The 55,667-nt window shown below is 49.1% G+C and carries 41 protein-coding genes and 1 pseudogene (1 of these 42 only partly in view); 9 read left to right on the top strand and 33 right to left on the bottom strand.

The window, feature by feature from the left end; all coding sequences use genetic code 11:
* From FKW31_RS06610 to FKW31_RS06625, 4 genes are all read left to right on the top strand, one after another.
* On the top strand, positions 1 to 2,975 hold the 3' portion of the coding sequence (locus tag FKW31_RS06610; protein ID WP_150178118.1) for a 5-oxoprolinase/urea amidolyase family protein. Its footprint begins 565 nt before the window's first position; only the last 2,975 of its 3,540 coding nucleotides appear in the window; the start codon falls outside the window, past its left edge; it ends in the stop codon at positions 2,973 to 2,975.
* Positions 2,976 to 3,015: 40 nt separating this feature from the next.
* Positions 3,016 to 4,818, top strand: a complete 1,803-nt coding sequence (atzF, locus tag FKW31_RS06615) for an allophanate hydrolase (RefSeq protein ID WP_150178119.1) — start codon at positions 3,016 to 3,018, stop codon at positions 4,816 to 4,818.
* 178 nt (positions 4,819 to 4,996) lie between these two features.
* A complete protein-coding gene (locus FKW31_RS06620) occupies positions 4,997 to 5,941 on the top strand; it encodes an alpha/beta hydrolase (protein WP_150178120.1) in 945 nt (314 codons plus the stop codon).
* Between the two features lie 167 nt (positions 5,942 to 6,108).
* A complete protein-coding gene (locus tag FKW31_RS06625) occupies positions 6,109 to 12,135 on the top strand; it encodes a DUF4011 domain-containing protein (RefSeq protein ID WP_150178121.1) in 6,027 nt (2,008 codons plus the stop codon).
* Positions 12,136 to 12,166: 31 nt separating this feature from the next.
* Here the strand turns inward: FKW31_RS06625 and ssuD are convergent, their stop codons facing one another.
* Positions 12,167 to 13,330 carry an FMNH2-dependent alkanesulfonate monooxygenase gene (gene ssuD / locus FKW31_RS06630; RefSeq protein WP_150178122.1) on the bottom strand — a complete coding sequence of 388 codons (1,164 nt, stop codon included), beginning with the start codon at positions 13,328 to 13,330 and terminating at the stop codon, positions 12,167 to 12,169.
* Positions 13,331 to 13,332: 2 nt separating this feature from the next.
* A pseudogene (locus tag FKW31_RS06635) lies at positions 13,333 to 13,500 on the bottom strand (LLM class flavin-dependent oxidoreductase); the annotation flags it as partial.
* 471 nt (positions 13,501 to 13,971) lie between these two features.
* On the opposite strand from FKW31_RS06635, the gene FKW31_RS06640 reads away from it, so the two are divergent.
* Positions 13,972 to 15,123, top strand: coding sequence for an acyl-CoA dehydrogenase family protein (locus tag FKW31_RS06640; protein ID WP_150178123.1), 1,152 nt, complete (start codon positions 13,972 to 13,974; stop codon positions 15,121 to 15,123).
* A 32-nt stretch (positions 15,124 to 15,155) separates the two neighbouring features.
* On the top strand, positions 15,156 to 15,776 hold the full coding sequence (locus FKW31_RS06645; RefSeq protein ID WP_035353252.1) for a nitroreductase family protein: 621 nt from the start codon (positions 15,156 to 15,158) through the stop codon (positions 15,774 to 15,776).
* Between the two features lie 132 nt (positions 15,777 to 15,908).
* On the opposite strand, the gene FKW31_RS06650 is transcribed toward FKW31_RS06645, so the two are convergent.
* Positions 15,909 to 18,230, bottom strand: a complete 2,322-nt coding sequence (locus tag FKW31_RS06650) for a TonB-dependent hemoglobin/transferrin/lactoferrin family receptor (protein ID WP_089179035.1) — start codon at positions 18,228 to 18,230, stop codon at positions 15,909 to 15,911.
* Between the two features lie 158 nt (positions 18,231 to 18,388).
* On the opposite strand from FKW31_RS06650, the gene FKW31_RS06655 reads away from it, so the two are divergent.
* Positions 18,389 to 18,976, top strand: coding sequence for a biliverdin-producing heme oxygenase (locus FKW31_RS06655; RefSeq protein ID WP_063354095.1), 588 nt, complete (start codon positions 18,389 to 18,391; stop codon positions 18,974 to 18,976).
* An 81-nt stretch (positions 18,977 to 19,057) separates the two neighbouring features.
* Here the strand turns inward: FKW31_RS06655 and FKW31_RS06660 are convergent, their stop codons facing one another.
* The 5 genes from FKW31_RS06660 to mntR form a co-directional block, all read right to left on the bottom strand.
* Positions 19,058 to 19,378, bottom strand: a complete 321-nt coding sequence (locus tag FKW31_RS06660; RefSeq protein ID WP_006115515.1) for an antibiotic biosynthesis monooxygenase — start codon at positions 19,376 to 19,378, stop codon at positions 19,058 to 19,060.
* 23 nt (positions 19,379 to 19,401) lie between these two features.
* Positions 19,402 to 20,211, bottom strand: coding sequence for a heme ABC transporter ATP-binding protein (locus tag FKW31_RS06665; protein WP_150178125.1), 810 nt, complete (start codon positions 20,209 to 20,211; stop codon positions 19,402 to 19,404).
* The gene (locus FKW31_RS06670; RefSeq protein ID WP_150178126.1) at positions 20,208 to 21,257 is read right to left on the bottom strand and encodes an iron ABC transporter permease; all 1,050 of its coding nucleotides are present in this window, start codon (positions 21,255 to 21,257) and stop codon (positions 20,208 to 20,210) included. The genes FKW31_RS06665 and FKW31_RS06670 overlap by 4 nt, the downstream gene beginning before the upstream one ends.
* Positions 21,254 to 22,159 carry a hemin ABC transporter substrate-binding protein gene (locus tag FKW31_RS06675; RefSeq protein ID WP_150178148.1) on the bottom strand — a complete coding sequence of 302 codons (906 nt, stop codon included), beginning with the start codon at positions 22,157 to 22,159 and terminating at the stop codon, positions 21,254 to 21,256. The genes FKW31_RS06670 and FKW31_RS06675 overlap by 4 nt, the downstream gene beginning before the upstream one ends.
* Positions 22,160 to 22,827: 668 nt before the next feature.
* Positions 22,828 to 23,304 carry a manganese-binding transcriptional regulator MntR gene (gene mntR / locus FKW31_RS06685; RefSeq protein WP_150178127.1) on the bottom strand — a complete coding sequence of 159 codons (477 nt, stop codon included), beginning with the start codon at positions 23,302 to 23,304 and terminating at the stop codon, positions 22,828 to 22,830.
* A gap of 190 nt (positions 23,305 to 23,494) precedes the next feature.
* On the opposite strand from mntR, the gene FKW31_RS06690 reads away from it, so the two are divergent.
* Positions 23,495 to 24,868 carry an Nramp family divalent metal transporter gene (locus FKW31_RS06690; protein WP_150178128.1) on the top strand — a complete coding sequence of 458 codons (1,374 nt, stop codon included), beginning with the start codon at positions 23,495 to 23,497 and terminating at the stop codon, positions 24,866 to 24,868.
* 148 nt (positions 24,869 to 25,016) lie between these two features.
* On the opposite strand, the gene FKW31_RS06695 is transcribed toward FKW31_RS06690, so the two are convergent.
* The 24 genes from FKW31_RS06695 to FKW31_RS06810 form a co-directional block, all read right to left on the bottom strand.
* Positions 25,017 to 25,532 (bottom strand): Fur family transcriptional regulator, encoded by a 516-nt coding sequence (locus FKW31_RS06695; protein WP_150178129.1) that lies wholly within the window; start codon positions 25,530 to 25,532, stop codon positions 25,017 to 25,019.
* Positions 25,533 to 25,576: 44 nt separating this feature from the next.
* The gene (locus FKW31_RS06700; protein WP_150178130.1) at positions 25,577 to 26,434 is read right to left on the bottom strand and encodes an energy transducer TonB; all 858 of its coding nucleotides are present in this window, start codon (positions 26,432 to 26,434) and stop codon (positions 25,577 to 25,579) included.
* A complete protein-coding gene (gene exbD, locus FKW31_RS06705; RefSeq protein ID WP_150178131.1) occupies positions 26,431 to 26,913 on the bottom strand; it encodes a TonB system transport protein ExbD in 483 nt (160 codons plus the stop codon). The genes FKW31_RS06700 and exbD overlap by 4 nt, the downstream gene beginning before the upstream one ends.
* A gap of 5 nt (positions 26,914 to 26,918) precedes the next feature.
* The gene (gene exbB / locus FKW31_RS06710) at positions 26,919 to 27,668 is read right to left on the bottom strand and encodes a tonB-system energizer ExbB (RefSeq protein ID WP_150178132.1); all 750 of its coding nucleotides are present in this window, start codon (positions 27,666 to 27,668) and stop codon (positions 26,919 to 26,921) included.
* Positions 27,665 to 27,916 (bottom strand): hypothetical protein, encoded by a 252-nt coding sequence (locus FKW31_RS06715; RefSeq protein WP_089179042.1) that lies wholly within the window; start codon positions 27,914 to 27,916, stop codon positions 27,665 to 27,667. The genes exbB and FKW31_RS06715 overlap by 4 nt, the downstream gene beginning before the upstream one ends.
* Positions 27,916 to 29,151 (bottom strand): PepSY domain-containing protein, encoded by a 1,236-nt coding sequence (locus tag FKW31_RS06720; RefSeq protein ID WP_089179043.1) that lies wholly within the window; start codon positions 29,149 to 29,151, stop codon positions 27,916 to 27,918. The genes FKW31_RS06715 and FKW31_RS06720 overlap by 1 nt, the downstream gene beginning before the upstream one ends.
* Positions 29,152 to 29,552: 401 nt before the next feature.
* Positions 29,553 to 32,132, bottom strand: coding sequence for a TonB-dependent siderophore receptor (locus tag FKW31_RS06725; RefSeq protein WP_150178133.1), 2,580 nt, complete (start codon positions 32,130 to 32,132; stop codon positions 29,553 to 29,555).
* Between the two features lie 213 nt (positions 32,133 to 32,345).
* On the bottom strand, positions 32,346 to 33,320 hold the full coding sequence (locus tag FKW31_RS06730) for a FecR domain-containing protein (protein WP_150178134.1): 975 nt from the start codon (positions 33,318 to 33,320) through the stop codon (positions 32,346 to 32,348).
* A gap of 120 nt (positions 33,321 to 33,440) precedes the next feature.
* Entirely contained in the window at positions 33,441 to 33,986 is a 546-nt protein-coding gene (locus FKW31_RS06735; RefSeq protein WP_150178135.1) for an RNA polymerase sigma factor, read from the bottom strand.
* Positions 33,987 to 34,205: 219 nt separating this feature from the next.
* Entirely contained in the window at positions 34,206 to 36,665 is a 2,460-nt protein-coding gene (locus FKW31_RS06740) for a TonB-dependent siderophore receptor (protein WP_150178136.1), read from the bottom strand.
* A gap of 125 nt (positions 36,666 to 36,790) precedes the next feature.
* Complete coding sequence (locus FKW31_RS06745; protein ID WP_150178137.1) at positions 36,791 to 37,771, bottom strand: FecR domain-containing protein; 981 nt, start codon at positions 37,769 to 37,771, stop codon at positions 36,791 to 36,793.
* Positions 37,772 to 37,905: 134 nt separating this feature from the next.
* Positions 37,906 to 38,412, bottom strand: a complete 507-nt coding sequence (locus tag FKW31_RS06750) for an RNA polymerase sigma factor (protein ID WP_238331277.1) — start codon at positions 38,410 to 38,412, stop codon at positions 37,906 to 37,908.
* A gap of 174 nt (positions 38,413 to 38,586) precedes the next feature.
* Complete coding sequence (locus FKW31_RS06755; RefSeq protein ID WP_150178138.1) at positions 38,587 to 39,537, bottom strand: aliphatic sulfonate ABC transporter substrate-binding protein; 951 nt, start codon at positions 39,535 to 39,537, stop codon at positions 38,587 to 38,589.
* 51 nt (positions 39,538 to 39,588) lie between these two features.
* The gene (locus FKW31_RS06760; protein WP_150178139.1) at positions 39,589 to 40,335 is read right to left on the bottom strand and encodes an ABC transporter ATP-binding protein; all 747 of its coding nucleotides are present in this window, start codon (positions 40,333 to 40,335) and stop codon (positions 39,589 to 39,591) included.
* Positions 40,332 to 41,108, bottom strand: a complete 777-nt coding sequence (locus FKW31_RS06765; protein WP_150178140.1) for an ABC transporter permease — start codon at positions 41,106 to 41,108, stop codon at positions 40,332 to 40,334. Before FKW31_RS06765 ends, FKW31_RS06760 begins: the two co-directional genes overlap by 4 nt.
* Positions 41,109 to 41,138: 30 nt before the next feature.
* Positions 41,139 to 42,422: a lipase family protein gene (locus FKW31_RS06770; protein ID WP_238332759.1), complete on the bottom strand. Its 1,284-nt coding sequence runs from the start codon at positions 42,420 to 42,422 to the stop codon at positions 41,139 to 41,141.
* Positions 42,423 to 42,453: 31 nt separating this feature from the next.
* A complete protein-coding gene (tauD, locus tag FKW31_RS06775) occupies positions 42,454 to 43,398 on the bottom strand; it encodes a taurine dioxygenase (protein ID WP_089179051.1) in 945 nt (314 codons plus the stop codon).
* A gap of 232 nt (positions 43,399 to 43,630) precedes the next feature.
* On the bottom strand, positions 43,631 to 46,177 hold the full coding sequence (locus FKW31_RS06780) for a TonB-dependent receptor (RefSeq protein ID WP_150178142.1): 2,547 nt from the start codon (positions 46,175 to 46,177) through the stop codon (positions 43,631 to 43,633).
* Positions 46,178 to 46,594: 417 nt separating this feature from the next.
* Positions 46,595 to 46,954 carry a DUF3325 domain-containing protein gene (locus FKW31_RS06785; protein ID WP_166443386.1) on the bottom strand — a complete coding sequence of 120 codons (360 nt, stop codon included), beginning with the start codon at positions 46,952 to 46,954 and terminating at the stop codon, positions 46,595 to 46,597.
* Positions 46,954 to 48,507, bottom strand: a complete 1,554-nt coding sequence (locus tag FKW31_RS06790; RefSeq protein WP_238332761.1) for a PepSY domain-containing protein — start codon at positions 48,505 to 48,507, stop codon at positions 46,954 to 46,956. The genes FKW31_RS06785 and FKW31_RS06790 overlap by 1 nt, the downstream gene beginning before the upstream one ends.
* A gap of 3 nt (positions 48,508 to 48,510) precedes the next feature.
* A complete protein-coding gene (locus tag FKW31_RS16370; protein ID WP_238332762.1) occupies positions 48,511 to 48,672 on the bottom strand; it encodes a hypothetical protein in 162 nt (53 codons plus the stop codon).
* 122 nt (positions 48,673 to 48,794) lie between these two features.
* A complete protein-coding gene (locus FKW31_RS06800; protein ID WP_238332763.1) occupies positions 48,795 to 51,176 on the bottom strand; it encodes a TonB-dependent receptor in 2,382 nt (793 codons plus the stop codon).
* A 423-nt stretch (positions 51,177 to 51,599) separates the two neighbouring features.
* The gene (locus FKW31_RS06805) at positions 51,600 to 52,556 is read right to left on the bottom strand and encodes a FecR domain-containing protein (protein ID WP_150178145.1); all 957 of its coding nucleotides are present in this window, start codon (positions 52,554 to 52,556) and stop codon (positions 51,600 to 51,602) included.
* A 137-nt stretch (positions 52,557 to 52,693) separates the two neighbouring features.
* Complete coding sequence (locus FKW31_RS06810; protein ID WP_238332764.1) at positions 52,694 to 53,203, bottom strand: RNA polymerase sigma factor; 510 nt, start codon at positions 53,201 to 53,203, stop codon at positions 52,694 to 52,696.
* 339 nt (positions 53,204 to 53,542) lie between these two features.
* Between FKW31_RS06810 and FKW31_RS06815 the strand changes: the two genes are divergently transcribed.
* A complete protein-coding gene (locus FKW31_RS06815) occupies positions 53,543 to 54,499 on the top strand; it encodes an alpha/beta hydrolase (RefSeq protein ID WP_063354116.1) in 957 nt (318 codons plus the stop codon).
* Positions 54,500 to 54,866: 367 nt separating this feature from the next.
* Here FKW31_RS06815 and FKW31_RS06820 read toward each other — a convergent pair whose 3' ends face one another.
* The gene (locus FKW31_RS06820) at positions 54,867 to 55,289 is read right to left on the bottom strand and encodes a hypothetical protein (protein WP_150178146.1); all 423 of its coding nucleotides are present in this window, start codon (positions 55,287 to 55,289) and stop codon (positions 54,867 to 54,869) included.
* Between the last annotated feature and the right edge of the window lie 378 nt (positions 55,290 to 55,667).

A 55,667-nucleotide genomic window follows, 5' to 3' on the forward strand; every position in this document is an offset into this window, starting at 1 on the left:
ATAATTTTGGCGATGCACGCGTTTTTCTTGAAAAATTTATTGCCTGCGCCCGCCACGTTGAAGTGCAAATTTTTGGGGATGGAAAAGGCAATATTCTCACGCTAGGTGAGCGCGATTGTTCCCTGCAGCGCCGCAACCAGAAGGTTATTGAAGAAACCCCGGCCCCCGGCCTTTCAGCTACAACCCGCCAAGGCCTGCGTGAAGCAGCCCGTGCATTAGGTTCTGCCGTTGCATATGAATCCGCTGGCACAGTGGAGTTTATCTACGACACCGAAAGTAGCGAGTTCTATTTTCTTGAAGTAAACACCCGGCTACAGGTTGAGCACTGCGTTACCGAAGAGGTATTTGGCATAGACCTTGTGGAATGGATGGTACGCCAAGCAGATGGCAGTCTGATCTTACCACCGCAGGACAGCCTTATTCCGCAAGGCGTGGCAGTGGAAGCGCGTGTTTATGCTGAAAATCCTGCCGAAAATTTCCGTCCCTCAACTGGTCGCCTTACCGAGGTAAGTTTTGCACCAAACGTGCGGGTAGATGGATGGATAGAAACCGGCACCGAAGTAACCCCTTACTACGATCCAATGCTGGCAAAAGTTATTGCGCACGGGGCTACGCGAGAGGATGCCTTCCATAAACTTCATGAGGCTCTTTCTCGCTCCCGCATAGGGGGGCTGGAAAGCAACCTAGATTACCTACGTGCCATTACATCGGCTCCTGCCGTACTTGAGGGACGTGTATTTACAGGTCTTCTCAATAACTTTGCCTATATGCCAACGACTATTGAAGTCATCTCTCCGGGTTTGCAATCTACCGTGCAGGACTGGCCCGGGCGCATTGGATACTGGGATGTAGGTGTGCCCCCCAGCGGCCCTATGGATGATCGCAACTTTCGGCTGGCTAATCGCATTGTTGGCAATGCGGATGGTGTAGCGGCTTTGGAGTTCACCGTTTCTGGCCCGGTTCTTCGCTTTAACGCTCCTGCCACCATTGGTCTTTCTGGGGCATTTATGCCTGCCACACTGGATGGCAAAGAGGTGCCTTACTGGGAACCTGTTGCGATCAAGGCCGGTCAGATTTTAGCTTTGGGGCAGATTAAGGGGGCTGGCCATCGCACTTACCTTGCCATTCGGGGGGGTATTGATGCACCGCTTTATCTGGGATCTTGCGCCACATTCATGCTTGGGCAGTTTGGTGGCCATGCTACAGGCCAATTGCGTACGGGTGATGTTTTACGCCTTGCAGCCCCACAGGCAGATGCGCGCCCCACAACCACCATTGCGCAGGAAGATCGCCCCGAGCTAACCCGCATGTGGGAACTGGGCGTGCTATACGGCCCACATGGCGCGCCAGATTTCTTCCGAGATGAAGATATTGCAGAGCTATTTTCCAGCGAATATGAAGTGCACTTCAACAGCGCACGCACTGGTGTTCGGCTGATTGGGCCTAAACCACGCTGGGCACGCACAGATGGCGGTGAAGCTGGGCTGCACCCCTCCAACATTCATGACAATGCCTATGCCATTGGCGCAATCGATTTTACAGGGGATATGCCCATCCTGCTGGGGCCGGACGGCCCCAGTTTGGGTGGCTTTGTGTGCCCAGCCGTGCTTGTGCGTGATGAATTGTGGAAAATGGGGCAGTTGCATCCCGGAGACAAAGTGCGTTTCCGCCGCGTGCAGCCTCAACCGCTGAACGTGGATTTTCTGCCAGCTCCTATTATGGGTGACAGCCCTATTCTCTTTCGTTCGGAAGGCGAAATCCCAGTTGTGTACCGCCGTGCGGGTGAAAACTATCTGCTGCTCGAATTCGGCCCGCCAGAACTGGACGTTACATTGCGGCTGCGTGCGCAACTCATGCTGGAACGTCTAAAAGCCGAAGCCATAAAGGGTATTATAGACCTTACGCCCGGTATTCGCTCCCTACAGGTGCATTACAATCCTGATGTCATCTCTCTTTCCACTCTGCTGGAAACCCTGCATGGCATTGAGCAAGCTCTGCCTTCAGGCGATGATGACATTGTGGTGCCAAGCCGTATCGTGCATCTGCCCGTATCATGGGATGATGAGCAGGCACGCTTGGCCATGCAGCGTTATCAGGAGCTTGTACGGCCAAATGCGCCATGGTGCCCTTCTAACATTGAGTTCATACGGCGTATTAACGGCCTTCCTTCCATTGAGTCTGTAAAGAACATCATCTTCAGCGCCTCTTACCTTGTTATGGGGTTAGGCGATGTTTATCTGGGCGCCCCTGTCGCCACCCCTATTGATCCGCGCCATCGGCTTGTAACCACCAAATACAACCCCGCCCGTACATGGACACCAGATAACGTGGTGGGTATTGGCGGAAGCTATATGTGCATCTATGGCATGGAAGGCCCTGGCGGTTATCAGCTATTTGGCCGTACCACGCAGGTTTGGAATACATGGCGCACAACAGATGTGTTTCATGAAGGTACGCCGTGGCTTTTAAGATTTTTTGATCAGATCCGTTTCTATCCTGTTTCGCATGATGAGCTGATGGAAGCGCGTGCTGCTTTTCCGTATGGCCGTTTTTCCGTCAAGATTGAGGAAACACAGTTCAGCCTGAAGGAATATCGCGCTTTTCTTGAAAGCAATAAGAAAGAAATTGCCGCTGCTCAAGCCCGGCAACAAGCCGCCTTTGAAGCTGAACGGCAAGACTGGATTGCGAAGGGCCTTGATACATTCGAGGAAGAAACGAATGATAATCAGGCTGATGAATCTATCCTACCCGAAGGCCATATGGGGGTGGATAGCCCCGTACCCGGCAACGTATGGCAACTGCCTGTAAACGTGGGGGACCACGTTAAGGTAGGCGATACAGTCGCCATTATTGAATCCATGAAAACGGAAATGAAGATTTCCTCCCCAGCCACCGGTATCGTGACTGAAATTCTCTGTCGCAAAGGGCGCGAAGTGCGAGGTGGTGAACGCATTATGGTTGTCCGTACAAGCTGATTTTTTATGCTCCTCCAACGCTGATAGAACAGGAAAAAACATGACCCTGCCCAATATGTTGCAGATCACCCCGCTGCTTTCCGCCTATCGCGCCGGAACGCTTACACCTACCAACATGGTGCATGAAGTTATTGCACGTATTGATGCCTATACCACCCAAGATCCGGCTGTGTGGATCAGCCGGGTTCCAACAGAAAAACTCTTGGCCCGCGCTGCTGAATTGGAAAGACAAACTGCCGTTGATCTTCCGCTTTACGGTATTCCGTTTGCTGTAAAAGATAATATTGACGTTGCAGGTTTGCCCACAACCGCTGCATGCCCGGCCTTTGCCTACACGCCCCAAGAAAGCGCTGAGGTTGTACAACGTTTGGAAGCTGCGGGCGCTCTTGTTATCGGCAAAACCAACCTTGACCAGTTTGCAACTGGCCTTGTTGGAATGCGCTCACCTTATGGCCAACCACATTGTGTGTTTAACCCTGACTATGTTTCTGGCGGTTCAAGTTCTGGGTCTGCTGTTGCTGTTTCCGCTGGGTTGGTATCGTTCGCGCTTGGCACAGATACGGCGGGTTCGGGCCGCGTGCCAGCTGCATTTAACAATATTGTTGGGCTTAAACCATCACGAGGTGTGCTCAGCACATATGGCCTTGTTTCTGCCTGTGAATCTCTAGATTGTATCTCAGTTTTTGCAGGTTCAACTGCTGATGCGTGGGATGTTGAGCAGATTTCCGCTGCACCAGATGCACGCGCACCCTACTCGCGTGCACAAGATACCCGGGCATTGCCCCTTACAACCTTTCGGTTCGGGGTGCTGAAACAAGAAGATCGGTTTTTTGATGGTAACGCTGCAAATGCTGCGCTCTATGCCCATGCCATTCATCTGCTCGAACAGATGGGCGGCACGCCCGTTGAATTGGATTTTGCGCCCCTAAAGGAAACCGCAGCCCTGCTCTATAACGGCCCCTTTGTGGTGGAAAGATTAGCCGCGATAAAGGATTTTTACAGCACGCATCGTCAGGGTATGGACCCAACAGTTGGCGCTATCATTGATGGTGCCCAAAAATATACAGCCACAGATGTGTTTGAGGGCATTTATCGCCAACATAGCCTCCAGCAAACAGCACAACGCATGTGGGCTGACTTTGACATCATGCTGCTGCCAACGGTGCCGCGTATTGTTACAAAGCAGGAGGTTATTGAGCAACCCATTGCAGCCAATAGTTTACTAGGTGCCTATACCAATTTTGTAAATCTGCTTGATATGGCAGCCTGTGCTGTACCTGCCGGGTTTGCGCCAGATGGCCTTCCTTTTGGGGTAACATTTATTGCCCCGGCCTTCACCGATCAAGATTTGGCCAAATTGGCCGGGCGTTTTCATGATGCTTTAAATGAAGCTATTGGGGCAACACGCACGGATAAACCCGTATCAAAAGAAGCCAATGATACTCTAGCCCATGATCGTGTGCTTCTGGCTGTGGTTGGAGCGCATCTCGAAGGCTTTCCCCTGCACTGGCAGCTTGAGCAGGAACATGCTGTTTTACGGAGTACCACACGCACGGCCCCAGATTATCGCCTGTTTGCCCTACCCGATGCCACGCCCCCCAAGCCCGGCCTTGTGCGCGAACGGGGCTTTAAGGGTAATGGGCTGGAAGTGGAGGTTTATGAGCTTGATGCCGCAGGCTTTGGGCGCTTTGTAGCTTCTGTTCCACAACCCATGTCCATCGGTCGGATTACGTTAGAGAATGGGAAAGAGGTTTGCGGCTTTCTCTGTAGCGAAGCCGTAGCCCGTAGTGGTGTCGATATTACGGAAACTGGTGGCTGGCGGTATTACATGCAGACGCGGTAAACGACACTTAAAGTCTCATCTTCAAGGCAATTACATTATGAGGTGCTGCCTGCTTTATTGGAGGGGCTTTCGTTATCCAAACACCTCGATAATTCACATTATTGTAGGGCCATTGTGATCTTGAGTAACTGCCCTTTATGATGATTGTTGTTCTTGAGAGAAATGGAGAGTTCACCCAATGACTACCCTCGGTTTAGTCGATGCCGAACAGCGCAACATGGTGGCTTCATTTCCGGCCTTCGATCCTGAACAGGATGATTTGATGGCATTCCGCCGCGACTTGGTGGAAGGAACAACAGCTCTTTTAAATTCCAGATCGATTCAATATGAGGAGCAGTTGGTTCCCGGCACTGATGACGCTCCTGATGTTCGTATCATCTTGTTTCACCCACCTAAATCCAAAAGAACAACGTCTGCTATTCTCTATGTTCATGGTGGCGGGATGATTGCAGGTACGCCCGACATGCAGGCTGGCACGCTGGGCCGACTGGCATCTGAAACAGGCACCATGATTGTCTCGGTTGATTATCGGCTTGCACCCGAAGCGCCTTTCCCTGGTGGCCTGGAAGACGTTTATGCTGCCCTTATATGGCTGCATGACTGTGCGGAAGAAATGGGGATTGATCCCGATCGTATCATGGTTATGGGCGATAGTGGTGGAGGTTGCCTAGCTTCCGCCACAGCCCTTCTGGCGCGTGATCGTGGCAAGGTGAAATTACACGCCCAAGTTTTAATTTACCCAATGCTTGATTTGCGCACAGGTGGTGCAAATGCACCTTCTGATGATCCTACAACTGGAGAATTTGTCTGGACACGCGCCCAAAACCAACACGCATGGTCTGCCGTGCGTGGAAAGCTGGCGGCTGATGATCCGCGGTTTGGCTATTTATCACCCGCCTTCATGCCCGATCTCTCTGGATTGCCAGCAACATTCATTATCACGGGTGCACTGGATCTGTTTCGTGATGAAGATATAACTTTTGCGCATCGCCTATGGAAAGCGGCCGTGCCAACAGAACTTATCGTTTATGCAAACGCAGTGCATGCCTTTGATCTGCTGCCTTCTGCCCTTGGCGAACGTGTGCGCCATGATGTGTTAGAAGCTGTGCGTCGCCTGCTCTAATGCGCACATATCTGTTATTTTGGTTTTAGAATTAGGGATAATTAGTAGAAGGAACATTCTTCCATCACTTGCAAATCTGTTACCAATTACGGACACTCCTCTTTCTCATGAAACACGCATAACTTTGTCATAATACGATAGAGAGTTGTGTTATTGAGCGCATGAACATGGCAGATAAAGGGGAATTTTCGGTGGATACAGAGCATAAACAGATTTCTGAAGACACCGATCAACCCCAGCCTACCGAAACTCCTGTACTGCAAATCGCGCTACAAGAAGCCGTAAATGCAAGCCTTTGGGAAAACAGTGTTCCCATTCTTGAAGAGCTTGCCTTCGACAACAAAACCGAGATCGAATATCCTACTGTTGAAGTGAGCATCAGCAGTGAACCCCCCTTTCTTACGCCGCGTTCGTGGATGTTGCAGCAGGTTCGGCCCCAAGAACTGCGTGTGCTGAATGACCGTGATATCACGCTTGATGGGGCATTGCTCTCTGCCCAAACTGAAGCATCCAAAGCCGTAGTAACTGTTACCGCACATGCCGGAGAGCAGGAATTAACCAGAATCACCCGTGATGTTCGTGTATTGGCACGGAATGAGTGGGGCGGCCTATGTGGTATTCCCGATATTCTTGCCGCATTTGTTTTACCGAATGACCCTGCGATAGCCCGTATTTTGCGCACTGCTTCCGATATTTTACGGCAGGCAGGGCAATCTCCTTCTCTGGAAGGGTATCAGGGCGATAAAGCCAGAGTATGGGCGCAGGCACAGGCGCTTTGGTGTGCCATTTGTGGGTTAAACATCACCTATATCAACCCTCCTGCATCGTTTGTAGAACATGGGCAACGCATTCGCCTCCCCTCTCAGGTGTATGAAGAACGGCTTGCCACCTGTCTGGATACCACTGTTCTATTTGCCGCCTGCCTTGAGGCCATAGGCCTGCGCCCCTTGATTGTCCTTACCAAAGGGCATGCCTTTGCGGGGTTCTGGCTTTCTCAGCAGGATGCGGGGGCATCTATTGTTCAAGACCTTCCGGGCATACGTAACCGGCTGAAACTTGATGACCTGCGGGTTTTCGAAACAACGCTGGTAACGGCGGCCCGCAAACCTGGTTTTGCAACGGCTTGTGAGCGCGGAGAAGCCAACCTGCGTGATATCGGCGATGATGATGAGGACGCATTCCGCGAAATTATTGATGTGCACCGCGCACGTCTTCGCCGCATTCGCCCACTTTCTACGCCGGGTTCTCATACAGATACAAATCTTGATGAAGCCTCGGAAGATGCTTCCGAACAGCCGCTCTTTGAAGCTGCTCCTACCCTGCGGGAAGAACGGGAGGAAGAACAGCTACCAGATCGCCCGGCTGATCGTGTTCAGCGCTGGTGCAATCGCCTTCTTGATATGTCGGCACGCAACCGCCTGCTTAATCTACCAAAGTCTGACCGTCAGCAGATTGAAATTGATTGCCCAGAGCCAGCAGCGCTGGAAGACATGCTGGCAGACATGCGTGCTGGCGGTAACGCCAAACCTTTGCGCTTTATTTCCGCACCAGACCTGATGGATGAAGCAGACCCCCGCAACAAGGCGCTTCATCAAGGGCGCCATCATGAGGATACCGCACGCGCCTATGCTATAGAGGCTCTTACGCGGCGTGAGATTGTTGTTCCGCGCAAGAAAGAGAACCTCCAGAACGCCCTTATCGAGATTTATCGTCAAGCCAGAGCCGCCGAACAGGAAGGTGGCACAAACGTGCTCTTTCTAACCATAGGAGCTTTGGCTTGGACACCACAGGACAAGAGTAAACCTTATCTGGCGCCGCTTATTCTTGTTCCGGTTATTCTGGAACGGGCCAGTATCAAATCTCCCTTTACGCTGCGCGCCCATAGCGATGAAACCCGCATAAACACAACACTGCTGGAAATGCTGCGAGCGGATTATGATATCCGCATCCCCCTACTGGAGCATGAAAATCTTCCCGAAGATGCTTCGGGGCTGGATGTGCCAAAAATTATCGAAGCGTTCCGGCTTCACCTACGCCATATTCCGGGCTGGGAAATTCGTGAACACGTTAGCCTGACAACATTAAGTTTTTCAAAGTTCTTAATGTGGAAAGACCTTCTTGAACGGCGCGACAAGCTCGCCACCAATGATGTTGCAAGCCGCCTGTTAAATGGTGTCAAAGAAACCAAACAAGATGGTGCAACACCACCCGTCGGATTTGATGCTTCTCAGGATCTTGATACAGCATTGGCTGAAGCCGATCTGGTTTGCCCGATGGAAGCAGATTCATCACAACTCAAGGCTGTTGCGCGTGCGGCTGCGGGCGAAAATTTTGTGCTGATTGGGCCGCCCGGAACAGGTAAAAGCCAGACCATTGGCAACATTATTGCCAACACCCTTGCACAAGGCCGCACCGTGCTGTTTGTGGCCGAAAAACGCACTGCACTGGAAGTTGTGCGTAATCGGCTGGAAAAGCTGGGCATTGCTGAATTCTGTCTGGATCTGTTTTCGCCCAAAGCCAATAAAATGGGTGTGCTCCAGCAATTTCAATCTGCTCAAGCCGCGTTGGAGGATTTTCAGCAAGAAGAATACGCACACACCAAACAAGCGCTTGATGCATTGCGCCTTGAACTGAATGCTTATGTTCATGCGCTCCACACCCCATACCGAAATGGCTGGACGCCTTACCGCGGTATTGGCATGACATTGCGTGCGCAGGAAGAAAAAATCGTACGCGTTCCTCTTGAGTGGCTTAATGCTGATACGCATTCAAAAACAGATTACGACAACCTCGTGCAGGCCGCTGAAGACCTTGCCACACTGTATGCCCGTATTGGTGATATTGTTGTATCGCCCCAATTAGCCGGGCTTGAGCAAACAGAATGGTCTCCGCTATGGGAGGCTCGGTTGCTGGATACAGTCAATGGAACACTGGTAGCCTTGGGAAAGCTCCGCAACGCGGCACATGATGTGGTCAAGGCGCTTGCGTTAGGGGCAGATAATTTATCGTTTGTGCGCCTTGGTCAGATTGATGCGCTATGTGCACATTTATTACAGCCACATGCAGCAGGTTGGGCGTTTGGAGATACCGCTCAGGACATTTGCGATCAGGTGCTTGCTGAAAAAGAACATGTTGCCCAACACAGCGCCTTGACTGAAGACCTGAATACACGTTGGAAAGAAAGCGTTGGCACACTGCCTGTGTCTGACATTCTTGCTGAATGGCAGACAACAAAGGATAAATGGCTCTTAGCCCGTTCCATGGGGCAAAAATCCATCCGCAAGCGGTTGAATGATCATGCCATAGCGATGCCGGAAGATTGCGAAAGCGATCTGGAAAAGCTGGTGAAACGCAAGACTATAGCCAGCAAGCTGGAGGAAGCACCGCACAAGGCACATATTGGTGCTCTATGGCGCGGTCTTGATACAGATTTCGATCAGATAAATCTTGTTTTTGAATGGGGCCAACGCGCCAGAAGCCAGCTTGGCGGATGTATGACAGATACTGCCGCCCTTCTCTCTGCACGTGCTCATCTCAAAACCTTATTGACAGAAGGGCAAGACCTGCTGGCACTGGGCGGCAGTGTTCATACTGTGATAACGCAGTATCGAGCTGCCTTTTCATCACTAGAAGCAACCCTAAAAACACTTGCCGAGTGCAGTGCCAGTAATATCAGCACCTTGGTAAGCCCTAAAGCTGCTGACTGGCTCAGCGAAATCCAGGAAAAACTACAAAACTGGAAAAACTCTGCGCGTGAATTACGAGATTGGTGTGCATGGCAACGTGCCTGCCACCATGCAGCACAACTGGGCTTAACACCGCTGGTGACAGCAATTGAGCACGGTCTGGTTACGCCAGAAGATGTTCTTTCTGTTTTTGAGGCCAATTACGCCCGCTGGTGGACCATGCATGCCGTAAGTGATTCCGCATTGTTAAGCGGTTTTGTGGCGGCAACTCATGAAGGCCGCATTCTGCGTTTTCGTGAACTTGATGAAAAACTGAAAAACCTTGCCATACGGTTGATACGCGCACGCTTGGCAGGAAAAATTCCGGGGGAAGCTGCGCGGCAGCACGATCCCGAATACAAAGTATTAACCCGCGAAATTGCAAAAAAGACACGTCATCTTCCGGTGCGCCAATTGGCAGAGAAAATGCCCAGCGCCCTGCGAACATTAACCCCATGCCTGATGATGAGCCCGCTTTCAGTTGCCCAATATCTACCAGCAGATGCAGAACCTTTCGATCTGGTGATTTTTGATGAAGCATCCCAGATTGCAACATGGGATGCCATTGGCGCTATTGGCCGGGGAAAACAGGTTATTGTTGTTGGGGACCCCAAGCAGCTTCCGCCAACAGACTTTTTTGTGGCAGGCAGAGCTGCTGACGATGTTGCGACATCCGATGAAATGACAGACCTTGATTCCATCTTGGACGAATGTCTTGGGGCTGGTATTCCTGCCATTAGTCTGGAATGGCATTATCGGAGCCGCCATGAAAGCCTGATCGCTTTTTCCAACCAGACATATTATAGCGGCAACCTTGTTACCTTTCCCTCACCTGTTACATCCGATCAGGCTGTGTCGTTCCGTTTTGTGCCCAAAGGTGTTTACGAACCCGGACGCAACGGATCCCACACCAACCCTGTAGAAGCACGTATGGTCGTTGCGGAAGCAGTAAAGATTATGCGTGATGGGCGTGAACGTTCGGTTGGTATTGTAACCTTTAATGGTGAACAGCAAAAACTTATTGTGGATCTTCTGGAAGCAGAAATTCGCAAAGATCCTAGCCTTGAAAGATTTACAGGTGATGCGGCACCAGAGCCTCTGCTTGTAAAAAATCTGGAAAATATTCAAGGTGAAGAGCGCGATGTTATGCTGTTCTCTCTAACGTATGGGCCGGATGTTACGGGCAAGATCTCCATGAATTTTGGGCCGCTTAACCGAGATGGTGGTGAACGGCGCCTGAATGTTGCCATCACCCGCGCCAGAGAGCAGTTGATTGTGTTCGGGTCACTCCGTGGCGATCAGATTGCAATTGAGCGGACGCGTGCCGCAGGTGTGCGTGATCTGCGCCGTTTTCTGCTATTTGCTGAACGCGGTGCAACAGCATTGGCAGGTGCACATGAAGGTTCCGTAGGCGGTTATGACAGCGTATTTGAAGTTGAAGTTGCAACCATGCTGCGCACCAAAGGCTGGAATGTTACAACGCAAGTGGGTGTATCCGGCTTCCGTATTGATCTGGGTGTGATTGATCCTGATCTTCCCACCGCATTTCTGGCAGGTATTGAATGTGATGGTGCCACCTACCACCGAAGCGCCACTGCGCGTGATCGGGATAGATTGCGGCAGGCCGTGCTGGAAAACCTTGGTTGGAATATCCTGCGCATTTGGTCTACAGACTGGTGGACCAACGCGCCGCGTGAAGTAGAACGGATTGACCGTGCCTTGAACAGCTTTTTGGAAGAAACCCGTAAAAAACGCGCTGAACAGGCAGAACACGATGCCGCAATGGCTGCTGCAAGCCTGAATGAAATTGTCCCCGAAATAGAGGAAATTTCGGCTCCTCCGTTGGGTACACAACAAATAGAGCCACCCCCACAAACCTCAGCCCCCGAAGTGTTGGCAATATCTGCACCACCAACGGAACCCCTTTACGCCAAGGCTCCGGCTGAGAGTGTTGCACCAACAACTGAGAAACCAGTTATTGATCCCTCACGCTTTAATCAGGAAGATTATCTTCCAACCTTAACACAACTGATTCATCAGAGTGTGGATGAAGCAGGCGTTATACGTGAAGATGTGCTGATCCAGACACTCTCGCGCGATCATGGCTTTGCACGGGTGAACAGAGATATCCGAGAGCGTATTCAGCGCGCTGTTCCTTCATCACTTGGCCGCACAGAAGAAAATGTTGGCGTATTCCTGTGGTCAGAGCGCCTGCCTGTTTCTGCACGCCTGCCTTTGGCTTCATGCGCTTCAGAAAAAAATGTAGATCCTGCCAAGGTACCCCTGCCCGCTCTTGTGGATCTTGCCTGTCGCGCCATTGCGATTGATTGCCCGGATGATGAAGCCATTACGCGTATGCGCGATGCCTGCGGCATGAGCCGAATGGGGCAAGCAACACGCACGCGCTTTGCTGAAGCTTTGCAAGCAGCACGCCAGATAAATATCAATCAAGACGAGCCATCATTCTGAAACAGCATTACTCATGATAGCCGCCCGGCAATCAGGCTGCACGGGTTGGGCGGTGATCACCCGCAACGGTTTCACCAAAAGGCCCCATGTTGTTCAGGTTCGCCTTGCCATGCACAGAGTGTGCGGTTGGCAGATTGGGCAACACGAGTTCACCAAACCGATAAACTTCCTCCAGATGCGGGTAGCCAGAGAAAATGAATGTATCGATACCGAGCCTACGGTATTCATCAATACGCTCGGCTACGGTATCCGGGTCTCCTACCAAGGCAGTTCCTGCCCCACCACGCACAAGCCCCACACCCGCCCATAAGTTGGGGCTGATTTCCAGTTTGTCACGACGCCCCCCGTGCAGTGCGCTCATACGCGCCTGACCTACGGAATCCATCCGAGCAAAAACTTTCTGAGCTTTTGCAATTGTTGCATCATCCAAATGACTGATCAGGCGGTCAGCCTCGTGCCATGCTTCTTCTGCCGTTTCGCGCACGATAACATGCAAGCGAATACCAAAGGAGACCTCTCGCCCCTGTGCATGCGCTAATTTGCGCACATGGCTGATTTTTTCGGCCACCTGTGCTGGAGGCTCACCCCATGTCAAATATTTGTCGATTGATTTGGCAGCAACATGCGTGGCTGCTTCTGATGACCCGCCAAAATACAAAGATGGACCATTATGCTGATATGCAGGAAACAGCAGACGACCATCTTTTATTGTAAAGTGTTTTCCTCCAAAATTAACATTCTCACCACGCAGCAGCGCACGGAAGATATCAAGAAATTCATCTGTGATTTCATATCGTGTGGCATGATCGGCAAATAGCCCATCCCCCGCATTTTCAGCCGGATTACCACCTGTTACAATATTGATCAGCAACCGCCCGTTAGAAAAACGGTCCAGCGTTGCGGTCATGCGTGCAGCCAAAGTGGGAGATAACAAGCCGGGTCTTACGGCTATCAGGTAACGCAGTTGTTCTGTAATGGGCGCCAAAGCTGAGGCCACAACCCAACTATCTTCGCAACTCTGCCCGGTTGGGATTAAAACACCATAATACCCTAGTGTATCAGCCGCTTTTGCAATTTGCTGTAAGTAGGGCAAATCAACTGGTCTGCCGCCTTTTTGTGTACCCAAATAGCGACTGTCCCCATGAGTGGGCAGGAACCAGAGCACATTGATCTTATCAGGAACTGCGAAGGACATGATTAGGATACCTTGAAAAATGTTTCTTGGGGGAAAAGCGGTTCAGCCGGAGCCTTGAGTGCGTAAGGTGCGCGATAACGGCCACGCTGCTGCACAGTCGTCGTTATCAGGCCAATAAAGTCACGCGCTGTTTCAAACGTGTGGTAGTGGCGCAGGTTGATGTCATCAATCCGTAGAGAAAAACCCTGAGAGGAACGTACTTGATATGTCATTACGACCTCGTTGCTTATTATATAATAACTACTACAAATGCGTATTCCGCACGCCAATACGCTAACAACCACAAAAAATGAGTCAATAAAATTATCACTATTATATATAGTTTATATGCATTTTTAGGTTTGAAACAATGAATTTTCTACCAGAAATTGCTTTCTAATTTTTGTTATTATGTTGTTTTTAAAAAATATATTCTTATATAAACAACAAATTTTTATAGTGCATTATGGAAGGAACACTTTTTGATAACATACGCAAATAAGCGCCTATATAGGTTTTAAAATGCCCTCTTTCTGTGAATCGAAGTTGATCTGATCGGTTTATAACATTTCCGAGCCAAAATTCTCTCATTGACATATATATTCACGTCATAAATGTTGTATCTTATTACCACCTTATAAAAATGGTGAAATATATATTCCATGCCGATTGATCTACAGACCGAGCACGATGCCATTGATGCAGCCACGCATCTCAAACAGCAGTTTGCCGCACGGGCAGCTCATCATGATCGCACTGGAGTTTTTGCTCAGGAAAATATTGATGATCTACGTCAGGCAGGGCTGCTGTCTTTACGTATATCTACACCACAGCGCCCTACTCCATTCACTCTAGGCGTTGTGCAGGATATTGTTGGACAGATTGCTCAGGGTGATGCTTCTACGGCGTTGGTTATGGTCAATCATTACATGGTGCGTGCCGCCATTGCTCATCATGAATTTGGATCTGGCAACACGGCCTGCTGGATAGAAGATGAACAACATGATCAATTACTGAACATCCTGCTAGCGGAACCAGATCTTGGGTCTACATCTCAGGGTGGACTGCCCAGCACAGTTGCCACTCGTACAACAACCGGATGGATTTTAACCGGGCGCAAGGCATATGTAACAGGCATTCCCGGTTTATCTTGGCTTTTGGTACGCGCCCGCACGAGTGATGATCCTGCGCAGGTTGGCACATTTATTGTGCCCGCCAAGGCAGACGGTATCCATGTTCTTGAAAACTGGGATCACATCGGTATGCGTGCCAGCAATAGCCATGAAATCACGTTTACAGATGTTACCCTGCCCCCTGATGCTGCTCTGGAACTTTATGCGCCTGATACACCCCCCGCAGGGCGCAATACCCTCGTTATATGGAATACTGGCCTCTTGGGTGCTTTGTATAATGGCATCGCAACATCTGCTCTGGCATGGTTTTGTGAGTTCCTGAAAAACCGTGTTCCATCCAATCTAGGAGCGCCGCTGGCAACATTACCTTCAATGCGCGATGCAGTAGGTGGATTTACCATTACATTGCACATGAATGCCATGCTGTTACGGCTTTACGCCACAGATGTAGAAACTATGCGCCCACCCCACGAACTGAAGGCCCATGCCGCGGTTATAAAGACGCGTGTTGTTGATGCTGCGGCTGACTTTACATCCGCTTTACTTGGCTTGGCAGGTAATGCTGGGTTATCGGCCCATAACCCGTTAGAGCGTGCTCATCGCGATGCGCTATGTGGGCGTATTCATGCACCACATGCAGAATTACTCAGGCGAATTGCGGGCCAGAAGGCTCTTTCATAAATTCAGAAACATTTCTTGCTACTGGAAAAATCATGACAACAGCGCCCGATCGTGCTCCTAATTCTTCTGTGCTCCCCGCCATTCTTAACCGTTGGTCTCCACGAGCATTCCAGCCAGAGGCTATTAGTCAAGAAGAGTTGCTTTCGCTTATAGATGCTGGACGATGGGCCCCTTCTGCCTATAACATACAGCCTTGGCGCTTTATTTACGCACGACGCGGCACGGCAGAATGGGAGCGCTTTTTATCATGGCTCATACCATTTAATCAGTCATGGGCAGAAAATGCATCGGCCATCATTTATGTGGCATCTCAAACCATAACACTCTCAAACCGCACAGGAGAGCCTTCTCCGCTGCCAACCCATGCATTTGATACAGGTGCCGCCGCTGTTCTGATACAAGTTCAAGCAGCGCATAACGGCTGGGCAACGCACCCCATAAGTGGCTTTGACCACGCTTTGGCCCATGCTGGTTTGGAATTACCAGAAGAATACGAACTGCATGCAGCCATTATTCTTGGTCGACAGGGGAAATTAGAAACTCTACCGCAAGACCTGCAAAAACGTGAGGTTCCCTCTGGCCGGAATTCTCTCAGCACAGTTTCTTTTGAAGGAAGATGGAACCCTTCAAAAGAAACCAATATGGATGAGTAAATGCCATGAGCTGGAAGGTTAGAAAAACCAAGAGGTTTTGAGAACCTTCCATGTTATGGATGAAGGATACCCGTCAATTTTTAACCTCATCTTCCTAAGTAGAATGGTTTTGATTTTTATAATAACAAAATTTTAGAATTCAATTCGAGCCGTTACTTTGAAGGATCGCCCAGGCTGAGTGTAGTAGCGCTCGGAAAGGGAGCTGGATGACTGACCATAAGGAAGTGACGCCGCATTATAATATGCTTTATCAAAAATATTGTACATTCCAGCCTGAATACGCAAAGGTTTGTAAAATGATGGGCTATACCAACCATTCAGATCAAAAATAACATATCCGGGTGTTTTCCACTGGTTGGTTAATGCGCCGGTTGAGGTCAGATACTTGGCATTGTCACGCCCCGAAGCAAACGTGCCCGACAGATCTGCGCCCCAGCGTTGTGTTTTATACCCAAAACCGATAATCCCACGGAAAGGCGAAACCGAGCTTAGGTGGAAGTTCATATTCTGGTCACGGCCATCTGCATAAGCCAGTGACCCCCATACGTGCCAGTGATCATCAAATGCCCAGTTTCCGCTGGCTTCCACCCCATAAATACGTACATGTGCCAAATTGGTATAGCCATAGCAGAGCATATAGCCAGTACAGCCGCTTATACCCATCATATCTATAAAGTTATGGTAGTGGTTATCGTAGAAAGAAAGCTTGGCACCTCGTTCTGAATTTCCATATTTCATGCCAACTTCCCACCCTCGGCTACTTTCAGGCTTAAGATCTGGGTTGCCAACAACCTGATACACTGGTGGAGTGCTGTAGTTTAAATATTCCTCGGTTGCAGAGGGTGCGCGGTATGCCTCGGCATACTGTCCATATAGAATAACATCTTTGGCAATGCGCGCTTCTACTAGAATTTTTGGCGAAAAATGAGACCCATGCGCACCGTGCGGTAGCCCCGCATAACCAGCATTGGCCATATAGGAAGCCGTATTGTGTGTGTCTCGCTGGAAATAATCAAACCGGAAACCCGGCGTAATATGCAGCCACTCACCACGGCCAATGCCAATGCGGTCTTGTACAATCGCCCCCATATCCGTACCGTGTACTTTAGGCATATCCGAAAAATTATCATGAGTATAAGCATTTGACAGAGCACGCTGGCCAGTTTGGGTCTGGTAGGTATCTGTTAGAAAGACCTCTCCTCCGTAAGTGAGGGCATGATGCAACGGACCGGTGAAGATGTTGTTTGTGGCTGAACCCGTTACGCCGTAGGATTCCACAGGCAATGTGAGATGCTGGTGCACATAGGCTGTCGGTCGGGTTGGATCATTGTTTGTAATATCCGTATCAGTCTGAATACTTTGCCAATACGCTAGAAAATGCGCTTCGCTAAACAGGTCTGTTGGGCTGCTCGCCTGATAATCATAATTGGCAGATACGCGCGAGCGTTGGTTCTCGCTGCGTGTGCGATAGACATTTGTTGCCGTTGTTTCTGATGTTCTGGTGCGTTCATTATAATTTCGGTCAAACCATTCGCCAGTTAGGCCTATTCTATGGCCACCAGCAAAATAGTGCCGGACTTTACCAAGAAAACTACCTTGCTCATACGATGCTGGGTCTTTTGCAGTACGTGTTCGCCCATACCCGTAAGTATCGCCTCGGTTTCCAGTTTCGCTTCCGTCCTGATAGCCACCCTGAAGCAAAAATACTGTGTTTTTATAGCGTGCAGCAAACGCCTGATTAAGCAATGCGGCTTCACTTGCTCCATTATAGGTAAGTTTGGTGAGCCCCCCAAAGGTTTTGCCGGGTTTAAGCAAGTCCTCTGGGTCCAGCGTGCGCAATGCAATAACACCACCCAGCGCGCCCGTACCAAAAAAGCTGGAATCTGCGCTTTTAACAACGTCTATTGCACCAAGGGAATTGAAATCGAAATTGTTAACACCCCCTTGCGCAGAATTGAAAGAACCAGCATAGGCCCCATCGTTTGCCCATGGCATACGCACGCCATCTATGGTGGTGAGAATTCGGTTTTGGTCCAGACCACGAATGTTGATACTGGAATTACCATTACTATAGTTAACCGAGGCATCTATTCGGCGTGCATAGTCTTCCAAGCTATCTATCTGACGGTCACGCAATGTTTTGAGGGTTGTTGTTGTTGTTAGCACACCGGCTTTACCTACCGCGCTGTGATCCTTATCTGGATTAAACTTCATGGAATCCAGAATGTCTGTTGTTCCACTTACCTTTACCGGACCCAGAATGACTGTCTGGGGAGAAACTGCACCAGGTTTATTGGTATTTTTACCAGCATGAGCCTGCGCGGCAGTTTCTGCCTTGGGGGAAGCAGATTCTGTTGTGGCGGCAAAAGCCGGTGTTACACAAGCATATGCCAGAGCTGTTGTTGCCAGCATCTGGTAACGCATAACCCGGTAGAAAAAAGGTTGCGTTATCATTGTACATCCACATTGTTAATAATGAGAATCATTATTATTTTATGATGCACAGGGAGCGGTCTCCCATCAAGCTCTTATTGCATATGATTATCATTTGCGTTAAATAAGTCACACATGCGCATCTCTCTGCATGCGTTTATGTCATAAAGGCCAATAACATGACCAACATGTCCGATCCCCTTTCACTTTCTCTCCGCCTTAAAGACGCAACCCACACGCTCCATGAAGATCTGGACAAAAGCATCATGGCGCACGGTCTGTTCTCCAGCGCCGAGAAATACAAAAGTTTTGTGCAACTTCAGTATCTATTCCATCGAGATATCAATGATCTGTACAAGCATGACCAACTGCTAGAGATCATTCCTGATCTGGCTACCAGAAACCGCTTTGCACAAGTTTGTCAGGATATGCGAGATCTTAACCTACCCTTTCCTGAAGCAGGCTCTTCTATATGTATCCAAGATGCTTCAACCGCCGTAGGCTGGCTATACGTGGCAGAAGGTTCGAAACTTGGTGCAAATTTTTTAACAAAACTGGTTGAAAAACTGGGCTTTACCGAAAACTTTGGTGGACGCCACCTTGCCGCAGACCCTGGCGGCCGAGGCCCATCCTGGAATGCATTTAAAAGCGCTATTGACCTTGCAGGGTTTGACCCAGTCCTAGCTACAGCCGGGGCTAAGTCTGGTTTTATGCGCGTGAAAAACTATATGATAACGTCTGACACGCTTATCAGCACATCAAACTGATTTTCTGAAGAAATAAAAATGACCTGAAATCCAAAGGAATTTCAGGTCATAAAGTTACTATAAGATGGCAGATAAAGGATATCAGACTGTCACATCCTGCAATACGCTGAATCCTTCAAACACAGGAGGCCCGGCAGTTAGCGCACGGCCCTGCCCCGCACCTGCATGTGCCTGCCGAAACTGCTCAGACTGTGTCCAGTCTACAAATGCATCGTATGAATCCCATACCGTGTGAGAAGCGTAAAGCCTACCTCCATCCTTTTCTGGGCCTTTTAAAAACTGGAAACTAACAAAGCCTGGAACAGTCTTTAATAAAACCTCACGTTCCAGCCAACGCTTCTGGAAGGCATCTTCATTTTCCGGTGCCACCAAAAAACGGTTCATGGCGATATATTGAGACATATCCTGATCCTTTCCTATAACTATTATTGGTAAATCATATCATGTGGCAAAACGTAGGGCTTGCCGCTACCTACGTGCATGCGCACCCGCCCTTCTTCCAGCCCAAACACATGGCTAGCCAACGCGTTGGTTAAAACCTGCTCCGGTGCCCCCTGCGCAAAAATGCTTCCCTCGTGCATCACCACAATGCGGTCTGCGCAGGCAGCGGCCCAATTCAGATCATGAATAACCAGCACCACACCACCGCCACTTGTGGCATGGGCGCGCGCAAGATTAAGAACCAGATGCTGCCGAGACAAATCCTGAGCCGAGATCGGCTCATCCAGCAGCAAAAAACCTGGGGGGCAGTCCGTGCCATGCACGGCAGCCTCCAGTTGCATCAGAACCCGCGCCAGATGAACACGCTGCCGCTCCCCTCCGGACAGATCCATAACATCGCGCTCAGCAAAAGCAGCCAATCCAACCCGTTCAAGCAACTTTCCGGCAAGCTCAAAACGGACTGGAGCGCTCATGAATGGAGCAGAAATTTGCCCGCCCATTGCCACCAACTCACGCAGCGTGAACGGAGCCCGCAACGGAGAGTCCTGCATTAACATAGCCCGGCTGGCCGCCAGCCGAGCAGACGAAAATGTGGTTATAGGAACATCATCAAGCTGTACATCACCACTGGTTGCGGGCAATAAACCGCTAACAAGGCGCAGCAATGTGCTTTTACCAGCGCCATTTGGCCCGATAATGGCCGTTAGCTGACCAGGCGCGAAGTCTAGAGAGGCTCCATGCACAATATCTTTGCCACGAACACGCCAGCCCGCATTACGCAAGGAAAGCTTCATGCCAGTTTTTCCCTGTCATGAGTGCGTGTTAGCAGCCAGACAAAAACTGGTGTACCTAAAACCGCGGTTACAATTCCCACAGGCACATCTGCGGGCATGGCAATAACGCGCGCCAACGTATCTGCCGCTATCAACAGAATTGCCCCTAACAAGGCACTTCCCGGCAGTACCAGCCGATGATCTGGCCCTGTCATCAACCGCACCAAATGGGGAACCACAACGCCTACAAACCCAATGGCCCCAACAAAAGAAACCGTAGGGCCAACAGCGCAGGCAACCGAGAACATAGCGCACCGTTTGATACGCTCCACAGGATACCCCATCAGCCTTGCATCACTCTCTCCCAGTAACAGGGCGTTCAGAGGCATAGCCAGACGCGCCGTTACCCACGCAGCCACCAACAGGAAAGGACATAACAAGCCTATGCGTGGCCATGTTGCCCCCGCAAAACTGCCCATCGTCCAAAAAGTTAGATCACGTAATGCCGTGTCATTCGCGCGGAAGATAAGGATGCCGGTTAACGCACCAGAAAACGCGCTGAACGCCACTCCTGCTAGCAGGATCATGCTCACAGATGTAGCACCCCCACGCGTTGCAAACATATAAAGCAAACATGCAGCAACAAAACTACCCAACATACCCGCGGCGGGAACGGCCCATGCCGTGCTCATGATTACCGCATGCACGCCTCCCCCCCCTAAATCCAGCCATGCTCCGCCCAATACAATCATGCAGGCCGTAGCCAAAGCCGCCCCTGAGGACACGCCAATCAACCCGGGGTCCGCCAACGGATTTCTAAAAAGCCCTTGCATAACAGCACCGGCCACGGCCAAAGCCGCCCCCGTAAGCCCGGCCATAACAACACGAGGGCCGCGAATCTGAGTCAGAACAATCCGGTCTGCAAAGCTATCTGCCTGTGTACCACCAGGCCACAATGCCGTAAGGTGTACGCCTGTTGCCCCAACGTTGAGGGAAACTGCCATAACCAGCATTAATAATGGCAACAAGGCACACAGCAACAGAACAACATGCCGCCGCATCATCATGCAGGGTGACTCACCGCCGCCATCATTCTGGCAAGGTCTAAAGCAGCCTGAGGCGTACGGGGGCCAAAGCCTAGCAGGCGCTCTCCTTCCATGCTCACAAAAGCATTGTTACGCCCTGCTGGAGTAAGCTTGAAGCCGGGATCTGCCTGTAAAGCTGAACGGAGAGTGGTTGCTGTTTGATCCATGAGCAGAATAATGTCTGGCCGAAGGGCTACCAGATTTTCCTGATCCACAATCTTGTAACCTTGCATATCAGCACCGGCGTTAACTCCTCCGGCAAGACGGATCATGGCATCTGCTGCCGTTCCTTTACCTGCTGCCATAGGGCGGTTATTTGTCATGCGCATGACAAATAATACACGCGGCTTTTCTGTATGCACGGTGCGCCATACATTCAACTGCCGGAACTGCTCGGCAATGGTGCTGCACAACTGCTCACCTGCCGGTTGAGCCCCAACAATATCAGCTAAAAAGCGGGTGCGCTGTTCAATAGCTTCAGAAGATGGGGTGGCATCTACAAACACGACAGGAACACCTGATGCCACAAGCTGATCCATAGCTGCGGGCGGCCCTGCATCGTTCATGGTCAGCACAAGATCCGGCCGTAGGGACAAAACCCCTTCAGACGAGATGGCACGCATGTAACCCAGATCTTTTTTCTCTTTTCGCGCTACTTCTGGCCATGTGGAAGTTTGATCCACCGCCAAAATCGCACTTGAGCGGCCTAATGCGTACAGTGTTTCGGTTATAGTGCCACCAATGCTGGCTATTCTTGTTGCACCGTGGAGTGTAATGCGTCGGCCTCGGCAATCTGTAACAATACGAGGTGTAATCTCATGCGTTACATCTTGTGCCAACCCGGCCTGCGGCATGCAGGTTGAGGCCATTCCAAAAGCCAGCATGGCGCCCAAAGAACGGCGAGACAGCAATGATGTGGCTGCAATCTGATCACGATGCTTATTTGCTAACCAATGGTTTTTCATCCGGCTGCCTGCTCCATATTTTGATGCACGGCGTTCAACACAGCCTTCCGCTCAAGCCTGCGGGCTTTAAAACGGTTCATGACGATAAACATTGCCCCTCCACACTACAAAATGTCTTCAAATCCAACATTTTTCACAAACGCGGCGCGGTCGTGCGCATCAAATCGTACCCACCCTTTCACAATAGAGAATGAGAATCAATATCATTTTCCAGACAAAACCATGAGGCTGCATAGTGATAAAGCCGTCCTTCCCGTGATATGCTCCTACGGGAACTGGCCCGGATCGGTTTCATCCGGCTTGGAGAAACCATAGTGGGTGCCATATCCTGAAACCAATCTTCTGCACGCAAACAATTCGTGGCCGGAGCGCGGGCTTGTATAGAGTTTACACTCTGCAACCCCGCTCTTTACCATCTGATGTTCAGTTCCGGCGATGAGTAGCCAACTTCTTGAAGCAAAGGTTGGGGCAGATCCCGTTCAGGCTACGCTTGGCGTGCTCCTAGATGGCATGTGCTCCAATAATTGATCGGGCTCCGGTATGATATCTACTTTATAGGAAAAACATTTCACCAGATTTTTATTGCCTTATTCTTTTCTGGCATTTTGCATAAAATCACCCAAACCAGCATCCATGGCGAGCTGAAACGCTTTTAGTGTTTCCGCTCCCACATAATGTTCCAACCCTTCTGCATCAATGCGTGCATTGCACGGGCTTACACCAAGAGCCAGAAGAAACGCTTCAACAATACGATGTCGTGCGCGGACTTTTTCTGCCATTTCGCGCCCCTCGGGTGTTAGAAAAATACCGCGATAAGGTTTGCGAGCAACCAGCCCTTCGTCACCAAGGCGTATCAACATTTTGGCGACTGTTGGCTGAGAAACCCCCAGCCGAGTTGCCAGATCAACCTGCCGGACCTCCTGCCCTTCATCCAGAAGATCTGCAATAAGTTCTACATAATCTTCAATAAGCGCATGCTGCCGCGCTACACGGCTGATACGGAACCCTTCTGAATGTGTTTGTGCATCAGGGAGAGTATCTGCTGTATCAAAAGTTTGCTGCATTCCCACTTTCCAACCAATCCGTAGGGCTGTGTTGGCTCCATACCGCTAAGATTATTCTGTTAAGTATAAAGTATTCCAACAGGAATATCTTGCATTAGATATCATGCAAATGCACAGCAACCAAAAGTTTCCTCATGCTTTGTAATATAGCATATTGCATATTTAATCAGGTACAGTTTAGTCTGGATTTATGTCCCAAGACTCGCAAGCCCCTGCCCCACCGTTGTCTGCCCAAAAATCTGCATGGCGTTTTGCTAAAACGACAGAAGCAGGCAGCAAAAGTTTGCCGGAATCTTTTGCCAGCATTAAATTACCTGCGGCTGGTAAATCGTGGTTCAAGCGTTTTCTGGCTTTTGTGGGGCCGGGTTACATGGTTTCCGTAGGGTATATGGACCCCGGAAACTGGGCGACTGATTTACAAGGTGGCGCCCAGTTTGGTTATACGCTGCTAGCCGTCATCATGCTTTCAAACCTGATGGCTATTCTTCTTCAAGCTCTGTCTGCCAGACTAGGCATTGCAACTGGCCGCGATCTGGCTCAGGCGTGTCGAGATCATTTTCCGCCTGCCATCAATATTGCTCTTTGGCTGGCTTGCGAACTTGCCATTATTGCATGTGATCTGGCTGAGGTAATTGGCACAGCCGTAGCGCTTCAGCTTTTATTTGGTATTCCGCTTTTAGGCGGGGCAATTATTTCGGTTCTTGATGCCTTTCTCGTACTCTTTTTAATGAACCGAGGATTCCGGTATCTAGAAGCGTTTGTTATTGCATTGCTCAGCATTATTGCCATCTGTTTTGGTGTGCAGATTATGGCCGCAGCTCCGCCTGTTGCTGACGTGCTTAAAGGCTTTATTCCCTCTCCCAAAATTATAACCAATAGCCAGATGCTTTACATTGCAATCGGCATTATTGGCGCTACGGTTATGCCGCATAACTTGTATCTGCATTCATCTATCGTGCAGACACGCGCATTCGAGCACACATTATCTGGCCGCAGAGAAGCTATTCGGTGGGCCACGTGGGATAGTACAATTGCCCTTGTGTTGGCCCTGTTTATTAACGCTGCCATTCTCATCGTTGCCGCAGCGGCCTTCCACACAACTGGGCACCAGAATGTTGCGGAAATAGAGGATGCCTACCGCCTGCTCTCTCCCGTTCTTGGCTTGGGTATTGCATCAACCCTGTTTGCGGTTGCTCTTTTAGCTGCCGGCACCAATTCGACTGTAACCGGCACATTAGCTGGACAAATTATTATGGAAGGTTTTTTACGGTTAAAAATACCGCATTGGATGCAACGGCTCCTCACTCGCGGCCTTGCCATTATGCCTGTCATAGTAGTGACAGCCCTTTACGGGAATAAGGGTGTGGGGGAACTGCTGATGCTAAGCCAGGTTATCCTGTCCATGCAGCTTCCTTTTGCTGTTATTCCTTTAATTCTATTCGTATCTGACCGCCAGAAAATGGGAGAGCTTGTCATCTCTCGCAAAACAACCATCTTGGCTTGGGTTGTGGCTGCTATTATTCTGGTTCTCAACTTTAAACTTTTGTATGATACTGTTTTGTAATAACGCTACAGAATTTAAATATTACAACGCTAAATATATACTATAAGCCTGCAAATGGAATCAACCAATGAAAAAACTGGCCAACACCTTTACCTCGCGCGGCCAGTATTGACTATTGTAGATATGATAAAATCTCTTAAATACATTACTATCGGGCTTCTATGTCATGCCCGACAGAAGGTATTACGGTGATAGAAGCCCCCTGCACTGCCAACCCGTGTTCAGCCGCTACCCGACGCAGTAAAATAACAACTTCTGGCGCATTACACGGAATTTTCCGCCCTGTTCCGACTTCAATAAAAAGAACAGATGGTAGAACCTTCGGTTCCGGGGCCACGCTGTAGCGCCACAGTCGATCGGGCGTAACATCCCGACGCAGGATATCACGCGCTACCAACAAATTCAGATTACGCTGGATAGAACCCTGAGAAGGCGCGTGACCGTTTGTCATTACGCTAAGCGCTTTCCATATTTCTACCACCGTAGCATGTGGCTCAACCTCTAGCACACCATGTAGAAGCACTCGGCGTAGATCAGTCATCCTAATGCCAACATCTTCGCAACGTTCTTCCAAACGCCGCACCGCGCTGCGGCTGGCCCCCATACCGGGGCGGATCTGCTTCAAGGCGGGCGGAGAACGGCGATATGCGGAAAATGCAAGCATGGTTTTGATCCTGTCACGATCTGAAAAAGGAATGATGGAAAACCTTAGTTTTCGCCACTATGGATATAAAATTCGACGGGCACGGTAAGTGTGATGGGGTCTCCCGCCACGCTATCTGGTGGGATAGGCAATGGCTGAGCCCGCTTGGGCAACGCCACGGCCTCCTGATCAAGCAGCGCATGGCCAGAACTACTGGCCAGCGTAACTGAAAGCACATGCCCCTTACGATCCATGGAAAACGTTACGGTGGGGACACCCTCCTGATGATCGGCCATGGCATCTGACGGATAGCGCTTAAACTTCTCCAATTGCGCCAGTAATGCGCCCTGCCATGTCACCGGATCATGCGATGCCTTGGAAGAAGACGCACCGGGTGCTGGCGCAGCCTGTGCCGACGCTGGAGGCGCTTCTGATGATGGCGGCGCAGTTGTTGTCTCGGCTGGAGGTGTTTTATCCGGGATCGGTTTTTTGAGATGCGGCACCGGCTTGTGTTTTTTAACGATTTTACGCGGCTTTTCCGGTTTGGGCACTGGCACCGGTGGATTAGGCGCGGGCGATGGCGGAGCCGTAACCTTTGGTGGCTCTACCGGAGCCGGATCAGGAATGGACTGGGTCTGCTGTGGGCCGATGGGGGCATCTGTTGGCGGTGTGGGCGTTGAAACCGGTTCAGGCGCCATATCTATCGCAATGGCCGCCGGAGGAGGCTCAGGCACCGCTACAGCCGGTGGTGGCAGGCGCATGATCCACCAGACAGCACCGCCACTTACGGCAAGCACGGCAAGCAACGAAAAACCCCAACGCAGCGCATCATCTCGCTGTGTCCGGCGCAACTGGCTGCGCTGCCAGTCAGCAAAGGAAATAGCTCCTTCTGGTGCCTGCGTTATATCCGCAGTTCCACTCATGGCGCGGCTCCCGCTGCTTTTACACTGCCAGTAGAAACAGCCGCGCTTCCTGCTTCGCTCCCTTCTTCCTGCCCCTGAAGGTTGACGAGCGCTACTTTGAGATAACCAGCAGAACGCAGCTTATCCATCACGCCCATAAGCGTACCGTAATCAACAGTTTTATCTGCACGCAGAAAAATGCGCTGGTCTTTGTTACCCTTGGTTGCTGTTTCCAGCGCTCCGGGCAAGGCATCGGCAGCAATGTCGTCTTCACCCAATGCCAGACCATGATCGGCCTTTACGGTTAGAAACACCGGGTCATCTGGGCGTGGCGTTGGTTTTTCTGTTGAGGATGGTAGATCTACTGGCACATTCACTGTGGTAAGCGGTGCTGTAACCATAAAAATCACCAGTAGTACCAGCATCACGTCAATAAAGGGCGTAACATTGATCTCGCTGGCCTCATGCGGGCTTTCATCGGTGTGGCGGATACGGATCATGCCGCTTACTCCCCGGCCACCGTGCGGGCATCGCGGTTTTGTTGCCCTAAACGCACTATATTGCCCCGTTCCATCTGCATCTGGCTACGCCCCAGATCACGCGAGACCAGACGCATAACAAGAGATGTCAGATCAGCTACCTGTGCGCGGCAGGATGCTGTCTGGTGGGCAAGGTGGTTGTAAATGACCACGGCAGGAATAGCCGCCACCAGACCAAGGGCTGTTGCCAGTAGCGCCTCTGCAATGCCGGGAGCTACGACAGCGAGGCTGGTAGCCTTGCTGGCGGCAATGCCGGTAAACGAGGTCATGATCCCCCACACCGTGCCAAACAGGCCAATAAAGGGAGATGTTGCGCCAATGGTGGCCAGTAAGCCAGTGCCGCGCATGAGCCTACGCCCCTCGGCGGCTTCCAACCGTTCAAGGTGCAACACAATCCGTTCTTTCAGGCCCTCGCTATCATCGGGAATATCCTGCGAACGTGTGCGTTCGGTCTCGGCAGCCATGACAAGCGTATGGGCAATACCGTTTTTACGCGTGCCTTCCTCGCCCAAATCCAGCGTACCTGCTTGTTCCAAAGTGTGTTCGGCTTTGGCCAGTTTGACCCGCACACGTAGCAGTTCAACTGACTTGGCAATAAAGATGGTCCATGTCAGTAGAGCTGCTACAGCCAGCAAAACCATCACGCAGCGCACTACGAGGCCAGCATTAAGGAACATCTCCCACGGAGAGAAGGAAATTGGTGCAAGATCGGTCATGAAAGACCTCCTTTGGAAGACGGTCTATTCCAAGCCCGGATCAGGCAAACGACCGTAACAATAAGGGGAATGGAAAGAGCAGCCCAAGACAGGCCAAGCCAGATACCGTGCTGGCCCAAAAGCGCTGACAGCAACCCAAATGTGGTAAGCAGCCCCAGCGCAATTGGCCACGGCCAAACAAACACAGATGGGCGTGGTGCTGTGCCGTGAGAAGAAATGATGGGTACCTGATGAGAAAAGGCGTTCATCACACATCTCCCACAAGGGCAGGCATTCCGTCGGTTTCGTCCAGTTCGTAACCAAGCTTATGCAGGCGGGCATCGGTAGCTATCTTCCGCTTATTGGCCCACAGCACCAGACCACTGACCAACACGCCAATCACCACCACATCCAGTAGCGCCCATAGGATACGCAACGGCATGCCACCGTAATCACCAAAATGCAGAGGACGAGAGATTTCCAGAAAGCGGAGATACCACGGCATTGGATACGCCCCGGTTAATGCACCCGTGCGTGCATCCACCAAAACTGGCGTAAACAAACGTGCACGTAGTGGTGTGCTCCCACGCGTCCACAGCACGTAATGCACTGGGCTACCAAAGGAAGATCCGGGATAGGACAGGCCCGTAACCTCATTGCCGGGTGCCGCTTTGGCTGCCGTATTAAACGCAGCTTGCACAGAGGATAGATGATCCTGCGAGGGCACCGGTAGATTGGCATAGGGTTTGAGAGTCTGCCTTACATCTGTTACGCGCCACAGGCCAAATAGCGGGGTTTGGAGCTCGTTGACCAAGCCTGTAAAACCAACCACCATTGCCCACATCAGCGTAGCCACGCCCAATAGGTTATGCAGGTCTAGCCATGTTAGGCGCGCGGCACGATCCTTCCGCACAGAACCGAATGGCAGGCGCTTCATAAAACGCCCATACAGCACTGTGCCGGAAACTAAAGAGGCAACAAAGATACCCCCCATTGCCCCGAGAAACAGGCGGCCAGTCAACCCGGCAAACAGGCTGGTATGGAGCTGGTTGCAAATACCCATAATAATGCCGGTCCAGGTGCGTGGCTTTTGGGGCGCATCAGCAGGGCGTGATTGCTTCAGCACTTTTGCTGTGCGCGCATCAAACTTGATCCAGTGGCTGGAATTCCGATCTGGGTAGTTTTTATCTTCTTCCAACGCTTGCCAGCTTGGAGCCATGGAGACGAGTACGGCTGGCTCATCATCATCTGGATTAACATTCGTAATGATTTGTTCTGGGTAAAGCGCCCTCGCCTTTTCTACAATAACATCCAGACTGGCGTTTGGCGTATTCGGCGGCAGCACCTCGTAAGGTGGATCATCGTCCCCTACGAACGTATCCCAGATTTGTTCGGAAAAAAGCAGCGGCAGGCCCGTTACGCAGATAATGAGTAGAAACAGCGTACAGACCAGACTGGTCCATTTATGAACCACAAACCAGCGGCGAAGGGCACGGTTGGTCATGAAAACAGCGCACTCACAAATGCGTGTAAGAGTGATTCGCAACTGTATTCTGCGTAAAATTCTACCGTGTCCATCGTGTTACGCGCCCTCGGATGCGTCGGAAAAAAGAGGAAACTGCCTTTTGCTGCCTGATAATCAGCGGCACAGAACAATCCCCTCATCTACAAAGACGATCGAAAGCCCGTTTTTTTCGGGCATTGCTGAAAATTTTTTATATCAGGCGTTAAAATTTTTGCCGTTAGGGCTGCTTTTATGCTCGCAACCACCTTTTATATGTTCGCTTCAGCAAGATTACGCCCCCAAACAGAACAGTCATTGCGCCGTCCATCCGGGTTTCTGCCTAGGGCACATGTGCTTTACCTGATATTTTGCAAGAGAACTAAGGTGGGTTTGTTCAACAATTACCAACTATACGACAGGTTGCCATATACTCGGCGGCCTTGGCCAATGTAACAGGCATAATTGCCGCCGCAGGACGTTACATAATATTTGTTTGTCAGGTTAGAAACAGCAAGCTGTGCCTGTAGTCCCTTAAGCATCGGAATTTTTTGTCCAAAATCGTAATGCATGCCAATATCGAACAAATAATACGCAGGGACCTTAAAGGTATTTACCGCATCATCATAAGTGAACCCCACATAGCGCATGCCACCATTTACAGCCAAGCCCGGAGCAATATTTTGGGGCAGGCTGTAATTTAGAAAAAATGAGAACATGTTACGGGGCACACCCTGAACGTATTTTCCTTTTTCCGATGCCGCAGGGCCATACCCTCCGTTTGGAAGCTGTGCTGCGGCTGTAAGGTTCGTGCTGGCGTAAGTCATGGAGTTATAGGAATAAGACGCAATCAGCCTAAGATCATGCGTAATATTTGCATTGGCCGAAACCTCGAACCCCTTGGCGTTTACCCGGCCCGCATTGGCTGAATAACCCGGATGCAAATAGTCTGTCACCAGATAATTGGTTTCATCAATATCATAAGCTGCACCTGTAATCAGGATATCTCGGCCCGGAACCTTGTATTTAATTCCCACTTCTTTTTGTTGCCCTTTGAGTGGTGGTTGTGGCCTGCCCTGCCAGTCACTCCCACTTTGTGGGATAAAGGATGTGGAGTAACTGAAATAAGGAGATAAACCGAACGCGAAATTATAAATAAGCCCGGCACGCCATGTGAACGCTGTTTGTGGGCGTGGTTCTTCGCTTAATCTTGTTAGCGTAATACTGTGGTCGTCATTTTGGTTAGAGTAAACAGTGCCATGGTAATGTGTGTTCACCCAATCTTGCCGTCCCCCAAGCAGAACAGATAGCCCTTTCCATTTGAGCTGGTCTTGAAAATAAACACCTTCCTGAAAATAGCTGTAATTATAGGTGCCATTCCACGTTTCGCATTTTGATGAATGAAGATCGACACATCGTGAATAATCATTATGAGGATTGAAAATATCTACCAAATAATACCCATCCTCTCCCGGGTATCCGTTATAGCCGGGCGTTTTGTCTGCAACAACGTTCCATTTATAATCGTACTGCCTAAAATCAGAGCCAACAACCCATGTGTTTTCAACCTTGCTTATATTGAACTTTCCATAAAAACGTGAATCCAACCCTGCCACGGTATTTTTATTGCGCATTTCCCATGGATCAAGGGCTGCAATTCTATCTGTGTACATCCCGTCAAGAATCATCGTCTGATTGTCTCTGGTAGATTGCTCCCAACGAAAAACCTGGCTGAAGTTTAGAAAACGGTTAAAGCGATGTTGGAATTGGTATTCAAACATTTCATCACGGGTTTCCTGTGTATTGAAATTCTTGTTTCCAACAAAACGATTTCTTGGAATTTGCCCGTAAGGGCTACGATACAGCGTGCCTTCTACCGGAAACTGCATGTAATTCGTACCCATGCCAGGCGTGTAAAGATAGCTTCCAAGCAGTGTAAGAGAGGTTTTTTTATCTATATCCCACGTGATGGAAGGCAGAATGCCAATTCTTTTATAGTCGATATTATTGACCTGAGTACCCTGCGTGGTTCCCATAGCGGCAACGCGATAACGCAGGTTTCCAGATTTTGTAATTTTGTCACTATAATCAAATGTCGCCTCATAACGGTTCCAGTTCCCAAAGCCCACGCTTACCTGATGCAAGGGGGTATCCGTTGATTTTTTTAAAGACATGTTGATCATGCCGCCCGGTGTGGTTTGCCCATACATTACCGAAGCAGGGCCATTCACAGCTTCAATCCGCTCCAAAAACGCTGTCTCACCCGCGCTGTAGGATTCTGACATCAATCCATCGATAAACTGTGATGTGCTGAAGCCGCGTTGTACAATTCCACCACAACTTCCACTACTGGCACACCCATTACTGTAGTTACCGAGCTGTTCCGTATAAATACCCGCTGTGTAACGCAAAGCTTCCTGAACATTCTGTGGCTGTAGATCAACCATTTGTTGCTTTGTAATGACATAAATCGAGTTAGGAATTTCCGTAAGTGGGGTATCTGTTTTTGTGCCAGCCATCGTATTTATCGCAACATATCCCACCCCTGGGCCTGTCGGATTTTGATGCACAACAGAGCCCCCAACGCGTACGGGCCCAAGGGTAATATTGGCCGCAGATTTTGTTAAAATTACCGTCCCGTTTGCTGACTGCACATAACTCAGGCCAGTACCAGCAAGAAGCTGAGCAAGCGCCTGTCGGGATGTAAGTTGCCCATGCACCCCGGCTGTTTTGACACCGCGCAGAAGCTCACCCCCTGTTGTAACCTGAAGACCAGATTGCTTTCCAAAACTTATTAATGCAGATGCCAAAGGTTGCGCTTGAATATTGTAACCCCGCATGCCCTGCGCAGCTCCATTTCTTGCAACCCTGACTGTATCGGATTGCGCCCGCGCCAAGCCGGTGAAGATAAAAAAAGAAACTGCTGTTGTTGCCAAAAGCAGGCACGTGTGAGTGGTAATTTTGTTATTGTCTTTCCGGCCCATTATTGGCCGGGCGCCTGTCCCTGACGTCACCCTGTTGTGCTCCATCATATTTATTGCGGGGCATGCGCATCATCTTTCCTTAAAAATGAGAATGAATTGCATTACCCTCCTTCTAATCACACAACGATGACAGGAATGTATTTTCTAATAAAAATCGTAATTCAGCGTTTTTTTTGTGGAAGGCGTACGAAAAAGTTGTGGTTTAGCTTTGCCTCAGCGCAAAATTGTTACCCACGGGCTATAGCAGTGTACAGTACGTTGCCGTGCCTGTGCTATTGCCTCCAGGGCTTGCGCAGGATTGGACAAACTATAAACCCCAGAAACACGTTGCGATGCCAGACGAGACGGCACAATAACCACGCCATGAAGATAAGGCTTAAGCTTGGTAACAACCTTTCCAAGTGGTTCGTCATTAGCAACCAGCAAGCCATCGGCCCATGCGCCTATCTGCTCGGCTGGCAGATTGTCATTATAAATCTCCGTTGCGGATGCGCTCAGCGCCTGCCCTGTTCCGAGTTCCCTACCCTGTGCCGGAATAGCACCACCATTTACCCGCACCCGGCCTGCACGCACCCCCACATCTACCTTACCTTGCGCCCAACGCACATCAAACACAGTGCCGATATCTGTTGTGGTAAAGCCCCCCGCTTTCACGACGAACGGACGTGCAGAATCATGAACAATGGAAAATAGCGCCTCTCCTGCCAAAAGGGTTACGCTACGGTGGTTACCTTGAGTGTTAATGCTTATGGCGCTTCCCGGGGCAAGTGTTATCGAACTGCCGTCAGAAAGATACATAACGCGCGTTTCCGCTGTTCCAGTTATGGCATCTGCCCGCATATGCAGCATAAGATCAGGCCCCACGAAAAACAGCACAAAACACGCCACCAAAGCCAGTGCAGATCCTGCCCATGTTGCCCGCGAGGAAAGCCGTTGGCGCAATCGCATTGGCACTACGTTGCGCTTTCTGTGCTGCCAGTTTCCCGCATTGCTCGGAGATAGATGCCTAACAAGACCCATAGTTGTTTCTGTATGGGCCCAAGCTTCACGGTTCGTAGGCGTAGCGGCCAGCCACGCATTAAACTCAGAACGCACTTTAGGATCATCAGGTTCTTCTTGCAAAAGAATCAACCACTGCGTGGCTTTTTTGGAAGCCTGTTGCCTAACTAGATCGTCTGTTTCCGTCATAAAAGCCTTCCGACGCAAAGCTGTTGGGCCCCGCGTCTGGCGAGGGAGACATTTGGCACCCTTACTATTACCAGACACCACACGCCGCGCCTTTTTAAATTTTCTTTGATCTGCTGCGTATCAGGGCCAGTCTACCTGCTGTTTGCAGGCGTCCACAGCTTCGGAAACCAGCACATGCGCCATAGGGGTAGAAATATTCAGATGTGCTGCAATTTCACGCAACTTGCATCCGCCAAAACGGTGCATTTCAAAAGCAATACGCGTTCGTTCGGGCAAGGCTGCCAATACAGCTTGAATAGCCTCTAGTTGCGCCTTGTCCTGCGCGATCTGCTCCGGCCCAGGTTGTGCGTCTGCCTGCTGCTCTATCACACTATCAACGCCAGAGAGTGTAAAAACAGCCCGTTCACGCGTGCCTTTGCGGCGTAGGTCCAGCGCCAAATTCCGGATAATCCGATAAAGATAACGCAAAGGCTCACTGACTGTTGCTGCTTCAGCACCCCGGTCTAACCGGAGCCATGCCTCCTGCACTATATCCTCGGCCACCGAGTGATCAGCTACCAGCCCGTTGGCGTATTTCAGCAGATCACGTCTATGGGCTGAATACAGAACCAGTAATGAGCCCTTCTGCTCCAAACTTCCATACCCCTCCCACGCCCCAGCACGCATAAGCCGCCCCTTACTTGATAGGGCGCACTCATATGCAACTCATTCTTAATCTCTCATTGCTGATTTTTCGGCAAGCTGCAAGCAATCTTGCAGGCAAGTCTGCCAGTCCATTAGAAATTTAGAATGTGCCATCGTCTTAGTTATCAGGGAGAGATGTCACAAATGCCCTCATGCCATACAAATACTTGCTATGCCCTGCGTATCTTGCTTTGGGTTTCTTTACCAATGGTAGCCAATTGTTCCGTAAGTAATGCGCTGGTCACCGTAATGGCAGAAAGTAGCGGAACCACATTGAACATACGTTTTGTTGCCAGAATTGGTCATGCTTAGCCGGATATTTAGACCTTTAACTGATGGGAACATTTGCCCTGCATCCCAGCTTAGTCCACTGTCAAAAAGAACATAAGCTGGATTGCGGAAGGAGTTTGCTTGGTCTGCCCAGCTTTTACCCTGATAGCGCACACCAAAATTTATGGACAAACCGGGAGCAATTTCCGAAGGAAAACGATAATCAACAAAACCAGATGCTGCGTTAACAGGCTGCTGTGTAAGCTGCTTGCCAACAAGTGATACCGTTTCACCAGCAAGCGTTTTGCCTGTCAGGTTCGTGCGTGAATTGTACACCTTATTCCATGTATAGTTCAGAATAAGATCAAGCCCTGGCGCGAGATTGGCGTGTGCCGAGAGCTCGACACCGCGGGATTTTACCTGCCCGATTTCACTACGATATTGCGGAAGTTCAGGATTGTTAACAAGAACATTATTTTCTGCGAGGTCATAATAAGCAGCGGAGAAAAATGACTGAACATGAGGGATTTGGTATTTCACCCCTACTTCCCACTGATGACCGTTTAAGGGATCAGGCTGCGAGAGGGTTCCTGCATTATAAACTTGCCCAGTCTGGGGCATGAAAGATTTTGCATAACTAAAGTAAGGCGCCAATCCGATACTGGAAACATAATTTATGCCTGCATTCCATGTAAATGGACGGTTGAAAAGATCATTACCTCCATATCCGTTCCAGTCTTGGCGTCCGGCGAGTGTAACATACGCCCGGCGCCAGTTGATTTGATCCTGAAAATAAATACCATCCTGCCAATATGGATATTTCGTCCATGTTAACTGGCCGTTGGTCGCACGTGCATAATCAGTGGATGTGTACTGATTATACGTGGGGTGCAGCATATTTGCATCTGGCACAGTGGCAAAATCAAATCCCCAATATCCATCAGCCCACTGCCCTCTATAATCAACCCCCACAAGAAAAGAATGCGAAATCGGGCCTGTACGCAGTTTATAGCTGAAGTTGGCGGTCATTTGTGATGAACGGCCTTTATATTGGCCACTGCAAAATGCAGACCTGCTGATTGTTTGATTTACGGTATCCACGCCATCCAGTGAGAGACTGCAACTACTGTTGCTCTGTTCATCAAAACGCGCGGTTGCGTTAAACTGAAAATCTTTTGTGAATTCATGGTGGAAAATGGCCTCCACCATATATTGGCGGTCCCAGTTATTATTGAATGCTGGATCACCAAAATATCTGGAAACCGGGATGCGCCCTGATCCTGTTTTAATCAAACTGCCATATGCCGGAACCCCAATCCAAGGATCCCATGTCTCTGGATCATAAGCAAACTGCCCGATAATGGTGATATTGGTGCGATCATCTATTTTCCATTCAATATCACCTTGCGCAGCCACACGCTTATAGTGATTGAAATCTGTTTGTGAACCTTGTGTAATGCCAAGCCCGATAAGCCGGTACAACAAGGTATGGCTTTTGTTCAAAGGCCCGCTTAAATCAATCTGGCCTTCATAACGTCCGTAATTGCCAAAGCCCACATTAACTTGTCGCTGGGCTGTTTCCGTTGGCCGCTTCAATGTCATGTTAATCAGGCCGCCCGGGTTGGATTGCCCATACATGACCGAAGATGGCCCGCTCAGTGCTTCAATGCGATCCAGAAAAAATGGATCACTTACCGAGGTACCGTTAAGCAACCCATCAACAAATGTATAAGACTCAAAACCTCGTTGTCGGACAGGCTGAAATAAGCTTGCCGAAGGTGTGCTATCATTTGCGTTCGCGCTCACAACGCCGGGCGTATAACGTAAAGCTGCACCAATTGTGAGGGGTTGAAGATCATCCATCTGTTTGCGGGTTACAACATACACCGATTTTGGAACCTGAATCAGCGGCGTATCAGTTCGGGTGGCAGATGCACTGCGGGTGGCGACAAACCCGACGCCAGGCCCATAGGCGGATTGCGTATCCTGAGATGCTGTGCCGCCAACACGCACTGGGCCCAGCACAATGCTGGAAGCCTTTGTAGCCGGAGCAATTTGGTACGCGTACTCTCCTACCTGCACGTATGACAGGCCACTCCCTTGTAAAAGCTGCCCCAGCCCTTCGGATGGCGTAAACGAACCAGCCAGACCATGCGTTGTATGGCCAGCCAGATATGACGCCTGAGATGTGACCTGAACATGAGATTGCCTGCTGAAGGTAACGAGTGCATCAGACAGAGAACCCGCAGAAATATGAAACAGAACTTTTTGTTGCGACGGCTCAGCCTGAGCTTCTGCCGGTTTACACGCCAACGGTGTCAGTGCCGTGGTTGTGACGACTAAAAGGAGCGCCGCCACGCCTCGCCCACACAGATTTCCATTCCGTGCCATTGTTAAAGCACTCTCCTACATACTTAGCAAATGAAAATCATTCGCATATCATCCTGTAAAGAGAGAGAAATGGCGGCTTTGTTTTTTCAAAAATTTATGTCAGAAAATTTTCCTGAAACCGTTTTTTATGGAGAAACAACAAGATTGGCCCACGGTGTAACGGGCACAATTTTTCCTTGGATAGGGCTAACAAGCAGGCGCAAGGCAGCATCCGGCTTGCGCAGATCGTAAACTCCGGTCACCCGCTTACCAAGCAACGTATGGTTCATAACCACAATCCGCTTCCCACTCCATGGCCGAAGCGCTGTGATCATATCACCTACTCTATCGTTACGTGCGATCAACACTCCTTCTTGCCATGCTCCTATAGCTTCAGGAGAGAGTGTTCCGGTTCCAATATCAGTGTCTGAAACCCTTACCCATTCTCCGCCGTGAAGATCGTGCTCGTATGTCTGTGGTGTGGTGGGGGCTGAAACATGCACCACACCATCACGCACCTGCACTGTTGTTTCGTGATGAGCAATCTGGATATCAAAGGCGGTACCGATGTCTTGCGCCCTCACCTTTCCGGCTTGCACGACGAAAGGACGGCTATTGTCATGATGAACAGTAAAAAACGCCTCGCCTTGCATGAGGTTTATATGACGTTCCTGTGCAGAGATCCGGATCGAAATTGCCGAACGCGGCGCAAGCACAACATCACTTCCATCTGCAAGATGAAGCGTCCGGATTGTACCGGTTGGCGCATACTGATCTGCCAGTAACCGTGTTATCAAATCAGGAACCATCAGCAACAAGGCTGCGCAGAATGCAGCCGCAGCCACCCCACCGCCAGACAGCAGCCTCCACCGTTTTTGCAGAAAAAACACTAAAGCCTGAATACGTGCCTGAAACACCATAGGCCTGACCGGATCAATCTGCCGATCAGGCGGCGCCGAACGGATAATATCCGAAATGGCAGACACCTGCTTCCATGCCATTGCATGTGCAGGCTTCTCACTCAGCCACTTTTCAAATTCACGCCGCAATGCCTGATCGTCTGGCTCCTCGTTCAAAAGGAGAGACCAGTCGATAGCTTGTGCCTCAGCCTCCTGATTTTCATCCATGACTTAACAGGCATCCTTCCACACTTAGGTGGTCTCCATACAGCAACCAGTCAAACATTTGTGAGACGTATGCGTTATACTGAATAGATGTGTGAAAGCAGGGCTTTTTCATAAAAAACATGAAGAACACAACTCTACAGTTCTTCCTTACGTATTTGCATGCAGATTTTTACGCCATCGGCAATGAGTTTATGCACAAGAGCAACAGAAATATCGAGTTCTTGAGCTATTTCCCTAAGTTTCATGCCGTCAAAATGATACATCCTGATTGCTTTACGTTGCCTTTCCGGCATGGCGTCAATGGTATCCATTACGCGGCTCATGATCTGACGCGCAGCAACATCCTGCTCGGGAGACGCTGAGGTGACCTCGACATTGCCTATTGCCTGTTCAAACGGCGCATCTGTCGTGCTTTCAAACGTGCTACGCCTCCGCCGATCAAACAGCAAATTACGGATAATTGTTTTAAGGTAACTTAGAGGCGCCAATATTTCCGCATTATTCTGCCGGTGGAACAGAAGCCATGCATCATGCACCAGATCTTCGGCTATCCCTTTATCGCCACACAAGCGGCGTGCATATGATACCAGCGTATGTCTGTGTGTTGCATACAGCCTATGCGATAGAGGGTCGGACTCCAACGTCGTTTCCTTCGGCTCGTCCTACCTTGCCTCGTCCATCACGAGTTAAGAACATTTCTCAATCATAGCGCAAAGTGTTTGGGGGGGCAATATGTGCCCCCTCCCCTATAATGTTCACTGCTAGCCTGCTGTTAAAAACATAACCGAAAACGCAAGTAGCTCTTATTTTGCTTATCAGATTTCAGGAGCGGCATCCTGCACATTCGGAGCAGATGGTAACAGGCCTGCTGCTGCAAACGTATCAGCAATATGCTGCTGACTTGCTATAACTGGACGTGTCATTGGGTGATATCCATAATGTATTTTGGAAATGGAACGCGTTACTACATCCAATTCCAGCCCCGTGCTACGCGCCAGAATAGCGGCGACTTCTGCTTTATGAGATTCCATCCATATATCACATTGCGCTATGGCATCTGTAATAGCATGCAAAAGCTCTGGATTTTTTTGATAAAATTCCTTTCCTGCAAGATAGAATTCCGTTCCACCCTGAACATCATCCCCAGTTGCTAACACGCGTACCGGACTGCTGATACCTGAGAGATATGGATCCCATATTGCCCATGCATCCACTTTGCCGCCTTCAAACGCCGGGCGTGCAGCAGCAGGCAATAAGTACGAAACTTTCACATCATTTAAGCTCAAACCATTGTTTTTAAGTGTAGCCAATACAAGCCAATGAGCATCTGAACCACGCGTAACAGCAATGCTTTTACCTTTTAGATCCTTTATAGTGGTAATTGAGCTATCCTGAGGCACAATAATTGCCTCACTTGCTCCTGCTGGTGTTTCATGCCCGACATATACCATAGACCCCGGCGAACTGGCCTGAGCAAAAATAGGAGGGAGATCGCCTGCGCTCCCAAAATCCAAGGCACCTGCAATGAGAGCCTGTAAAAGAGGAGGCCCGGCAGGAAATAAGGCCCACTGTACAGAAATACCTTTTGGTTCTAGTGCTTTTTCTAAAAACTTCTGATCTTTGAGTAAGGCAAGAGTGCCGTATTTCTGATAACCAATACGAACAGTTTGCTGCTGCGCGAAAGCCCTGCGACCAAGTGTAGACGCAAGCGATAGTGCTGCCAACTGAAATAAAGCGTTTTTTCCAAACTTACGTCGTGAAAGCATTGTTTGTTCCTTTTGTAATATTTTTGCAAATTACTACTTATTTTACCTTGCTCAGTCTGGTGTTACGCCCAAAGCGGATAATAAAATGCGCCTAAGATCTTCAAATACAGGGTTTGCATGCCGCCTGGGGCGTTCCAGCGGAACGGATATTTCCGTGTGGATACGACCAGATTCCAACACCACAACGCGATCTGCCAACATTAAGGCTTCATCCACATCATGCGTTACTAATAACACCGCGCTTTTATGCTTTGCCCACAAGCGGGCCACCAGTTGTTGCATACGTATGCGTGTTAAAGCATCCAATGCGGCAAAAGGCTCATCCAGCATAAGAAAACTTGGATGACGCACCAATGCGCGTGCAAGAGCGGCTCGCTGTGCCTCCCCCCCAGAAAGAGTAAGTGGCCATGCCGCTGCACGATGAGAAAGCCCTACTTCTTGCAGCACTTGATGGGCATCTTCCTCACGAACAGCATTTTTGCCCACACCCAACAAAACATTCTGCCAAACACGTTTCCATGGCAGCAAACGACTTTCCTGAAAAACAACAGCAACTTCTTTTGGACGCGTGACTGCACCTTCTGTTACCGCATCCAACCCAGCCAATGTACGCAATAAAGTAGATTTACCCGATCCACTGCGGCCAAGAAGTGCAATAAACTCTCCTGCCCTTATTTCCAAATCAAGATGATCTAGAATAACCGGGCCTTTCCCGTATCTTCGGCTTAAACCACGTACCTGCACCACAGGTGCTGTATTTTTTGTGGAAAGTGTTTGCGCTGGTGCCATAATATTCATGATACTTCTCTATTCTTATCTAGAGACCAGATCAGAAAAAATCTTTCTATATAACGAACAATCTGATCAGACATCAGCCCTAGAAAACCATATACTGCCAGCCCGACAAGAATAACGTCTGTCCTTAAAAAATCCTCTGCGTCCATCATCATATGGCCAATTCCGCTTTCAGCATTTACTTGCTCTGCCACCACCAACATCAACCATGAAATGCCAACAGCAAACCGCAATCCCACTATAAAATCTGGCAATGCACTTGGCAGAATAATGTCACGCACCACTTTTGAATGTGAAAGACCAAGCGTTTTACCCATTTCCAATAGGCGTACATCCACGCCGCGAATACCTTTATGCAAATTAAGGTAAATTGGAAAAGCAGCCCCAAACGCCACGAGAAGAATCTTGGGGGTTTCTCCAATACCAAACCAGAGGATAAACAAAGGTACAAGCGCTAGGGCTGGCAAAGTGCGAAAAATTTGCATAGGCCCATCAACAACCTCTTCCCCCACACGGGATAGGCCAGAAACCAGAGCAAGAACAACGCCTATGATAACAGCCAAGGAAAGGCCACTGGCTGCTCGCACCAAAGAAACCACGAGGTTTTTAGGTAAAGTTCCATCCCTTACAAGCGTTTCCGCTGTAAGCACAACAGCAAGGGGCGAAGCCAGAACATGAGAAGAAATAAGCCCTGCCGAACAGACACCTTGCCATATACCCACCAAGAGTATGAGAGAAAAGTAGCGTGAAAAATACCCTAGACCTTTGCGCAACATTTTACGTGTCCTGATCTTATTTCTTATCTTTTACGAAGGGTTTATTTTTATTTGAGTAGAATGCGAGAAACATGAGGATGTAATTTTTTCATCCTTCAGAAGGTGATTGGCAAAGTGAATGGCATCTGAGCTAGAGGCTAACCACGTTTCAATATGTGCTTTATTTGGGTAAATATGGTTTTCCACCACAGTACCAGCCGCACAGCTATCCTGTACTAAAGCTTGCTGTGCCACCGGATTAACATCTTGATCCTTTAAGCCAGTACCTACAAATAATGGGGCTGATAATTTAAGATGTGAGTAAATATAATACGGCATCATAACCCCAAGAACACGCTGGATTGCGCCGGGCAGCAGAGTATTGGCATCTGTTAAGCTTGCCGCAGAAATCTTGGCTATCAGGTCATCCACGCAACTATTGGTTGCTTGTGCATAAATGGAGAGTGCTTGCGGCGTAAAAAGACTTTCCGCCTTTAGGCTGGGGTCCAATTGTTGCGCTGTACGCGCTACATAGAACATATATGCGATATTAGGATCTACGGTATTAGACTGAGACGTAGAGTTACCCAAAGGCACATGAGGCGAAAAATATGGAAGCCCTGTTGCAATAGTACCTTTTACTTGCAACTCGGGCGCATATATTACCGCTTCTCCCCCGGCAGAAAATGCAGCCCCTCCTCCTTGAGATTGACCATCGATAATAATCTTGTTGTCGATCTGATAGTTTTTTCCAACAACAGCACGCGCTATATCTAACGTATTGTAGGCTTCCGTTGTATGAACAAGATAGTAATGGAACCCCGGAGTGCCCAAACCTGCATAATCACTGGATGCCACGGCAAAACCATTCTGTAACCACGTGGCAATATAACCCGGAAAATTCTTGCCCGTTTTGCCCCATGATGTTGCGCAATGGTCAGCCAGACCAACAGTACCATGGGCCCAAAGCAAAAGCGGCCAACCCTTCTGGGGTGGTTTTCCTTTTGGTAGCCAAACTTGGCCAGAAACAGCAACTTTATGATGTGTTATGCTATCTGTTGAAATATACAGAATACGGTATTGGCTTTTTGCATCAGGGAAACGATTACCTTTTTCCATTGGCTCTGCGCGTAGGATGGTACCTGGCGCGGCATTTAATGGGCCTTGCCACACATAAAAACCGGAAACACCTCCATCACCCACACTTACACCCCGCTGTGGCAACAAAGGTTCTGCAGAAAATGCATATGGTGCTGTTAGAACATTTGCGCAAAATGCCATTATACCCGCAGCATGCAGTGCTAAATATTTCTGCTTATGTGTAGATTTCTTCATATGCCAAGCCACAGCGCTCTAACCTTTTTTATTAGTGTTTTTGCTGTTGCGTAATATCAGGGCCAAATGGACGATCACCCAAAATTGTCGCGCGATGCATGATACGGCGATGTGGACGATAATCATCCACAGCATAATGCTGTGTGGCGCGATTATCCCAAAAAGCAACATCCCCTTCCTGCCATGTCCAACGCACGCTAAACTCCGGCTTACTGAGGTGTTGGAATAAAAAACGCAGTAAAGCGGCGCTTTCTTCTATTTCCAGACCGCACACTTCCGTGGTGAAACCTTCATTTACAAAAATGGCCCGCTTATTGGTTTCTGGATGAATACGGATAACGGGGTGTTCTACCGGGGGTAGTTGCTCACGCGTACGCAACCATTTTTCTTTCTCCGCTTCTGTCCGTCCAAAGCGAGAAAGTGGAAAGGAATGTGTAAAGTCATGCAAGGCTGTCAGATGTTCCAGCCGCTGCTTCATTCCGTCTGAAAGAGCATCATACGCAGCAGTTGCACTTGCCCATAATGTGTCTCCCCCAGAAGGTGGAAGATGACGTGCCGCCAATACAGCACCTAGAGGTGGTGTCTGGCTAAACGTGACATCCGTATGCCACAGCGCATTATCCTTAAGATCATTCTGCTCTGTATCCAAAACAATAATTTCAGGCGCTTCTGCAACGGTCGGATAAATAGGATGGAGATGTAGCGGGCCAAAATGTTGGGCAAAATCACGTTGCTCACGCGGTGTTATGGTCTGGTTCCTGAAGAACAGAACCTGATGCCTTAGCAGCAATTCCCGCAACCTGTTTTCCGCTTCAGACGTAAGCGGCTGAGCAAGGTTTACACCAGATACAATGGCACCAATGGCTGGCGAAAGCGGCGTTACGCTCATCTGCCCAGTGTCGATACCCGGCTTTGCGCCATGAAGAATAGGAGAAGAAATACGGCTGATATCAAGATGATGAGAAGAAAGTGACACGGAAGCCTCCTGCATGACGTAAATTTCACCACTTTAACGCGTTGTTATTTTCGAGGTTATGCGCCTAAATAAACTTAGTCAAACTGTATTATTATTGAATCACGATCATTTTTTACATTTATTGCAATATTAAACTATTTTAATTAGTGGTATTTAGTAGTGCATCGGCACATCAGCTCTAAAATATAAGGAAAATACGGGCTTACATGCTGCAAACCCGTATCTTTAAATATTACATTCTGTAAGTGAATTCGCCGCCAAACATGGCTGGATCACCGAGCTGCCCATAAAAAACAGCTCCGGCGGATAGAGAGGTCATGGTTACAAAATACCGCTTATCCAGCATATTATGCCCCCAGAAACTCAAATCCCATTTGCCGGATTCTGGACGAATACCAACATGAGCATCCAATATGCCGTATGGCTTGATACGTGTGTATCGAGATTCAGAAGGTTCTGCATAATATTGTGACCGATATCTATAATCTGCCCCAACATAAAACAGTAACTTGCTCCAGAATGGGTTCTTTGTGCCACCAATATTCTTGATGGGCACAGTATATTCCAAACCTGTTGACAGATTCCATTTGGAATTCAGCGGAACTTGGTTGCCTGTCAGGCTGTACAATCCACCAATGTTGGATGATTCCAAGGGATGCGTTGCATTATTAAAAGAAGCATAGAAGGCATCTGTGTAGGACGCTGAAATTCTTCCTTCCAAGCCAGGAATAATCACACCGCGCGCATCCAACTCAAAACCACGAGATATAACGTGCTTGGCATTTGTTAGATAAGAAATTGTTGTGCCGCCAGATGTATAGTAAGATGCACTTGTAATATAATTATGCACATTATTCCAAAATGCTGTTGCATTTACAAAAAGGCGCTTGTGCAAAAATGTGTTTTTTAACCCAAACTCAAACATATCATTTATTTCTGGTTTAACGTCTGGGTTTGCACCTTCTGTAATATTCAAGTTTACCAGGTTAATGCCGCCATTACGTACACCACGACTATATGTGGCATAAAGCATGTGGTTTTCATTTAAACGATAAACGACACTCAAGCTCCCGCTCGGCTCATGTTCACGATGCGTAGCATGATAAGACACAGGCGCCCCAAACACATCGGCTGCCATAGCCGGAATGGCAGAATTAACAATGCGGGATGAATATCCGCCTGATTTACTTACAAAGGAGTATCTAAAGCCCCCTTCTACTTCCAGTTTAGAAGTGATTTTGTATTTTCCACGTACATATCCTGCAACCTCGTTTGTAACAGGGTTATCATGTGCAAGTTGGCTTGCCCCGTTTAAGGCTGCGTTATAAATATCCGGGCTATAGCCGTAACCAAGATATTTGGCCCCCTGCGCTGTTATCGTATTATGAATATAATCTGGCACCTCCTCATACATATAAAACACGCCGCCAGTTACTTGATAACGACGATTTTCCGGAGAAGAAATGCGCAGTTCTTCCGTAGCATTCTGCTCATAAACCTGATTATTGTCCGCAGACCAAAGCTGTAAGCCCGGCGTATTTCCCGCACCATCAGAAAGAGCATTATGTGGATACCAAAACCAGTTACGCCATGAAGCTATATTTTCAAGCTTCCACTGATTAGGAAGTTGGTAACCAACATTCAAGGAAACACCATATGTTTCCTGATCTACGGCCTGGCTGCCACTTGCAGGGCCGCTAACCAACATATCCCGCACACCATGTTTGGGTACGGGCTCAGCCCCAGCATATGCTGCACGATCCCAGTAATTTCCAGAAATAGCCTCTCCATTAGAATAGTTGCTTAAAGTAGTTGTCATGGGGGTGATGCAGCAACTTTCCCGTAGATGCGTGTAATCACCAATAAGGCGAATTGTAAGCCCTTCTGTTGGTTTAGCCAATAACTGAGCTTTTGCACCCAAAGTGTGATAGTCTTGGTAATACCTATTGGTTGTAACGTTTTTAACATACCCATCACGGTTCATGGAAAAACCTGACAGGCTGTAAGCAACCTTATCACTATTTCCTACTGCACCAGTGGCACGCACACGAACATTAGCTGTATTGTAGCTGCCATAATCACCCGTTACTGTGTATTGTCTTTTAAAAGATGGCGCCAATGTTGTTATATTTATGGTTCCGCTATCATTATCTATACCACCGCGCGTAGCCTGTGGCCCTTTAAGCACTTCTATTCCTGCTAGATCACTAATATCCCCCAGCACTGCACCGGGGCGTGTTTGATAGACCCCATCAATATACACTGCAGCACCATTTTCCAGCCCATCTTGTGCAGTAGAGCTAAAATTACCTAATCCACGAATATTTATAGCGGTATTGCGTGGATTAGACACTTGCAATGAAACAGATGGCAAAAGGCTTGTAGCCTGCGGCAGATTGGTAATCTGATGTGTTTGCAAGTCTTTTTCTGTAACTGTTGTAACAGATACAGGATCGTTCTGCCGTTTCAAAATTTGTTTTCGACTTGTACTGATAGCACCATGCACACTCACTGCCTCTGAATGCGCAGATTCTACAGCGCTAACTGCTGCGGATTTACGGGCATGCGCCGCGCCTTGCTGCTTAGCTGCATGTGGCGTGCGATGTTTACCGCCTGTTACATTCTGAGTTTCTGCATTTGTGCGTGCAGATGCCGTTTTTTCCAACCAGCATGAAGCCAAAATAAGCACGGCAGAACAAAACAGAAAACGGCGTGTAAGAAGATCAAACGATGATCTATCTGCCGCAGACACCAAGGCCTGATTTCTGAATGCACTCATAAATGGCTCCAAAATAACTATTTTGTTTAGTTGTTATATTAACCAACAATATAACCGACACATTGTATTTTTTTAGTCAATACGATTCGTATGATATTTTATTATAAATTACTAAATAAAATAGTTATTTATAAGCGCATTCCGTCTACTGTTGGGCTAATTGCTGGCAGCAACTCGCCCAAAAGGTAAAAGCCATTCCTATGAGCAACGACATAGAAATTTTTATACGAGATAGAGACTTAACCCGAACCTTTATACATGCACGTCAGAACGGGTATGATTGGCGTAAATATTCCTATGCCTAGGGCGCTTGATGCGAAAAGAGCCTCTGTTGGGAAACCACCATATGCATGAGCCAAAAGGTATTCTGCTCTGATGCAGAGTTTATTATGCCTAGACCTGGATGAAATAAAATAATTATTTTGAAACCTGATTTTCTGTTCTCTCGAAAAAAGAATTTTGGTTCGACAATAATTTCGCCAATGGTCTTAAAATACCAGGCCACCAACCCAAGACAAATGCAACATTACAAGCTGCAAACGATACCAAACCAACCCACAGCAGAAAGCCAAATCCACCGCCTTCGTTTCCAACTGCAATGGCCAATGTAAGAACTAGAAGAACCACCGCCCCGCCTCGAATTTGTGCCTTACGACGATGAGAGCGTAGTTCTGGCACACCAGTTGCACGGCGATGCTGGAATTGCGTGAGCGCCAGCAGAGCAAAAGCCACGAACAGCACTAATTCGAGAGCAAAAGAAAACAGAAACGCCGCCATTACATCGTCTCCACCACAGGAGTGTGTGTTAAGAGCGCTTTTTTTCGTGACCGCCGAGATAGAATGACTACCATCAGCAAAGCCAACGTGGCGCCAGCCAGTAGCACTGCATCCATTCCACCCACAGGCCATAGGTATGAATGAGACAACGTGCGTAACAAGTGATCACCTGTTGTGATCCAATTTAATATAGTGGCTGAGAGTGCCAGAAAACCGATAGCAGCACACTGTATGATCCACACACGCAGCGGCCAGAGCAAGCCATGAATACATGCCCCCAGCCAGACGCTATAGAAAACACAAACTTCAAGCGATGCACGCTCTAACCCAAAAACATGTGTACCCAGTGGCAACAAGCGATTGGCAACAAAAAATGCCAACGTTGCAAGGATAATCCCGGTGATAGACCCCGCCGCTATGCCTTCTACCAAACGGAAACCAACCTGCTCACCTTGCCGCTTTCGCCTTGCCTCCAACCAGAACAGAAAGCCGGTTCCAATCAGCACACAACTCCCCAGCCCAAGCAGGAAGTAAATCCACCGTAACACCCAATGATGAAACTCAATAAGATGCACACCACTCAGAAAACGCTGCACCCGCATAACAGGGTTTAAGCGTGATGCTCGGGAAAGAAATTTACCGGTTGAGCCTTCAAACGCTATGACATCTCTATCAATAACCACCTGATTTTCATTGCCCCGAAAAAAAGCAATCCGGCTCGTCGTCATACCGGGGTTTGTGACAAGAACCAGATGAGGCTGCTCTCCGCCCCATAGCGCGCGGGCATGCTTTGCTGCTTCATCTAGTGAAGCAACTGGTGCACCAGGTTTTCCGTGTTTTACAGATAGAAATGAAAGGCCATTTGAATCAAAAAAGTAAGCACGCGCATTTGGGTAAACGGTATTCACAGCAGTTGGAAAATAAGTTCCGCCTAAAATAACCAGTCCGGAAAACGCCAGAATGATATGAAAGGGCAGCCCGAGCACGCCCGTAACATTGTGAAGATCCAGCAACATACGCCGTGGCTTGGCACGCGGTCGGAACGTAAAAAAATCCACAAATATCTTGCGATGGATAATTACGCCGGTAACGCATAGGGCAAGCATGGCCATAGTGGCCACCCCTACCAACCATTCCCCTACGTTCATGAGGCCAAGATTGAGTGTATAGTGGAATGGAAAAATAAATTCGGTTGCACCTAATGTTCCTGCATCCGGCAGTTCATGGCCTGTTACTGGGTCAATGTCAGCACTGATGGTTTTTTGTCTGGTGCCATAATGTGTGTGAATAACTGCATCTCGGTCATTCGGTAGAGTCACGTTCCAAAACGCAGCTTTTGCGGAAATTGCTTTATTGAGGGATGGACGAAAACTCTCAAGTGGCAAGGTGCTGGTAGCCGGAGGCAGACGTGTAGTCGGCTTCATCCAAAGATCAATCTCACTATCAAAAACCGACAGTGTTCCCATCCAGAAGATTGCGAAAAGAATACTCCCCAGCACGACGCCCGCCCAAGTGTGTAGCCACCCCATGGATCGGCGGAAATCTTGCTTCATCACTTATCCTCCATGCCCGATAAAGGAAGTCAGCCCATAACTGGCCGCAATAAGCACAGAGAATACTGCAACAGGCTGCCACAGTGCCGTTGCTGCAAAAACCCACAGCCCAAGGCAGAGGTACAACACAAAAACCAACATGATCCCCAATGTAACCGCATCCACCCGCGGAACACCTGAACTCACGAGGAGGAGGCAAAAAATTGCCATCGCCGAGGATGAAGCAAAATACCCTCCTCCAACTGCAAGAAGAACTCGTGCCACCACTTCAAGCCGAGACCTGAACATCAGAAATCAGCCATCACGGCAAAGCGGAATGTTCTTGGTGTGCTCAGAGAAAGGTAGTTATACCCGCCAGAATTCCAATAACGCGCATTTGTTACGTTATCCACATTCAGAAGGAAGGAAAGTTTTCCGTCTTTTGATGCGGGGTTTTTCATTGCGTAACGCGCACCCATATCCAGCCTTACCCAGCCCGGTATGCTTCTGCGGTTCGCTCCATTTTCGATATATTCCGAATGCGTGTACATAATATCGGCTGTAGCCGAAAGGCCCTTTACAAACGGAAGATCGTAATCCAGCCCCATATTAAAATTGACAGGTGATGCGTTTGCTGCGCGTTGGCCGTTATTGGTGCCACCTTGGGTATGTGTAAGAATGGGATCTAGAAGCGTCACCCCACCTGTGGCACGCAACCCATGTGTGATTTCTCCAGCAATATTCAGTTCCAACCCACGATTACGCTGGTTACCATTAACCGACATTGTATTGGTGTTGATATCTGTAACCGTGCTTGGTTGAGATATCTGAAAAACATCAAATGTTAGAAGAACTTTTTTTAAATCTGCTTTAACGCCAACTTCGTACTGGGTTGATTTGTAGGGTGCAAAAATTTCCCCCGAATTGGCATAATTTGAGGCAACAGTTGTGCCCTGCTGAAGGCCCTGAATCCAGTTGCCATAAATTGAGACATTTTTAAGAGGTTTGAAAACCGCTAGAACCGAAGGGCTGATGGCCGTTCTGTCATAAACGCCGGTTTTTGTTCCAACGTGATCCGAACCTGTATTGGCACTTTGAACGCGCTGCACACGCAAGCCAGCCGTGACCTGAATACGCTTATTCAACGCAGAAATCGTGTCAACAAACGCAAGGCTAGACAGTGTTGAGTAGCTTGTTTGCCCTGCACTGCTAGGAACAGATATCTGGTTACCTGATGAAAACGCACCTGCTCCATTGTAAATATTAAGATTATACGCGGGAAGCCCCGTATTAACCCCAAACGCACGCCCAAAATCAAGATGAAGCCGGTTTGCAGAAAAAGCCACTTCCTGCGTAATAGGGCCGCTATCAATTTTGCCGCGCACACCAACTTCTGCGGTCAGATAACGTCCATGCTGTGCAACCCCCACCGGGGTCGCGCCACGTGAATTACCGGCAGTATCATTCACAACAATCTGCTGAAAATATGCGCCTCTCAAATCGTAATCATGCACACCAACACTGCCATAAGCCGTGAAGTTTCGGAAAAGATCGACTTCTCCACGAAAAACACCAAAGAGATCCTGACCATGTATGTAAGTGCCGGGCAGATTGAAGTTGCGTTTTGCCCGCCCTGCATCCGGGATAGGAATACCTGATGCAAGCTGGAAAAATGGCAAAACACCTTCAATATCGCGATATTGATATCCAAAATCTGTTGAAAGCCGCACACGGTGCAGGCGTAAATCAACCCCTGCTCCAACCAGAGCCGTTTTCATGTCATTATAAGGAATTGCTGTTGGGCCAGAACGGATCATGCCGTTAACACGCACACCAAGCTGTTTTTCCTTACCAAAGCGCCGACCAACATCAGCATGACCACCAAACTGCGCGTTGGAGGTATAATCTGCTTCAATTTTGGAAAGAGGCGTATCCTTTGCGCGCTTCGGCACAATATTAACAACACCGCCAATAGCGCCACCGGGTGACATACCATTAAGCAGCGCCGCCGGGCCACGAAGAACCTCAACCCGCTCAGCCAATTCGGATGTAATGCCCCCAAAAGGCATCATTCCATACAAACCGCCGTAGGAAATATCGACATTATCTATATTAAAACCACGTATCTGTAGCCGTTCTACCCCTGCTGTTCCCGTTGCAAACCCTGCTCTAACAGATGGATCATCCTTTAATGCATCACGAATACTTCTTATCTGGCGCTTTTCAATAAAGTCTTCGGTGTAGCTTGTCTGATTAAACGGCGTGTCCATCACATCCCGGTTGCCCAACATACCGAGTTGCCCACCTCGCGCGATTTCACCCCCTGGAAGAGTTGGTGGCAGATTGTCGATTATAGCAGTAGAAGGAACCATATTCTGCACCTCCCCCGCAACACGTACTGGCCCCAGTATGATTGCGGTAGAAGCAGGAACAATTTTGTAAGCGCGCACCCCGCTTTGCAAATACGTTAGTCCGGTTCCTCGCAAAAGGCGTGCAAGTGCTTCAGATGGTGCAAAACGCCCTTGCAATCCGCCTGTTGTTTTGCCCGCAAGCATTGGGGCTTGCGAAGTGAGGGGAGCATGCGCCTGCGTGCTGAAAGCAACAAGTGCATCTGAAAGAGAACCAGCCGCAATATTGAATGTTGTTGTGGGCAGAGTGGTAGCTGCGGCAACAGAAGGATTTGTAACCACAGTTTGTGCACAGGCTATCGGGGTTAAAGCTGTAAAGGTTGCGAGAGACAGAAACGCTACGGTTGCTCGTCTGCCATATGAAAAAGCAGTATCTTTGGAAGTAAAAGTAGGTAAGACGCGCTGATAATCTGTTTTCAAAAATAGTTTTTTTGAAAAATGTTTTCCCGGAATACTGGATGCTACAGCTCTTCGTGCAGAGAATAGAGGCTGAATGTTTATGTGGGCTCTCATCGTCGCAGTATTTTCCATCCTGTCCGGCCGTCCTGTTATTATAATGCGATTCATTCGCATTATTGGCTTTCAACTAGATAGATATTCCTGCGGCGTGATTTTTCCCTCTTTCGAAAATTTTTTAAGGTGAGTCTGGAAAAAAGTTATGTAATCTTTTGATAATGTTATGTTTTTTTGAAAATATTTTTTACCCTAACGAGAGCTGATAATATCAACCCACGACATCAGTGATGACACTTTGCCACCATAAGCATCTACGATAAGACGCAATGATGCTTCAGGTTGGTTGAGATCATATGTTCCCGTAACGCGCTTGTTTGATAATTTGTAATCGGCCAAGATAATCCGGGTTGCAGTCCATGGACGCAAAGCATCAATCAAGTCTGCAATAGTCTCATTACGGGCAATCAATATGCCTGCACTCCAAGCCCCAATACTTGCTACAGGTGCTTTACCTGTACTTGCAGTGCCATCAGTTATTTGTTCCCAGTCCCCTGCGTAAAGATCCCGGTCTATCAATTTGGAGTGGCGTGATGTCACATGCACAGCCCCTTCCCTTACGCCAACCGTTGTATTGTTGTTATCCACCCTGATATCAAAAGTTGTACCTATATCCGTTACGGTGATATCTCCAGTTGTAACGTGGAAAGGCCGCGCTAACTCGTGATGGACTTTGAACAGTGCCTCCCCTTGGATCAAATGAACCCGCCGCTCGGAAGCATTCATTGTAATCGAAATGGCTGCACGAGGCGCGAGAATAATCTCGCTTCCATCGGCCAGATAAATGTTGCGTGTCTGACCGATGGGTGCGTAATGATCCGCCCTGAACCGCATGAGCATATCGGGCGTAATAAAGGTTAACGCAGCAAAGGCTGCCGCCAATGCCATCCCACACCCTGCCATAAGCTGCCTTGGGGCGGAAAAGCGCATATGCTTGCACCAAGAAGGTTTACAAGGCACGGAAGAAGATGAAGGCACTGCCGCCATTACGGACGCAGTTATGTTCATATCCGCCCATGCTTGTACATGTGCGGGATTACTTGCGAGCCATTCTTCAAACTGACACTTCAGATTTTCATCATCTGGATCTTCTCGCAAGAAAAGATACCAACTGGCTGCGGCTTGGGCGGGGGTTTTTCGTGCTGTCATGCCGAACAAAGCCTCCCAGAACGCATGATAACAGCTTTTCTAATCTCACGCACGGAAGCAGAGTCAAAACGCCCTCTATATCTTACAGATGCGTAAGAGAACCTTTTTTTCCATCGGCTTGGATATCTCACGCGACACTACTGCCCTTCTTTACGGACACGGTCGCAAATCACCATACCATCTTCAATAAGGCCATGGACACGTGTCAGGGAAAGGCCCAGATGAGCAGCAATTTCACGCAGTTTCATACCTTCGAAATGATACATGTGGATCGCCTGTCGCTGGCGCGGGTCGGGCATGGCAGCAATTGCGTCCACAATGCGTTTCATTGCTTCGCGGGAAGCCACATTTTCTTCCGGCGATACCTGTCCGTCTATAATTGCGGCTGTTGCAGTCTCAAAATCCGTACCAAGGGTGCCTTCCCGACCCAACCTGCGCATTCTGGTAATGACCAGGTTGCGCACCATTGTTCGGAGATAATTCAGTGGCGCAGCAATCATCTCCACTTGCTGGCGGCTGAACAATAGCCAGACATCCTGAACAATATCTTCAGCGACTGTATGGTCTCCCGAAAGACGTGCCGCATAAGACAAAAGACTAGCCCTATGGGTCTGATAGAGTTCCAATGATGTGCGTTTCGAATTCAACGCAAGGCCCCTCCAGAGGCTTCAGTCTTTGCCTATCAGATTTAGAATTGCGATTGTTTCTCAGTTTCATTGCCATAAACCATTCCGCTTCGCAACCATCGGGCGAATAGCAAAACCAGAATTATCCCCAGAACAAAAGGAATGTCAGTTGCAACATCTACGCCAAGAAAGTGCGGTTCCATACTCATCGGGAGTTTGTATGCGATGTCCGCTTTAAGAAACTAACTGTTTGTCATCACAGCATCCTTCAAAAACACTTTTTGTTCAATCAGTTGTACGTGATGCCCCTATCTGGGCAATGCCATCTATCGTGAGGACAAACAACGCGGAGAAATCTTCATGTCTCAAAACTCTGTTGCTCCAGAATTCAGAGAAGCTCTGAAAGTTCTGCCATCCTTTGATGGCCTTTCGGATCAGAACCTCGCTGCCACCCGCAAGGCGTTTATCGCGGCCATTCGCAATGTACCGGTCATCGAACATCCAGACGTGACGATTGAAGAACATCATGTACCTGGGCCTCCTGGCGCCCCGGATGTTCCGGTCGTGGTTTATAGGCCCACGGGTGAACATCCGAATGCGCCAGCGTTGGTCTATATTCATAGTGGTGGCATCGTCAGCGGCACGCCGGAAGTAGATGATGCGCGATGCAAGCAGCTCGTAAGCGAATTGGGGCTGGTTATCTTCTCTGTTGATTACCGTCTGGCACCTGAGGCACCTTACCCAGCAGCAATAGAGGATTGTTATGCCGTTCTAAAGTGGGTTCATGAACAGTCCACTCATCTGGAAATTGATCGTAATCGCCTTGTCATCGGCGGGGACAGCGCTGGTGGTGGTCTGACTGCTTGCCTTGCCCTGCTGGCGCGAGACCGGGCAGAAGTGAAAGTTCTTTTCCAGTTACTTATCTATCCCATGCTGGATGATAGAACCGGAACAACTGTCATGCCCTCTCCGGAAATGGGCCAGTATATATGGACCCGTTCCGCTAATCACTACGCATGGAATGCTTATCTCGGCAAAGCACCCGGAAGTACGGGCGTTTCCGAATATGCATCGGCGTTTCGCGCGGCAGATCTGGCGGGATTGCCGCCTGCTTATATCGGAGTTGGATCTCTGGATCTTTTTCTAGACGAAGATCTTGAATATGCACGCCGTTTGATGGCAGCGGGTGTGGCAACAGAAGTCTGTGTCATTCCGGGCGCTTATCATGTGTTCGACGTGTTTATTCCCGATGCACCATTAAGTATACGGTTCAGACAATCCTATTTTTCCGCTCTAAAACGCGCACTTTCTATCTAGAAACTTATTTTTCTGTTTTACAAAAGAAAAATGCGTGCCCCACTCTTTCTGTTAGTCCAGTTGATGTGCAGGCAATACGGATCCATACCGCTGGCGTTCATCACTGGACTTCTCATGGTTGAATTGTGGCGCTTGAAAACCAAGGCTGGTCATGGCCTGTGCAGCAGGCATGGGTGACGCATAGCCCGAAACTAAACTGTGGCACATCCACATAGCCATCCGCAGATAGCCATGAAAACTCAGAGAAGCAGAGCTTGATGTTGGTGAGCATTGTGTGGGGTGACTGATGAAAGCTAACGGTATTCGTCCCGCACGTACGCGTTGGCACAAAGCCACGTAAAAGAAATCACATACCGGCACAAAACCGTTACAAGTCTGGTTTTGGTTGGCATGATAGAAGGGTGACACCAGCCGTATCTTCAAAATCGTCCGGATGCGCCGTGAGAGGCATGGACACGACATCGTCGCTCCGATGGTCGGCATAGACGAACGTCAAATAGTAAGACCGGTCGTTGTTCGAAGGATCACCATTAAACATTTTGTCCCATTCCAGCAGGTCACGCCGTAGAGACGATCCGCCGCTGCGGGTCCAGACCGCCGACACACAGTTTGAAACACGCTCGACGCGCACAATCAGTCGCCCATTGAGAAACGCCTTTCCATCAAGCTCCTCGTTGAACATCGTATTACCGTTGTAAGACTGTTCCTCCAAAGACTCTGGCTTGGTACCTGCGTATGCGGTGCCCCCTACACAGACAGCGCAAATCAGGCTTAGGATAGCGCGGGTCATCAAAATCGTCTTTCCAGCAGAAGCGTGGCCTCATCGTGCCATCTTTTGACCAGAAACACCATCGACGAGCGTGAAACTCTCACTGCTCTGAAGTGCCAGACGAACATTCAGACCCTTCCACTCGAGGGTGACATTCCTTGGTGCATGAATGACGTGGCCTTTCCGGAAAATATATATATTCTATACCATACCTCTTCGGACTCTATGGAAAGCCAACACGTCAAAGCAGACATCCCTGTATTCCGTGTTAGCAAATACCCCGTCCTTACATGTCGGGGTCAATCTCTCTTCCCGCCCGCACTTCGGGGTCATTTTCAAAAGCGTGTAGAACGGCTGACCAGAACGCCCGCAGGCTTGGAAAATTGCCCCAGTTGGGTG

This window comes from Acetobacter sp. DmW_136 (assembly GCF_008690365.1).
Lineage (GTDB): Bacteria > Pseudomonadota > Alphaproteobacteria > Acetobacterales > Acetobacteraceae > Acetobacter > Acetobacter oryzifermentans.

Excerpts from the sequence above, each read along its gene's own strand:
- atzF (WP_150178119.1), top strand. The coding sequence starts at position 3,016 with ATGACCCTGCCCAATATGTTGCAGATCACCCCGCTGCTTTCCGCCTAT.
- FKW31_RS06620 (WP_150178120.1), top strand. The coding sequence starts at position 4,997 with ATGACTACCCTCGGTTTAGTCGATGCCGAACAGCGCAACATGGTGGCT.
- FKW31_RS06625 (WP_150178121.1), top strand. The coding sequence starts at position 6,109 with ATGGCAGATAAAGGGGAATTTTCGGTGGATACAGAGCATAAACAGATT.
- ssuD (WP_150178122.1), bottom strand. The coding sequence starts at position 13,330 with ATGTCCTTCGCAGTTCCTGATAAGATCAATGTGCTCTGGTTCCTGCCC.
- FKW31_RS06640 (WP_150178123.1), top strand. The coding sequence starts at position 13,972 with ATGCCGATTGATCTACAGACCGAGCACGATGCCATTGATGCAGCCACG.
- FKW31_RS06645 (WP_035353252.1), top strand. The coding sequence starts at position 15,156 with ATGACAACAGCGCCCGATCGTGCTCCTAATTCTTCTGTGCTCCCCGCC.
- FKW31_RS06650 (WP_089179035.1), bottom strand. The coding sequence starts at position 18,230 with ATGATAACGCAACCTTTTTTCTACCGGGTTATGCGTTACCAGATGCTG.
- FKW31_RS06655 (WP_063354095.1), top strand. The coding sequence starts at position 18,389 with ATGACCAACATGTCCGATCCCCTTTCACTTTCTCTCCGCCTTAAAGAC.
- FKW31_RS06660 (WP_006115515.1), bottom strand. The coding sequence starts at position 19,378 with ATGTCTCAATATATCGCCATGAACCGTTTTTTGGTGGCACCGGAAAAT.
- FKW31_RS06665 (WP_150178125.1), bottom strand. The coding sequence starts at position 20,211 with ATGAAGCTTTCCTTGCGTAATGCGGGCTGGCGTGTTCGTGGCAAAGAT.
- FKW31_RS06670 (WP_150178126.1), bottom strand. The coding sequence starts at position 21,257 with ATGATGATGCGGCGGCATGTTGTTCTGTTGCTGTGTGCCTTGTTGCCA.
- FKW31_RS06675 (WP_150178148.1), bottom strand. The coding sequence starts at position 22,159 with ATGCTGGCTTTTGGAATGGCCTCAACCTGCATGCCGCAGGCCGGGTTG.
- mntR (WP_150178127.1), bottom strand. The coding sequence starts at position 23,304 with ATGCAGCAAACTTTTGATACAGCAGATACTCTCCCTGATGCACAAACA.
- FKW31_RS06690 (WP_150178128.1), top strand. The coding sequence starts at position 23,495 with ATGTCCCAAGACTCGCAAGCCCCTGCCCCACCGTTGTCTGCCCAAAAA.
- FKW31_RS06695 (WP_150178129.1), bottom strand. The coding sequence starts at position 25,532 with ATGCTTGCATTTTCCGCATATCGCCGTTCTCCGCCCGCCTTGAAGCAG.
- FKW31_RS06700 (WP_150178130.1), bottom strand. The coding sequence starts at position 26,434 with ATGAGTGGAACTGCGGATATAACGCAGGCACCAGAAGGAGCTATTTCC.
- exbD (WP_150178131.1), bottom strand. The coding sequence starts at position 26,913 with ATGATCCGTATCCGCCACACCGATGAAAGCCCGCATGAGGCCAGCGAG.
- exbB (WP_150178132.1), bottom strand. The coding sequence starts at position 27,668 with ATGACCGATCTTGCACCAATTTCCTTCTCTCCGTGGGAGATGTTCCTT.
- FKW31_RS06715 (WP_089179042.1), bottom strand. The coding sequence starts at position 27,916 with ATGAACGCCTTTTCTCATCAGGTACCCATCATTTCTTCTCACGGCACA.
- FKW31_RS06720 (WP_089179043.1), bottom strand. The coding sequence starts at position 29,151 with ATGACCAACCGTGCCCTTCGCCGCTGGTTTGTGGTTCATAAATGGACC.
- FKW31_RS06725 (WP_150178133.1), bottom strand. The coding sequence starts at position 32,132 with ATGGGCCGGAAAGACAATAACAAAATTACCACTCACACGTGCCTGCTT.
- FKW31_RS06730 (WP_150178134.1), bottom strand. The coding sequence starts at position 33,320 with ATGACGGAAACAGACGATCTAGTTAGGCAACAGGCTTCCAAAAAAGCC.
- FKW31_RS06735 (WP_150178135.1), bottom strand. The coding sequence starts at position 33,986 with ATGCGTGCTGGGGCGTGGGAGGGGTATGGAAGTTTGGAGCAGAAGGGC.
- FKW31_RS06740 (WP_150178136.1), bottom strand. The coding sequence starts at position 36,665 with ATGGCACGGAATGGAAATCTGTGTGGGCGAGGCGTGGCGGCGCTCCTT.
- FKW31_RS06745 (WP_150178137.1), bottom strand. The coding sequence starts at position 37,771 with ATGGATGAAAATCAGGAGGCTGAGGCACAAGCTATCGACTGGTCTCTC.
- FKW31_RS06755 (WP_150178138.1), bottom strand. The coding sequence starts at position 39,537 with ATGCTTTCACGACGTAAGTTTGGAAAAAACGCTTTATTTCAGTTGGCA.
- FKW31_RS06760 (WP_150178139.1), bottom strand. The coding sequence starts at position 40,335 with ATGAATATTATGGCACCAGCGCAAACACTTTCCACAAAAAATACAGCA.
- FKW31_RS06765 (WP_150178140.1), bottom strand. The coding sequence starts at position 41,108 with ATGTTGCGCAAAGGTCTAGGGTATTTTTCACGCTACTTTTCTCTCATA.
- FKW31_RS06770 (WP_238332759.1), bottom strand. The coding sequence starts at position 42,422 with ATGAAGAAATCTACACATAAGCAGAAATATTTAGCACTGCATGCTGCG.
- FKW31_RS06780 (WP_150178142.1), bottom strand. The coding sequence starts at position 46,177 with ATGAGTGCATTCAGAAATCAGGCCTTGGTGTCTGCGGCAGATAGATCA.
- FKW31_RS06785 (WP_166443386.1), bottom strand. The coding sequence starts at position 46,954 with ATGGCGGCGTTTCTGTTTTCTTTTGCTCTCGAATTAGTGCTGTTCGTG.
- FKW31_RS06790 (WP_238332761.1), bottom strand. The coding sequence starts at position 48,507 with ATGAAGCAAGATTTCCGCCGATCCATGGGGTGGCTACACACTTGGGCG.
- FKW31_RS06805 (WP_150178145.1), bottom strand. The coding sequence starts at position 52,556 with ATGACAGCACGAAAAACCCCCGCCCAAGCCGCAGCCAGTTGGTATCTT.
- FKW31_RS06815 (WP_063354116.1), top strand. The coding sequence starts at position 53,543 with ATGTCTCAAAACTCTGTTGCTCCAGAATTCAGAGAAGCTCTGAAAGTT.
- FKW31_RS06820 (WP_150178146.1), bottom strand. The coding sequence starts at position 55,289 with ATGACCCGCGCTATCCTAAGCCTGATTTGCGCTGTCTGTGTAGGGGGC.